This window comes from Halomicronema sp. CCY15110 (assembly GCF_016888165.1).
Taxonomy (GTDB): domain Bacteria; phylum Cyanobacteriota; class Cyanobacteriia; order Phormidesmidales; family Phormidesmidaceae; genus Halomicronema.
Map to the genome: position 1 here is coordinate 1 of NZ_JACSWC010000425.1, position 57,671 is coordinate 57,671.

The following is a 57,671-nucleotide window of genomic DNA, read 5'->3' on the forward strand; positions in this document are numbered from 1 at the left end:
GTGATGGGAAACCGTTTCGCTTCTAACCGCTGAGCAAAGGACTCGGCGATCGTGTCCGCTTCGAGCAGGCTGAGTTGCTGCGCTTCGGGCGGGTCGGCCTCGCCTGCGGTGCATCTCAGGTAGTGCTCCAGAATGGCAAGCTGACGCACATCGCCACGGCCCCACCCACTGCCATCGACTGACGCCGCACCCTCACGCTCACAAATCCAGAGCTTGCGCCCATTCACCCGACCGACATGGACAGGCGTTCCGGTGGCAACGAACTCAGAGAGATGAGCAAATTTCCACTCGTCTGTGCCGCCGAGGAAAATCACCGAGGCCGACTCCGGCACATCTTCCGGGCGATGGCCGTTCTGGACGGCAAAGGCCAGAGGGATGCCCAGGTCGATTAGCTCCGGTTCCCAGCGTTGCCATAGCTTCAGCGTGGCTTTCGGGTCGAACGGCTGATCGGGGACGACCAACCATTTGGGCGGTTTAGGGAATGAGGTCGCTGCCGTTACATGCTGGCGGAATGCCGTCTCATCCCAAAGGCGATTACCTGCGGTGGCGGCAAACTTGCCGTTATCGAGAGCATAGGCAAGATGCGGATAGACGGTGATGGTGCTCCCTGGCGACCAGAGATGGCCCAGCCGTTCGGGGTAGCGGCCCGCCCAATAATGAATCAGCCATTTTTTCCAGTTGGCGGGTAGGACTTGCATTGTGCCCTCCATAAAAAGTTCTCAGCATCAAAGCGAAAGCGAACAAGACTGGAGCTTCACCGAACAAACGCAACCGTTAAATTTCCTCGCCTCTCGATGCGCCCACTCACGATCACCAATGAGCTTGGCGTCCTCCTTCACAGACCAAAGAGGCATCTCCTCGCCAAGCGGAAAATAAACACCTGACAAATACAGATTCGGGTCGTTTAAGGACTGAACCAGGTACGTTTCAGTGGCTGGCGGCGGAATCTCGATACCGGGAAACTCTACAAATCCCTCCAGCCGCAAATCCCAGACCTTGTTTTCTTGCCGATCGCCGAGCACCTGTCCGGTTTGGCGTTGAGCGATCGCCAAGGCGCGGTTATCGGTCTCTTGGAATATTTGGTCTTTAAAGAACAGTACGTATCGCATCGGTTCACCTACTTAAAAGCCGATCTTCTTGCTTGTCATCCGTCAGGTTTGAAGGCTTGGGTTCGAGGAGACCATCGGGAGCATTCTCGATAGGCTGATATTCGCCATCACCAGGGCATAACCCATGAACCTGCGTCAGGCGAGGACTGCTGCCATCCGAACAAATCCCGTCGCTCAAGGGATCGGCCTGCTGCTGTTCATAGGCAGCTTTAACTTCAGGCGATAGCTGCCAATCAGGAATGGCGGCATTAGGGGCCGGAGTACACCCGTAAATCGTGGCGGTCGTGAGTATGGCTAGAACTAGGCGTTGCATGAAATGTTGTCTCCCTACTTGTCGCGGCTCTCTTCTCGGAGTTGGTCTAGCTTGCTCTTGGCATGGTCGATCGCGCCTTGTCGTCGCTTTTGGTCGGTAACTGTGTTTGTCCACGTTCCGCCCAGCCCAGGCGCGTCAAGCTGGCCGCTTTGCGGATCAATGAACGATGCGGCCCTCGCGTCAATAATTTCCTGGGCAGTGGGGTCCGCGCTGGGGAGGCGGTCGATGTATCCCCCCTCGCCCAATGCCGCCAGTGGAGCTTGGTTGTAAAGGTCAAGGCCATTCATCAGCGCGGCTTGGGAGAGGGGGACGCCAAACTTCTCGACGGCCTTGCCCTGTAAAATCTGCTCGGCTTCGCGAATCTGGCCCAGCTGATAAGCGTTGGCGTCTTCCGGCGTCGCACCCTGGTCGCTACTGAAATAGCCCTTATTCGTGCCGCGACCAGGGCAGGTGCCGCGAATCACGCAAGGATCGGCGTGACCTTGATAATCGGCATCGGGCTCCAACGTATGCCAGTCCACGGTGCCCTCTGCGGCCCCAATCGCCTTTTTGATTTCCTCGTCACTGAGCAGTGGCCCGGCTGCTGCCGTCATGGGCGCAACCGGACTGACGCCTGCTTCCCAAAAGGCGATCGCCTGCTCCATGATGGGCTCAGTCTTGGCCCGGTTGGTGCGATCGCCATCGGGTGGGGTGATTTCGACGTGCAGATGCGGCCCGGTACTATTCCCAGTTGACCCCTGCACCATAAAGGCTTGGCCCTTGCGAAGGGTATCGCCCTGGCTCACCCACACTTCCGCCGCATGGGCCACAAAAAACTCGTGCGAATCTTCGCAGTAAAGATCAACAAAATGGCCGTAGCCCCTGGGGTCGTAGCCGACATCGATCACCGTGCCATTACAGGGCGCGGGGACACCCACGTAGTCCGAATCGGTTGCGGGATCGACCAGCGTGAGGTCGTAGCTGCCCGCTGGAGACTCGTCATAGTAGTAGGGTGCGTAGACCGTGAGTGGTTCAAACGGTGCCGCTTCGGTGGCGATCGCCTCGAAGGCAACCTGCTCATTGCCGTAATTGGGATGGAGCACACCATCAATGGCCTGGTTCACCTGGGGCACCAAGATCGTTGAGGCGATCGCCGCTCTGAGCACCCACTTTTTAGGGGGCAGTAGGCTACTCAGATCGAGTCGATGGGTGTGGTAGTGGTATGTGGTTTGCGACATGGCTAAAATCGACCACCCAAAAGACCAAATGAAACGTCAGGAAGCCAGGGGCACAGGCATTGGAGATCGCCAACAGCGCTAATAGCTTGGTGCCCCTGGAAATCGAGTTCCACCGCCGCCGCCAGCGGTAACGCTTTACCAGTTGGCGTCTGCTGTTTTTCACCATTGCGATGCGATACTCTTTCCTTCCTGCAAGCCCTGGTCATAGCCGCCTTTTGCTAGAGCCGCCTCATATCCACGGGCTTTTTCCATCCGCCGCTTCAAGATGGCTTCCGCTTTTCGCAGTTCCGGAATACTCTTACGAGTGAGCGCGATTAAACGATCCGCCAGGATAGTGATGAGTTCATCACCCAGACAGAGAAACGTGGCACAGGCCAGCGGAAATAAGCTGCCCAATAGCGTAATGACTGGATTCAGAAAGCCTGCCAAAAACGGCAAATTTTGCTCCAGGGGAATCGTGAACGCTTGAGCAATGGCGACCCCCATTTCCATGCCGCCATACATATTGGTGCCAAGCAGGTTTGTCCCGATATTCACGATGTAGAGACAGACGGCAGCAAAGACCAGCAGAAAGATACCGATGTATTCGTACCAATCCACTTTGCCATTGCGGTTGAAGTCAAGTTGAAACACTTTTTTGGCATTCCCGGTAAACACACAGGCATTCACCGCCATCTGAACCGCGCCAATCAACACGCTAATACCAAAAGCCAGGTTTTGGTTCTCCATGTAGGTATTGAAAGACTCGTAAGTGAAACGAGCATCCCAGATGATAATGAGCACCGACGCGACATAGAGAAACCGGAAAATAATCAGGCGACGCTTGGCCGCTTTGATGTCCCTCAGTGAAGCATCATGCTCTGCTGCTAGTTGGTTGAGGTAAGCCCTGGCTTCTTCATCATTAGACTGCCTAGAGCGGTTGGGAACAGGTCTAGAATAACTGTCAGACATGGTGATAATTCCTGTTAGTAATTGAGCTGATTTGTGTGAGCGAAAATTAGAAGCACCCAGCGGGGCGGCTGAGTGCGGGGTGGCCCACCCGAGCGGCATCACCCGACGCCACCCGATGCCACCCGACGACCACCCAAGACCGTATATCAAGGCACCCGAGCCACCCGACGACCACCCGACAATCACCCAGCGGGGTGGAGCGGGGTGGGCGCAGGGTGCTCTTACGGAAGTACGAAATACTTGTCATTAGCCTTGGGGATAATCAATCCCTTCATCACAGCAGCGTCACAATATTCGACAAATTGAGAACGCGACCGACCCGTTTCTTTGAAACGATTAGCGGCATGAAAAGCCTCGTAGTTAATCACAGCACCCCGCTTCTCCTCTAGCCAATTCAAGAAAGCCGACAGGCCAGGGTACAACCCCTCCTCAACAAACGTTTCTTGGTGCGAAGCGGGCACCCCAACCGATACCCCTTCGACCACATTGGCTTGCTGAGCCTGGGGTAAATCGGCTGATAATTCTGCGCCTCCCAGGGGTCGCCACTTGTCATCAATGAAGCAAATTCGATCCGCTGCAAAATTTCCTTGCGGCGGCGGAATCGTCACCCCTAAGTTGTTGTTTACCTGGTCAAAGCAAGGATAGGAAAACGTGATGGTTTGACCTTGCCAGTCAACTGCTTTAGCCGGATTTACCGCGACCAGAACCGGGCCTAAGTTTTTGACCGATTTACCCGCATCAGTCATCGAACCCGCGACGATCCCAGGGGCGATTGTCCAGATGGTCTTAAAGCGCTTTACGCCATTCGAGTCCAGCCCGGAAATGATGCCTGCTAGCTTCGTCATGACCGGCTCTAAGAGGGCAGCATACTGATTGGCTTTATTCGTCACGAACTTCCATTCATCGACCACGATGATCGAATCCTTTTTGTCCTTGAGGTAGGCATCAATGAGTGCCAACGAATCTTCGACGGCCTGCTCAGCTTCATCCTCATCGGCAATCAGCAAGTCAGCCTTCACTGAACGCACCGCATGAGCCCAGTAGTGGGCATCTTCATCAACCTCACCGCCGAAATACGCTCCTAAGTTCAGGTGGTAGATGCTCCAACCTTGCTCCGCCAACTGGCGGGTCACGACCGCCACCAGGTTGGTCTTACCGCTGCGCTGACCGCCATAAATGGCGCGAGAAACGGAAGGCGAGCGCAGCAAGATTTCCACGGCAGTCTGGGAGTCTGCCGCTTCCAGTCGGTCGTGGGACGGTACCACCGCTGGTTCATAGCGCTCCGCACTGGGTTCGTTATCCTCAAACGGCTCCCATTCCTGGGCCAGCTCCCGCACCCGGAGCATGAACTTGCTGATGAAGGGATGTCCGGCCCAGAGACCGCCAATGACAGTAACCAGCATCAGAAGGCCGACAAAGCCCCCATCACCAGTCGGGGCGCTGCTTGCTCCTGCGTTGAGTAACTGAGAGGCCCGCTCTCGATTGGCCTGAAACGGGTTATCCCCGGTTGGTGCGGTTGAAGCTGTCGCCACTGGCGCTCCTGGCATCGCTTCCGGGACGGCATTCGCCTCCACCAGCAGGCGGTCTCGCTCAACGGGCGAGATCAGCTCGACGATCGCGCCGTTTTTCACGCATAAGCCTGCTGCTTCTAGCCAGCCATAAGCTTCGCTATCCGGCAAAAAGTCTTCCAGGCCGTACCACTGCATGAACTGACCTCGGCGATCTTTTAGCCCCCACGCCGTCCAGCCCGGTGCATCACTGGGCTGCTGATCCAGCTGGCGACAAGCTGGACGGTAGGCATAAAGATGCTCTAGGCCCGCAGGCGGTTGGCGCTGATCAGGGTGGTAGGTCGCCTCATCCGGCAATTCGACCGCCAGCGCTGGGGCCAGCGGCACGGTTAAGGCTAGGAGGGTGATGGTGTTTTTCCACATAGCCGTTACCCCCGAAACACAATCGTCAGGATGCAGCCCAACACCATGCCAATCAGCACGCTCATCGGGCTCAAGTTGATTTCGATTTGGGTGTTGTTCCACCCCATCTGAGGCTGAATCTCCAGGAATCCCACCAGTTCAGCACTTTCACTTAACGCTGCGGTGCCGTTGGTGGTCTCCGGCAGGGGCGGCAGTTGAGCTTGAGCCCAGCTCGGATCAGCGGGTTCTAACGGTTTTTGTGACATGGTTGTGGATGCTCCTGAAATTAGGGGTCTAGAGATTCCGGCGATTATTCAAGGCTTTGAGAGCCGCCAGCGCCAGCAGGGTGAGGCAGTAGGCCCAGGCGAGGGCGTGAATGATGGGCGCGAGCCAGTTCAGCACCACCAGCCCCGCAGAGATGATCACCGCAGCGGCGAGGCCCTGTCCGGCAATCAGGGCCGGGGAAGCGTCGTAGAGATAGCGCACTAACCCACTCCAGCCGTCCCAGGCATCCAGGGCGCGATACTTGAGGGCCATCCACTTGCGCCAGAGCCAGTGTTTGATGTCAATGCGTTTAATGCGCCAGGAAAGGGGGAGTCGCATGGTGATTGCAGTTCCGGTGATTCAGTTGCGAAAGGAGGATTCGTCCGCGATCGCTTTGATTAACTGCCGTCCGATGTCCAGCAAGGTTTTGCCCTGATAGTCCAATCCGCGATAGCTGGCTTCGTAGATGGAGAGGGCATCATTGCGCTCGATGGCGATGCCAGCCTCGGCAAACAGGGCATTGAGGCCATCGAGCGTGAGCGATCGGTTGTTGTTTTGCTTAGCAGTGCTCGTCATGCTCTCAGCTCTGTAAGTGGTCGTTCAGGCAGTCAATGGCGGTATAAAGGCTAGCGGCAGCAGTCTGCACGTTCGTATCTTGCAGACCCTCAGCAAGGCAATGCTCCAGATAGCCCAGTTCGATCACCAGGCGTTTGGTAATCGCCCGAAGGCGTCGTTGATGGGCCGTTAGGCGAGGGGCTCTAGTGGTCGTCGTTTGCATCGGTTCCAACCTTTGGTAGATGGGGATAAACGGGTCAGGCCAATCAACGCTTTAGCGGCCCTGATTGGGGCTGAAAACAGAGTCAGTCAGGTCGTGCAGTGATTCGTCGGCTTGCTCGCCCAAGAAGCGGGGCGCTGATTCCTCGTGCTCTCGCCGGAATTGGTATTCCGCGATCGCCGCTTCTAGCTCTGTACTGTCGAAAACTTGGGAGACTACGTTCTTGGCAACAATCCAAAAGCATTGGTATTCGCTCAATTCAGGTGTAGGCATAGATCAGTTCTCCGGTTGGGACATAGATAGTGAGATCGCACTCGCAAGACCTAAGCCACAAATCCCTGTGCTCACTATCGTTCTCTCGCTAGCACGGTCTTTCTGGGCTTCACTGCCCGCAACCAGGCCAGCCACGCCAGAGCCGATAATGCCAACAGCGCCACCCGCGATCGCGATTCCGGACAGGGTGGATAGAGTGCGGCGAAGGTTGATTTTGCGAAGATGAATCATGGGTTTTACTTCCGTGGATGGCAGATTGGACAAAGCTTCCGTCCGTTTTTCCGGCGTTTGAGTTGGCGCTCAAGCTGCCGCGCTTATGCTTCCGAGTCGGGCCAGAGCCGCACTACGGCAAACGGGATTTTTCGGGCTCTGGCAACCTCTAGCAGCTTGGGGCCGGGGTTGCTCTGGTGCGTTTTCAGGCGATCTAGCAGGTTGATTGCACTGCCGAGATAGTGCTGGCAGGTGTGTTTGGGGCTGATCAGTCGCTCGAAGTGGAGTAGGTAACAGCCTGCGAGGGATACAACATCGCGGCGATCACAGCTGTGCGTCCGTGTTGCTGGACTAGCGCGTTTCCCACGGCACCGAGGCCGTGTTGTTCAACTAGGGCTTGCAGGGTGGTCTCAAGGTCGAGCGTTTCAGTGGATTGGAGTTCGGGGGTGGTTGTCGTCATGGTTTTGAGGGGTAGACAGCAGGAAGGGGAGAGCGATCGCGAGGGCGATCGCGCCCAGCAGAAGCGGTAGATTTACGAAGCGGTTGTGCTTTGGGCGACGGCTTGGGGCTTTCCCAGGTCTTGCAACAGCTCCATCGACTCTTTCAATTCGGTGGCTTGCTCGCTCTGTTGGTAGGCAATCTCACGAGACTTGCGACGATAATGCTGAGCTTGGGCCTTCAGGTCATCAACCTTTTCCGCAACTTTTTCGTGGGCCTTCTTTGACTGTCTGAGTTTCTGTTGGCGGCGGGCAATATCGGCATTCATGCCTTCAATCAACCGATCTGCATGGTCGATGAATTGATCGACGACAGCCATAGGGTCATCAATATCAATGCAAGTCACCGAGTTGTCCCTGAAATTTTCTAGGGAGTAAGACTGCTGACTGAGGTCAGGAAGAATGAGAGGCGTACTGTGGTTACCAACCTCGACGGAAACAGGCACCGAAACTGCTGCTTCAAAAAGATCAGGAACTTTCGCTTGTGAAGCCCTGTTACGAGGTTCACCTGCATACCGAAGAAGAATGTCGCGTTCCTCGTCATTGAAGTAACGGGTCTTGCCAATGATTTCGCCAACCTCTGCACCTTCGGCTTTTTTGGCCCGTCGCAGCCATTCTTGGACAGCTCTCTTGTTAACTCCATGAGCCGCAGCAATGGAGGCCAAAGTGTGCGGCTTGAGTACGTTTTGCATATGTCTCACCTATGAAAAGCATCAATGTGTTGCATACGTTTCACTTGGAGCTCGTATGAACTAGGAGAAATATAACATATGTTTGTATAGAATCTACAATGTGTTGTATATTTAGTTCAGTTGAGCTTGCGTTTTGCACAAGGGGGTGGATACAACTGCCATGACATGCGAAAATTTGTCATTGCATTCCAGTGATGACGGGATGAGCAAAGACGTCAGAGTTGCCTATCTATATATGGATGAGGTGACTAGAGAGCGATTTAATTTGGCGAGCGATCGTATTGGATGGGCTAACAAGAACTTAGTCCAGCAGTGCGTTGCAGCTTTTTTCAAGAAGAACCGCGAGTACTACATCAACGCGGCAAAACTTGATTACGCTGCTCGCAACATGGCAGAAACGGAATACTACACAGAGCTTAGAGACGGTTCAATAGAAGGGCTGTCTCCCTATCGAGGGGAACGTCCCGATTTTGGAACAGCTCCTTTAGACAGCGTTCCAGATATCCCAACATTGAAGGAGAATAAGCAAACTTATGGTGTTGTAAGGTTTTCAGACTACAACAGCGTCTTATTCAAAGTGGCATTAATCGTAGACCGTGGGGCAATGATCCAAGTTCTGTCAAGGATTGTTAGGCAGCATTTTGACAGCTACTGGGACTTAAATTACGGAGTTCAAATAGCCTTAGACGACGCTAGAAGATTTGAAATAGACGGACAGCCCGATGATTAGGACGGGCTGGTCTCACAGGCTCGAATACAGCCAGCATGTACTCTGCTAGTTGATTAGGAGAAAAATCATGAACGAATCTGCTGTTTACAAGGCGCTATCAGCCATTCTGAACACGCTGGGGACACCTGATACAACATTGCATCAAGAAGCACTCGCGGCTTACCAATCAGATGATGCCGACAAGCTGCGATTACTCGCCGCAACCAATCTGGGGGATCACTTCTGCCGCAGTTTGGGTTACGCCGTCTCTGCGAAAACCAAACCAGGACTACCGACTGTAGCCGTCGTTTTAGCTGAAGCAGCTAGGGCCGCCGCTGACTTTGCGCGAGAAAGAGAGATGCAGAAGTTGAGCAAAGCGATCGCGGACGCTCTCGAATCTCACCCCGATATGGCAACCGCTTAATGTGGCAGATGTGGTGCAGATGTGGTGCAGATGTGGTGCAGATGTGATGCATGCTCACCGCATAGTGTTCAACATATGCACAACACTCTGTAAAACGTATGGTGTTGTTACGAATGACAGACTTGTCCATATCGAATCTACCTGCGTAGGGGCAGCAGACAGAGCAACATCTTGACCGCATGAGCGATCGCATGGAGCAGATGACCGCTGTTTTGCAAGAGGAACGGCTTCAGCAAACAAAAAACTTTAACGAGTTAAGAAACGCGATCGCAGCCATTAACCCAACTGGTAAAACGACAACTCGCTTGCCAATGCCCCCACAGACCGTAAAAAGATGCGGCATCTACAGGAAGCCAATCAGCGCGACCTGATGAGTTTCGAGCCGCAGTCCGAATTGCGTTAGACCGAACGTCTTAAGGACGAACACGATAGCTGATAGGCATTTGACCGATCAGCAAGACGACAAGATTTTGAACCAACAACAATACCTCACCTAGTCATCACCCATACAGCGGGTGAGGCTCCTGTTGTAATGCCAATTTTCGATATCGAGCCCTCAAAGAAGTGGGCTCACTGCTTGATCACCTTACCCACAAGTGAGATTTAACCATGAATATTACCCAGCTAATTTTTCTGCGTCCTAGAGAGACACCGCAGTCTTACAAAGACGAGGGCCATTCTCTCGAAATCGGCCTGATTCCCTTGCAGAATGGTGATACTCGCCGTTGGGACGACGAGGTGTGGCAGGTTGCTCACGTTGAAACTTATTCCCCGTCCATCGCGACCAACAACTGCTTCCAGGTGGCGATGTTGACGCCTGATGGCACCATTACCCAGCCAAATCCGCTACGAGTCGGCGATCAGCGCTTGATGTATCTGTGCATCAGCAGTGAAGACTTTGCTTTGGCTTGGCCCGAGCCTGCCGAATGCTTGCCCGAAATTGGCAGTGAAGCACCTCCGTTTGAAGGTTGGCAGGTGGATCGGATGCAAGAGTTTGAAAGCGATCGCACCGAGGCGCTCTACGATCGCGTCCTCGTTTGTTGGTGTATTCCGATCAGTGCTGAGTCAGATGCAACAGCAGCCTGAGTGCTGAGCTGAAATATCGCCGCGTTCCCTGGCTTCTTGATATGGGCTGATTCTCTTCACCTTCGATCTGCCCTGCTTCATGCGATTGAGTCAACATTTTCCAATGCAATAACCGGAGTCCAACCATGAAGGCGGCTAACGGCACCGCCCAATCATTCAATTTGGGACACCTCCAGTGATAGCCTGTCTTCCATCTCCAGCACTCACAGCTGATCCCCTCGGTCAGCGCCTATGGCACCTTTTCGGTGGTAATCCCTGGGATTTTTAGAAGCGCCAACGCCTGCACCAGGAGATAAACCCCAGTGGCGCACGGTCAAGAACTATCCGTTGCGAGTTCCCCCTCTTCCTCGAAAAGATCCTCTAGAGAAGGGGGTGTGGGAGGAGTTGCGACAATTTTCACAGGTTCCAGCCACACCTGCTGAACCTTTCCTTCCTTATCGAGAAGCTCATGCGGCGATTCAACATAAAGTTCAGGCTCCAAAGGTCATTGGAGCAGGTTCAGCAATTGTTAGCGAGCATTTTCAGGGGCGCGATTGCATCTGGGAACTCCAAGAACATGAGTTGACGACGTACCTGTACCACTTGCAGGTGGCGGCACTGGTTCCCAAACAAGTGTTAGGGAACAAAACAGCTAATTCTTGTCAAGAATATACCCTAACAGTTTTATTGACTGGCTCCCAGGTCTGATTCCGCTTTATCCACCACACGCTGAATCCTTTGTCACGGCCAGATCAGCAGAGGCATCTTCACCGATCGCGATCGTCTTGCCAACTCGTCAAATCATGGCATAGTTCCCGAAGTGTCGCTTGCGATTGAGGGGAGTCACCGCAACTGGTTGTAGAGTCTCCAGGATTTTTGGGGTAACCGGGGGTACGTTGCTCATCGTTCTAGATCTCACACAAGTCACTGAAGTAATTGGTTTGGTAGCTGGTAGCCTATCCTCGCTTTTGCTCGCTACGACCCCCAGCTACCTGCTCTCTGGATCAATTGTGAACCCTGAGGCGGAAGTGAATCTTAGCGGATTGCACACCTGTTCACATTGTCAGCAGAGCTTTTCGCGGGCAGCTAACCTTTGCGCACCATCTCGTTGAGGTCGCAGGCTGAGCCATCACAAAGCGTTAGGGAATAAACTTACTTTTGCTATATCCCTTTATTCCCTAACGCTAACCAGCAAAATCCAAGTCGAGGTCATTCGAGCTATCCTAAACTAAAGAGAGCTGCGTACGCCAAAGGCACAGGTATGATATTACCGTTTCTGGGTAAGAACCCCGACTTTTTATCCGCAGTGGTGTTGGCATTGAGCGATAATATCTTCTGCTCTAGGAAGGCTAACGGACGTTTTTCGTCAGGAGTATTGCCCATCACAAACCTGACTTTGGACGGAATGACTTAGCCGGTGCGGCGTACCCGTCCCAAAGTTTTCATCATTGCGCGCTACCTGAATCGCGCTAAGGAATTTCTCTACTCTGCCAGCTTTTGCTCAACTGCTTTGAATAGTTCATCAAAGTCCGATTCTCTGTGCATTTCCGGCGTAAGGGTATTCATGTCTTTGAGAATGTCGATGAGTCCGGAGATCGTTCCTCGAATCTCGGTGTATAAATCAATGTCATCGCGGAAGCCTTGTAGATTGGCAGCATTTACTGTTCTCATGGCTTCATTCAGTTCATCAATTTGATCTTCCCAATACTGGATATATTTGATGCGCTGAACGGGTTTGTAGATGTTGGCATCACCAAGGACTATCGGGAAAATGCGATCGTAAAATGTACCGTTTTTAGCAATCTGCACCAACTCATACATGCAGTTTTCAGATTTGAGATATTTCTCACTGATCACGGCCACCACACATTTTCCGCGACCAATGCGCTGCATGAACTCTTTAATGCGTCCTTTGAACCCAAGATCTCGCTTGTCGCGTACTAGCGTGATGCCTTTATTCTGGAATGCCTGATCTAGCTGATTGACGATGGCTTCACTGTCGCCACCCCAGGCATAGGAAATGAACACTTCTTTGTTAGATTGAGAAGTCTCGTTTTGGTTATCAATAGGAATATTGGAGCTTTGTGTGGGATTGTCTTCAGCAGATTGCGTCAGGTTCTCCAAGTCAAAACCAAGTCTTCTTGCGACTTCAGCTAGCTGTGGGTTATTTGAATTTTCAGCCAGTGCTCCCCTCATAAGTGATTCGAGTCGCCCTGTTCTTTCAGCCCACCGAATAAGATTAAACACTATCTCAGAGAAATCAGAACCACCTGCAATATTAGGAAGTGCTTCGTTCAACTCGAAACTTACCATTCGAGATAGAGAGCTTTGATCAAATGAGTTTAGTAAAACCTCATAAATCTCGCGTCTTTGACTCTTCGACAGTTGCATAAAATCGTATTCTCCTGGGACTATTTCATTTTCATTTCTTGAAAGTACTTCGTTCAAAGCGTCTTGAATTGTGCCTAGTCCAGGTCCGGTCGTGCTTTCTGCCCAAGTTAGCAATGCATACACTCTGTCACCCTGTGATGCTGATGGTGAGGGAATCAATCCTGCTGGCGGGTTGAGCAGTATCAGCAGGTCGTTAAAGTCTTGGATTGTGAGACTAGTAATTTTACGACTCAGAGCTAAGCGTTCGCGGGGTGTTAAATTCACTTTACTTATTTCAGATAGTGCTTTGACCTGCTCAATCGGTATGCCGTTAATCTCGGTCAACTCGTTACTTCGAAAAAGCGTCTCAATAGTTCGAAATCCACTCTCTCCTCCTTTGAAGGTCAAATAAGTACTGCCATTTTTACAACTTCTATCAACTTCTTCTAAACTGCGATCCTTGGAAAGCTGTCTGATTTGGTCAACGATACTATCAACAAAGCGCCCATGATCGAATGTATTTTCAAGAGTATAGTCAATAACAATTTGCCAATTAATACGCTTTGTACGTCTTCCAGGAAATTTAGGTTTGTTTAATTGGATACGTTCTTCAGAAGAATTTTCGTCTGGAAAGCTTGGTCGAGATCTCATTCGGTCTCTCGACCCGATAGCAGATAAGAGCTGCTTCTTAGCTTCTACTTCTGAACTATCGACTAAATCCACATATATAAGGGTTCTCAGAAAACCCGTAGGTTTACAGTCTTCTACTCTGACGGGAATCAGTTTGCGCTCGTTAGCTTGTAAACTTCCCGAAAATGCTGCCAATATTTCAGGATTAGCGGAAGAGGCCCTAGAGTAAGCTTCAGAAAGGACAACCAAACTCCTCTCGCACTGGATACGTTGCACCTCTTGTAAAAAGTTGCTACCAGGACGAAAACCCTTGATATCAATAAAAACAGAATAACCTTCCTCCTCTAAACACCAAGCTATCCATTTTGCCCAAGGCCGATCGCTTGCAACGTAACTAATGAAAAAGTCTCTAGTAGGAGAGCTTGCAGAATCTGGTTGAGATTGAGCGCTATCACGATTTGAATTACGTACAATCTCTTCTTCGTATACAGCTAAGTCTTCTTGCGTCCAACTGCCAGTCTCATAAGTATTGATTCCCTGCCGTCGGTAGAGTTCTTCGAGCAGTTTTGCATTCTCAACTACTTCAGGATGATTAGCGCCTAGCAATCTCTGACGTATATCCAAAGCTTCTCGATAAAGAGGCCCTGCCTCTTCATAGCGTCCCTGAGTAAAATAAAGAGTCGCTAAATTACTCAGACTCTTGGCGGTATAGCGATTCTCTTCACCAAATAAGCTTCGCCGCATTGCGAGTGCTTCCAGGTATAGAGATTCTGCCTCTTCGTAGCGTCTTTGAGCAAGATAGAGAGTTGCTAAATTGCTAAGGCTTTTGGCAATGTATGGATGTTCATTTCCTAGAAGCCGTTGACGCATCGCTAGCGCTTCTTGGTAAAGCGGCTCCGCTTGGCTGTAACGCTCTTGATCACGGTAAAGAGTCGCTAAACGGTTGAGACTTTCAGCTACATCAGGGCTTTCATCTCCTAAAAGCCGTCGTCGCATTTCTAGCGCTTCTTGGTAAAGCGGCTCTGCATCGCTGTAGTGTTCTTGATTGTGATAAAGGATAGCCAAATCATTAAGGCTTTCAGCTACATCAGGACTCTCACCTTCATATAGTTGCTGCCTTATTAGCAGTGCCTGTTGATAAAGAGGTTCTGCCTCACTATAGCGTTCTTGATCACAATAGAGATTGGCTAAATTGCTGAGACTTTCAGCTACATCAAGATGTTGTTCTCCCCACTGACGTTGACGTATGGCTAGTGCTTGTTGGTAAAGAGGTTCTGCCTCACCATAGCGTTCTTGATCACGATAGAGATTGGCTAAATTACTGAGACTTTCAGTTACGTAAAAATGCTGTTCTCCCCACTGACGTTGACATATGGTTAATGCTTGTTGGTAAAGAGGTTCTGCCTCGCTATAGCGTTCTTGTCTCTGATAAAGATTAGCTAGATTATTTAAAGTAATAACGATGTCGGGGTGGGCATCTTCTAGCAGTCTCTCTTGTAGTTTTAGAGCTTCTTTGTAATACACAATAGCTCCCGCAAGATTACCTTCCGAGACTTGAGATTCTGCTAGTTCATTATTGTGATCGATTTGACGAAGCACTTCCTCATCATAAGCAAGATCAAAATCAGAGAATCTTTCTTCCTCGGGCGTTTTTGTCTCCAGAATCATGCGTTGCTGTTTCTCTATCCCTTGCCGCATAATCACATACCATTCCCGCTCCACCCCTTTCCCCTTTGCAGCCTCAGCTTCAGCATGTTCCAACCATTCCGAAGCCTGATTAGGTGCGAGAAATGTCAGTGCCGTTAGCTGCTGAGCCCGTTCAAGGCCAACCCGGTTTTCCCAACCAGAATGGTGAACGGTATATTGCCAAAGCAAAGTCGCAATTTCATTGACACGGTCAGTATTTTTGTAGGTCTTAACCAGGTCCTCTAACAAACAGTTGCGTACCGCAGGCTCTATTTCATACAGCCCTTCGTCAACCTTTTCACAGAGCGACGATACTAAAAAGTCAAACTCTATCCAGTACGGGAGTGGTTGCCAGTTACCATTGTTTTCTTCAGGCGGATCAAGGAAGAAGTTGATGCGGATGAGATGCAACAGTTCAGGCGTCAGGGCTACAGGCAGTGCAGCATGTTGAGCCAACCGCATGGCATTATCGCCATAGTCACTAAACTGAAGGCGATATTCTGCCAGCTTTCTTGCGGCTCTTTCTCTTTGCTCAGTTTCAGTCATAGTGGCTTCTCCACAGTGTATGGCTGTCCTCGCAAAACGTTTACCGCTTGGTGCAACCCTCTACGATTGAGTGAAAACATAGGGATATGGCGAGACAAGGCAGTCGCCGTACTCTTAGTCTTACTGCCATCCCAGTGATTTTTAGGTAAAGGGTTTAACCAAACGTACCGTGTTGTATGAGCCCGAAGCGCCTTAAAGAAGGCAATTGTATTCAAGAGTCGCTCGGCGTTGAATTGTTTTCTAGCGGCCCCTGCATCGCTCAATATTACGACCGAAGCATCATTTGCATGGTTTTTGAGAACTGCTTCAAGTGAGATTAAGTTGTAAAGCTCAGGGTCGAGATAGAGATCTCCTTCGGTTACGGGTTTAATTTCCGGCAAAACGGGATCAAGCGGAGGGAAAAAAATATCTTCGAGTGCGTCAGATTCTAAAACAGAATCATCAGCCCCTTCGGCAGGCGAATTTTGAAAATAGAAAACAGGTAACTCCTCGAAACGTCCTGCCTCCTGCATGGCAGTGCAAACTTCGTCACAGAAACCATGAAACGGTGTCATAGAACCTTTTCTATCAATGAGGAGGAGAACCTTCGCGATATTGCGTCGCCGTGGACGCATCACAAGTGACGAGGCGACACCAACCCTGCTGCATTTTTCAATGGTGCCTTCAATGTCTAGCTCAATAGGCGGTCCAGTACGGGTGGGTCTTCTCAGACGACGCCAAGCTTGTGCGACCTCTCGATAAGTCACTGGATACTGAGGCTCTAACACGAAAGGACGCTCAGCGACCTTTACGTCTTTGAGCGAAATTGGTGGCAGACCTCCTCTAGAGTGAGCCTGGGGCAGTTCTGACTCAGTTTTGTTATGGTCAGATTCATCATCTTCTTCAAGATCAAGAAGGCTTGTCGAATCAGGCTCATCTTTTGAACTAGATAAATTATTAGCTTTCACATCCCTCTCAAGCTCCCAAGCTTCCTCAACGGGAGCCAGTTGGTCGAATAGGACAAAGAGCGTTTCTTGTTCCCGATAGGATTTCGCCCACAACTTAGCACACAGTTCCTTCAGCGCTTGTTGAGACGACCATCCAAATCCTGCATTGAGTGCTAATAAAAGCGCTTCGTAATCTTGAGGGCCAACGACAAACCCTCTACGACGTAATCGCAGAAAAAGCTCCCACAGAAAACTAGGTAGAGGGGATGACTGGCTCATGACTTGCTAAACGCCTCAACCACTCGCTTGCGATCGCTTTCATCTTTGATTAATGCCCCTAGCTTAGGCAGTTCCTCTAATTTTTCCACTGGGGCATTAACGGCTTCTAGATAGCCAACCCAGTCCAAGAGTTCGCTAAGACCTGGGCGTTTTGTAAGATCTAAATCACGAATCTTGAGAATGATCTCAGTCGCCTTTTCACTCAATGGCTGATTACGAATATTCTGCGTGGCTAGTATCTTTTGTAAGAGAGCTTGTGACTGAGGAAACTCAATATAGTGGAAAATGCATCGGCGTAGAAAGGCTGCTGGTAGTGCTTTTTCCTCATTATGAGTAACAAACACAATGGGTCTTAGCTCTGGTTTATCACCAACAGCAAAATGCATTTCGGATGCTTCGGTGACGCGAAACTCAAGACGATCCAATTCCCAAAGTAAATCATTTGGGAAATCAATATCGGCTTTGTCAATTTCATCAATTAAAACAACCGAGCGCCTGCCAAGCTGAGCCCGCTTGATTGCTCTTCCCAAAGGTCCTAAGTCTATATAATTTTTTATATCTCGCGTTCTCTGCCTCTCTTCAGGAGGAAGCTGTGCATCGTAAAGACGATTAACAGCATCATAGGTATACAGCAAGTCTTGAGCGCGACTAGTAGACTTGACGTAACTCTCTTCTAACGGGAGACCTAGCGTATACGCAACTGCATAAGCCAAACGGGTTTTACCGCATCCGGGTTCGCCTTGCAGCAGTAAAGGGCGGCCTAGAGCGATCGCCAAATCGACAGCTTCTTTTAGCCCCTCATCAGGCAAATAAAATTCTTTGAAAACTTTTTTCTGCTTAGGTTGTGATTCAGCATCTAGCTCTGCTTCAGGATCTTCAATCCATTGAAATTCCGGCAACTTGTCATATTCCTCAACAAGCGTAGAAAAGTTAACAGAGGTATCAATATCACGTCTTGTCATGCGCTTACCCTATATCTGAGTTCATCAATAAAATCATCTTTATCACTAGGACCTTGCCCCAATAATTGAATGGTTGTTTCCAAAAAACGATATACAATATCGATTTTTAGATCCTCATCGCTTGGATGCATGCATTTCTCCTTCATACAATCCATCCAAACATCTTCCCAAAAGAATTCTCCCCAATTAGAACTACTTTTTATAGGGGCAATCCAATTCCAAATATGATCTCTATTAAACTCAGGAGATGGAAATCTCAGTGAACTATCTGGAAAAATAGGTTTGTTCTCCCCATTCATGAAGATAACTAGACGGCTTTCAAAATTAAAGTCCTCAAATTCCCTATCCAAGGCCTGCCAAAACCTGTTGGCATATTCAGCATTTTCTAGGTTCGAACTAATTCGGATACAATAAATAACGTCTCTTTTCTTGGAAAGATGGCCTTTACACTCTCTTTGAATCACCTTTGCAATGTCATCCGCACTGAGTATTGGATCTAATTTCTTGGCATTAATCTTTTTGGATTTTCCTCGATCCTTATTCATGGAATCGAGTCTTTGCCTTAATCGTTCACAAAACGCAAGTCGAAATTCTTCACTATTGCAGGGTATAGCGATGCCAATGAGTCCAGTATTGAATTCACTTTTTAGTAATTTTTGTTTTACATCATCCATCAAGCCAATAAGATCAAAGTCTCCAACTTTCGGAAACTGATAAGTCCCTTCTCTGAAAGTAGAGGCTGATTCCTTCTCAAGCTCTTCGGATTGGAACTGGAGATGCAGTTCATAAAAACTTTTAATTTTAGAGTTGTTCGAGTTTTTTTCATAGACGCTGCAGATAAGAGTTTCAAGAAGGCCATTCTTCTCACAATGAACGACTAAATCGAAAACTGTATCGGAAAAATTTTTTCCACCAGCTTTTTCTTCGAGAGAGAAGCCAAGCCCAAAATAAGCTATTTGTCTTAAATCTCCTTCTGAACAACCATCCAATATTGCTTCATAAAGTTCTTTAAGTTGATCAAAGCGAAGTTTCATTCCTTAACAACCAACATCACTGGGCTCGTATACTCGTATAAGAATCTACCCCTTGATAGCAGATTTTTCCGAACGAGGCTACTTGATGAGCAACTCCTTCCAAATCATGGCCTATCAGCAGCAATTCAGAAGGAGGACTGCTTAAGGTGCTTAACCTAACTGTCGATCGCGCCTTAACAGACTAAATACCTCTCCTTGCTCGGGCGTAATCAAAATCCCTGACTCCGGTATCGTGATTACCTGACTCCACGTCGCCTGCTCCGCATACTGGAGCTTATGCAACGTATGAATCACCGATGCTCCTAAAGGGAGCGGCTTCGCCTACGCCCCCTCCGGTGAACCAATCACCAAATGTGACAACCGCTCTTGCTCCGGCTGGGATATTCCGCTTAGTGGAAGCTTTCAGATGGGTTCTAGGCCCCGTGTACGCAACGGTTAATCGCTTGATCAATTAGGCAGACAAGTGAAAAAGATGCTTAAAAACGTTTCAGAGGGGCACACTTGTTGAGATCAAGTTTTTTAACGTCCTTGATAATCTTCACGCATGCTTGGCACCACATATCACTTAAAACTCCCAGGTGTGGTCCAAGTCATCCAAAGCCGATTCAACCTTTGTCAGGTCAGCTAAATCCTTGAACGGGCTGCTTTTAGCCATCTCCACGATACTGGCCAACACTACTGCTAGCTGGTCATTATCCCCAGTGGCGATCGCTTGGTCCGCCAGGGTGAAAAATTCCCTGAAGATTTCAGCCCGTTCATTGAACGCCAGATCGAGGAACTGCATCATGACATCCCGCCGCTGCTCGATAGTCGCCAGAGCAGCCTTCTCCCAGGCGTCAATCTCTCGCCGTTTGGTTCGCTCCTCCTGCGCTACCCGCTGATATTCCGTATAGGCATCCACTAACTGATTGAAGCAAACTGATGGGTTCAGCTGAGGGACAAACTTATTCGCGCTATGGATGAGACGATAGGTCATTCCTTATCCTCGCTGGTCGTGTCATTGTGGTCTGCTTTCCCGCTCCAAGACCGATATTGCGCCTGAATATCGATGGAACCTGGATTTAACTGACCTTCCGCATCCAGAATCGGTGTCTGAGTGATATCAGCGATCGCTTTAACCAGCAGCGCTACCCGCTGAAACAACTGGGCATCCCGTTTCCGGTCAAATGGCTGTGATTCCAGCGTCTGCAATCCTTCTATGGCGTGACCATTGAGTGTGTCCAGAATTTCCCATAGCTCAGTAATGCGGCGTTCTACCTGGTTAGCAAACGCTTGCGCCGCTTCCATTTGGGCGATCGCAGCTTTAACCTTTGCCTTATACTTCCGGGCTTTAGTCAGGGCCTTTTCCCCTTCATTACCCAGAACGAAGCCGCCAATTGCGATCGCGGGTCCTATCGTAATACCTCCCAGTACCATCGACCCCAGCGCCATACCGCCGCCACTCACCGCCAAGGAACCACCTCCAAACCAGGCCAGGATGGCATTGGTGGCCGCCGCTCCGCTGAGGGACGAAATAGCCGTTCCCGTACTGGCGACTCCTACTGTAGTCGCCAGGGTCATCGCCCCGCCATAGCCCGCCGCCGATGCCGCGATCGCCGACACTCCGCCCTTGAAATACTGCTCTGCCTTAATCGCCGCAGACTTGTATTGCTTGAGCTGCCGTGCCGAGACCTCTAAACCTTCAAGGAATTCCTTATCCGACATGGCCGCCTGCCGCCCGGTGGACTCAATGAAGTTTACAAAGCGGCCCACGGTGTCCTGCAAAATGCTGAGCTGAAATTCACCGTAGTCTTTCGCCCGTAAATTAACGTCATCCCAACGCTGTTCTAAGGCTCTAACGGCAGCTTCGTGGCGTTTTTTAGCGCGTTTAGCCTTGCCCTCCGCCTTCTTCATCTTTGACACGCCATCAACCCCGGCGGCTGCTCCATAAGCAGCCGAACCGAGTGCGATCGCGCCCAGCACCAGCGGAATCATAACAGTCCCTCTCCAGCAAAGAAAAACAAAACCAGCAGAATTACCTGATGGCCTGGCAGGTGTAGCTATTGCTCTGTGATAGCTCATGGAAGCAGCAGATTAGGAGCCGTTTTTTCAAATCTCGTTAAAGCTTTACCAGGATTGCTGTCCGCTTCATCAAAAGACGAGCATCCTTAAAGGGTGATCTCTTGGCAAGTTGCTACGCCATGGCCATCAATAACAACGAACTGGAAGCCAAGGTCAATGCCATCCTGCAGAGTCTAGACTCTACGAGCCAGTTCTACGGCAAGCTGCTTAACTGGCAAGGGGCGGATAGCTTCTGGCATTACGGCATCGGTCTATCAGATACCCACATCTTCGACACGGGTCGGGGATGGCAACCCTTTGAGCGCCACTACGTAGACGCGAAATTTGTTCTCGGCATTGACGATATTACTTACCCGCCTGACAAAACCATCAAGCGTCTGATTCATGCCCTCAGATGCTTTAAGAACTGGGAATACGGTTTATTGGGATGGAACTGCGAACACCTGGGCCGTCTTGCGGCAACAAATCAGCCGATGTCCTACGAGGTCAAGCGGCAGCCCTGGCCCATTCCGCAGCTGAATCATGATGGTTGGCATCCCACAGCAGAACGTGACTTGAGGGATTATCTCCTACGACATGCACCTGAGTTGGTTTAGATGGATGGCTCGGGCAAATGAAGGAATAGGCATTATTCACCTGTCACACTGCTCTTCTGCGCCTTCCTACTCTGGGTGTTGATAGGTTTCTTGATTGCTTTCTTACAACAAAGTCAAACCAGGATATGGCTCGAACTACCAGGCAGATACTGATGCGTTCTAGGTGATCTGACAAGGATGTGGCCGTAGGAGGGCTGTAGCAGCGTAACGGAGGGTGGAAGGCAGGTTGGGTGTTGGTGTTGACGTGCGATCTCCGGTCGCGTTTTGTGGAGCGGATTGAAGGGACGTTGAAGAAGGCGAGAGAACCTAAAATTCAATTGGTTAAATTCTTAAAGACCTTCCGTATTTGTCAAAAATAGTGCGAATAAGTCAATGGGACATCAGTGAAAATGAGGGCAACTAAATAGAATGCGTACTTTAGCAATCATAGGAATAGTTGCTACCCTCCTTCTCCTGGTACTTCAGGTAGGCTGGATAGGAATCTTGTATGGATTGTTCTTAGTTGGACTGACAGGATTAGCTGTTCAACCTTCACCTCGAACAGATACACCTCCCAGCGATACATTCCTCAAAAAGGTGGTAGCCATACTCGATCAGGTTCCAGGAATTACGGCTGCAAACACCCGAGACTTTCAAAAAGCGCTGCCTGTTATGACACTGAGAGATGGGACAACTGTGAAAACCTGGAAAAATCCAGCAGGTGTGGACCACATTTTTCTGGTGAATAGCGATAATCAGATAATTTATGGTGCCTATGTCGGCTGGATTCATAGCCAAGGTTTACAAAAGGCAATTGCGAAAATCCGACGAGATTTTTCTTAAAAAGCAAAAAATCAATCAGAATTCGTCAGAATATGAGCTTATTTAAAGTCATAAAAAGCCTGAGTGGGAAGCAGATTTATTCAATTGCCGACACTTTAGACGTAGATTATACTGCCTTAAACACGCTCACAGACATTAGTAAAAAGATTAGAATCAAGCTGTCCGACTTTTATCGATCTTGTAAGGGCGAAGAAGCCGGAGGCTCATTTAGAATTGTTGCTCTTTGGAGAGATCAGACTTATCAAATCATTAAGAAAAAGAAAGTACCTGTCGAACTGAGGGAAAAAAAGCAGGCTATCTTAGATGAGCTCAGTAGGCTTATTTCAAAAGAAAGTTTAGATGATGACAATAGAATTGAAGACCTAGTTCGAGACATTTTATTTTTACTATGGAAAAGCTCTAAGCCACAAGAACAAGAGAGATTTGTTAGAGCCATTCGTGAAGAATTGGAAATACACAGTATTAATTTAACTAGCGAGGAAATCAAGAATATTCTTGCTGGGTTACTACTCGGAAGTGTAGGAAGTGCTATCCCGTTCGCCATACCAATCATTTCGAGGGTTATGCTACAACGGCTCACTCAGGGACTATTCGCTTGGGTTTTTGTTTCTTTATTGGGGCAACGTGCGATTCAGATGGCAGCTTTAAGTACTTTTGCTGGTCCCGTCGGATGGGCTATCTCTGGGGGAATATTTGGCGTTGGAGTCATATCTTCTGGCATCAAATACACACAGCAAAGAAAAGAGGCAGAATTTATCCAGGCTATCTTCTTAATCTATGCATATCGATATCAAAACAGATTTATCTAGAGAAGGAGAATTAAAATGAGTAATCAATTTATTGTCGAGCTACCTAAACATTTAGAAACTGCCTATAAAGCAGGTGAAATCATCATAACTGGAGGAGTTGCAAGATGCGCAGATGGAGGACAAATTGCAGCACATCTAGAACAAGTTGCTCCTTTTGCTATGAATTTTGCAGGGAGCAGTCATCCTGCTTTTATGATAGCCAGCACTAGCTTCCAAGCAGCTGATCTAGTCAAAGGACTGAAGGATACCGCTAAGCTTAATCAAATTATCACCCTAACTCAGCAAATCAAAAGGCTATCTACAGTCAATCTTGCGGTTTCTGGTGTCACTCTCGGTGTATCAATAATTGGCTTTGCTATCGTTGTCCACCAAATTAATCAAGCTAATCAAAAACTAGACCAGCTTAATTCTAGGATTCACTCTGTTGACTTAAAAATATCAGACCTTATTAAAAATGAAACAGGCAAATTAATCGCTGACGTCAAACTCCATACGAAGCATTGCATCACCTTGATCCATCAGCTTGAAGATATTGGCTGGAGCGATCATCTTGATATTGAAATAGCTAAACAGCTAAATCATGCTGAAACTTTAATAGAGAGAATTATCAACACAAAGATTAACAAAAACTCAATTGGGATCAGCCTAGAGCTATGTCAGCACTTATACCATAGTTATGCTGGTCTTCTGAAAGCTTATCTTACCAGCAGATATTTGCATCAAAGGAGTTTAGACTATCCGGCAATGAGACTAAAAACCCTATATAATTTTTCTTCTCAGCTAACATCGTCCGAAATACTAGACGAATTGTATGAAGAGTTCCTTTTGAATAATGAAAGAAGATTTTCCGGGACAGAACTTGACTATATACTGAGTTTCTACAAATATGGTTGCCAAAATACGGCTAAGAATGTTGAAAATCAATGCGAAATCTTAAATACTGTTCCCTTAGACCGATTTCTTGAGTGGAGACAAAACATCGGACAAAGTGAATCCCCTTTGATTTGGCTAGAGCATTCAAGAAAATAGACATCTAATTTGTAGTATTTCCCTTGCCTCTTCTGGTTTTCACATAGCTTGTGAAAGCAGATTTGACGACAGAAGACGTTAGCTTCAAAAGCTGACGTCGATCATCTTCAGCACCTACTGGCTTTGGCAATGGATCTTGTCTATTGCTCATCGAATTTGCGATCCATGCCCCAGTCAAAAGTACACCTATAGTGATTAAAACAATTCCAGCAACGTTACTCCATGTTGCTGCCAAGGTTAATTCAAACACTAATACAATTAATCCTGCCCATCCTCTGCCGGTATAGTTGTCATTTAGGGTACTGAGTGACAAGGCATTTGGAAATGTTAGCTCCAAAGCGCCAAGCCCCATAAAAAGTATTATCAGAATAGGAAAACACATAAGTTAACTTGCCATTTTAAATCGTTGTTTTTTTGAAAGTAGCTGTCTTTCCAAAGCTCAAGTCCTTATCCTTCAGCTGGAGCATGCCGAATTATGGAAACATAAACCACTGCTAGCGTGAGACGTTGCCAGTTAGGCTGATTAGCCATAAAAGCCACCCCGCCAAAGAGCGCCAGCCAGCCAACTGGGCCGATGGCCAAAGCAATCACCTGGCTCATCCCCATATAAGCTGCGAAGGGCAAGGTAATACCAAGCGTGCTGGTCAGTCCTCCCAGCACTGTGCTCGCCATGAGATATACTCCAAATCCGCTGGCCTTAGCGGCGGCCATTGCTCCACCCGTGAGTAGCAATCCTTCTAAACTAGGATCATCATTGTTGCGCTCCATTTCCAAAACAAGCCATTCTTGCTGCTCTGGAGAGAGCTGGTCGAACATGTCCTGAAACACCTTCGCGACCACAGCTGTTTCAATTTCGTCGGTGCTTAGATGCTTCCAACGTCGCCCATTGAGAAGCGCAAGCCAGTCGATACCGATATGATCAGCAACATCAGTAACAACCTGCTTCCAGGATTCATCCCAAAACAGCTGCCCAATGCTACCGGCTCTGAGATAGCGAATATGGTTGCAAAGAGTGTCAGGATCACTGCCAAAGCCTGAGTCAGTGAGTTCACCCAGGTTATGGCGCTGCTCACGGGTAGCACTTTTGACAATTTTTCTAAATTCACGCAGTGCCATAACAGAAAGGAACAGGAATACAGCTCTGTTCTGGCATGCCCAATCTTCGTGTGCTGTGACTTTGCAGGGAAATTATTTGAATCTTTATATGGGAGCTTTAACACCACTCACGACAAGAGCAGACTTCAGTTAGGCTGCCTGCCAAACCAACATCGATCTGTTACAGAAGAAGCGCGGTTGCTTGGTATGACGATGGCAAAGGCGATTGTAGTGTTGGTGTTGACATGAGATCGAGAAGCTGGCCCATAAAGCCTTGAAACGTAAAAATTCCCGACTTCGATGGCTCACAAAATACGCCAACGACCTTACCGATGAGCAGGTGCAAGATGCCTTGGGCTGTGTAAAAGGTTTCACCACGCGCCTGAATTTGCTGCCCAACGGAAGGAGCATTGCAATGGAAACTAACCGTTTCTCGCGCTGAGCGGCATCACGTTTTACGAGGTAGTAGACCTGGTGGGCGAGGATTTTTGTCGGACTTCTAGAGCGACCGCCCTCAACCCACCACATTGTTGCTATTGAAGAAATATGAGTAGGTTCAGTATGAAGGTTAGGCTTCCTGGCATTGATCCAATTAGGGCAAGGGGCAATCTTAATGAAACACGCTCAAGTCAAGCACTTTGTCTCTCCACTCAGGATGCTCTTTTGTGATGACATCTAAATTTTTTGGCGTCCAAACCGAGCGCTTTTTAAGCGTATTACATTTTTGGCAAGCAATTACAAGGTTAAAATCCCTTGCAACACCGCCAATTGCTGCGGGTATTACATGTTCTACGATGTACTCATAAGCATTTGTATCACTACAATATTGACATTCTTTGCCATCCCTCTCAAAAATCCGCTTACGCATTGCTGCTGATTGGAAAGGTGTTTCCTTTGTTTTCGGCCTTCGAATAGCAACGATATCGGCGTATATTGCACTAATACTGCAACCATATTGCTCTGCAAGCTCTTTCTTGAGTTTCGGCGTCATTGTGACATCTTGCTCGATCAATCGTCTGACATGAGCTTGGGGTTCATTAATGTTGGGATGTGCCACTTAATTATTCCCAATCATCAACCGCAGATAGTCTCTGCATCGTACCCAAACAGCTCATGATGGTCAACCGTTAAAGCTATACTACATACACTTTGAGGAGGGCTCTAAAGGATAGAAACGTCACTAAGATGTCTGTAGTTATGTCCTCTGTTATCGGGCTGTATGGAAGGGAAACCGCTTTGCTTCGAGAAAATCAACTCTGACCAATTTTCAAGGCTTCTATTGGAAATCCAATGTTCAAATTCATGTAGAGAATAAACAACTGGCGGCATGTTCAACCTCATACGAGAGCAATAATCAGTTTGCTTCACCATTTCTTCGAATACAGTAGATGCAGCAATACTGTCATAAAATGTGAGAATAAGAGGAATTACTGGCTTATCGTCAAGACTGAGAGCTTCCACTGTTATTCCAATTTGCTCAAATGCAGAATGAATGCGGCACCAGACATCTGCGAGCTTATCAGCTTGAAAATACGCACTCGTGTCAGCAGACATGAGACTACTTTTGCACTCTATTAGAATGTATGCATTCTCAGTTCTGATGAGAAAATCAGCTCGTTTATCTTTGCTGGAGCTAGGATTTTTAACTTCAGGAATTTTCTCAAAAGAGTTAAGGCAAGTAAGAGGAAACAATACCGTTTCAAGATAATCTTCAAAAGCATGGCTTAATAGCTGCCCTAGTTTTTTCCCGTTACCATATTTAATAGCAAGACTCCTTACTCCATTCCAAGATGATTCAGTCAAAGAAAAAGGATCTGGCAAACAAAACTCTCCATCTCTTAATTCCACAAAAGGAATTTCCAAAAAGTGATTATAGAAAAGAGGGCGATAGTATTCAGGGATGCTATTTAGATCATCGTTGATTCTTCCACGAAATGATGGAGTGACCTGTGATGAGAAAACCGCACTATTTTGGCTAATGAAAATTTTCAAGTTCTCTTGAGTAATCCCTGATTCCTGAAGTTGATCATCCATACTAGGCAGACTAGAAAACTCACAGAACCCTTTTCTTCTAGAAAACCATCCAAACAAGGCTAAGCATGCTAAAAATTGTTTAAAGTATTCTGGTGGGTTCAATCCCACACTATTCGAGAAGTTCTTTGAAAAATCATTTTCAGAACGTCTATCCATTAATTCGACAAGCTTAATTGTTCGACGTATACGAGAGGCAGGATGTCCAAATCCTGCATTTTGAAAAGCACCCATACGCTGCACGAACAAGCCAGCTGTATGGGCAGTAATTACTTTCGAATCCAATATAGAACTTAACTTTAAAGACCAGTTTCGAACAATATGGCTATGATCTGATTCCCAGTTCTGGATGGAGTTCAATAGAAGCTCAATTTCCCTTTTAAGGATCTGCTTGTCTGCGATAGTATGTCCGTCCCAGTTATGATAAGCGTTTATCAATTCATCAAAAATTTGAACACTAATATTCTTCTGCCTATGAGGATTACCAGCGCTTGCTAGTAGCATAAGCCGCACAGCATAGTTACGCTCAGCATTGCCAAGCACCCAGTCTCGAGAATTTGAATATTTAGTTGTCCACTTTTGCCAACATATATTGGTCCCAATTTCTAGGACGGATGTTGAGTTATAGCGGCGAATAAACTCACGAAGCTCGGAGAAACTTTTAAAGTCCATCTGTATCGTTTTAGTTTATTAGACTTTTACACAAAATTTCAGCAGAAAATTAGTAGAGAGCACTGGTTTCTTCGGTTACATTTCTTTCAATTTATAAATTTTGAATTAGAAACCAGGGTTCTGAGCAAGCACGATAGATCGCGGTCTTCCATCAATTTTCAGCCAAGACTTCATCGCATTTTATCTGAGGGAGAGATCGCTCCTGCATCAACAAATTAACAAATACAATTGTACTGAGCGATCTCTTTCCGCCCTGCGACACAGCAGTGTAAACACACCTGACGAAAAAGGCAAAATCCTGGTGGAACGCTTTTATGGCAAGGATTCCAGCTATTTTTCCCTATTCAGAAGTTTGTAAAAACTGAATGATCGATACCTAAACCGGAATCTTGGTGCAGTATTTAGAAACTAGGGCGGGGAAAAATGAAGCAAGCACAAACGCTGAGATAAGGGACAACCAGGCTGGATTGGGAGCAGGTCACTTTCTACGTAGAAAAATACCGTTCAGGAGTGAGGTCATCATTCAGGTAGGCACAGCGATGCGCCAACACTTGTGGCACCCGCTCAGGCTTCCAGGAAGCCCCGGCCAGTTTCGTGCGCTGGCTAATCTGCTTGACCAAGGACTCGACATCTCCCGAACCAATGGTCCAGCCTTCTTCCTGGTAATAACGATAGTTCGGCAGGCGCTCTCGATGCCGTTGCAAGTCATTACAGAACCGTCTGGCGCTCTCCGAGCCCTCTGCTTCTAACAACGCCATGGCCGCTTCCACCTGACCTTGCCACCAATGACTGCGGACCGTTGCTAAGATCTCACTCGTCGCTGAAACGCCATGTAAATTCTCCATCAAGTGATACCAATCTAAGATCTCGTGCCGCTGATGCTCAGTGCCAATCTGAGCATAGAGCCCCCAAACCCCCTCATGACCATCACCTAGACAATCAACGGTGGCGGCTAACGGCAATCCGTTGGCCCACGCCAAGAGGCTTTCGTTGTCTTTGAACCACGCCGTGCCTTGCGCTTCTAGGCCCAGATTCAAGGCTTTGTATTCGCGCCACTCAGAGGCTTCTCCCTCCGGTGTCCGGAGACGAATCATGCCCCCATCTAGACTCATCTGCTCGATGGGCGCTTCCGGGACGGGCACCGGGAACGACTGTCGATGCACTAATCGTTGTGGTGTCTTCGCACTCACCCGCCGACCGGTCTGCATTTCGACTTCTACTTGGGCCTTTTGGTAAGACACCACGGCGCTTTGGCGCAAACAGCACAGTTCCAGGTAAGGGCTGAGGCGGCTGTGAGCACTCACTTCTAACCGCTCAGCTTGGACACTCGTTAACCGCAACGTCCCGAGAATACTCTTCAACTGGCGAGGGTATCCCTCGTCTGTAGCCGTGACGGTTTGGCAAAAAACTCCCCAATCACAGGCGTGACATGTGCTTGCACTTGTGCTCGTACCGTCGATTCAATCGCCCCTAAAGTCGAGACCGGATGCTCCTGCTCACAAGCGTCCTGATACAGTAACTCCGCGATCCGCTGGCTGCACTGGAGAAGTTCTTGTTGTTCGGCTGGTGTCATCGTGTGCCCTCTTGAGTTCGATTCCCTTACTCTAATTTTTCTCTCCAGAAAGTGACCTGCTCCCGCTGGATTGGCTAAAGCGGTTATTTCAAGGAACGCGCAATCCGTCTTGTCTCGCAAGTCTCAGAACCCCCGCCAATCTAAAGCTAAAGCGCCACAGCCAGAGACGTTTCCAGCTCGTGAAAAGATTCTGACTAGACAAAGCCCCCTCAAGCCCTCAAAATCGCCTTCCAGTAATTCTTCGATCAGCGCCAAACGTCCTATCGATGCGTCTCAGCAGATCGATCGCATTCGCTCACCTCTCCCATCCACAACACCTACAAACCCTCTCCGATCGCCTGCGCCCGTCACCCCAAAATCTAAAACTCGGGTTCCACCCCCGCTCCCTACGCCAACCGCTGTCTGGGTTCCTCCAGGCAAAAGTGTCAAAGTTAAAGACTATGTGATTCCCGGCGAGATGGTTTATGTCGGTTCTCGCTTACCAACAGAAGGGGCACATTCACGAGTCGATCCCTGTCTGATTAATCCTCAACTTCGGATTGCCGCCTCTAGTCCGGATTATGAGGGCAGGGGCAGGGGCTACTGCCGTCTTATAGCGATATTCCCCCCGACTGCCGAGCCGCTTATCTGGAATGGTTAGCCGGTGATCGCCGCGATTCCAACGCTTGCATCGGCTACGGGTTTCTCTTCTTTTACGGCCTGGAACGGCGGGTGCTCAGGGACTTTCAGGCGCTCAAAATCGATGTCTCCGAGGAAATGGCCCAAATTACAGCTGAAGTCGAGCGGCTGTTAGCAATTTATGGGAGCAACTTCTCCTTTAGCAGCTACGGCTCAAAGTTTTTGGAGATCTGCCAGTTGCTGCAAAATTCCGGGATTGGGCAGGTGTGGAGCCACCTCTAAATCGAGCCTGTTGGGAAATGCCCCTCAGCTTGAAGGTGACGCTGGGGCGCATGATTGCCGAGGGCCAACCGATTCCCGCCGATTGGATGTGGTCCTGTTATCTCCATTCTGAACAGACCCGGCTAAGAACACCTGCTACTCGGTGTGCTGAAGATTTTTGCAAACTGCTGCGATCGCGGTATCAAAAGCACTATGGCGCAGGGATGGTGATCAAGCCCAACAAACGCAAACTGAAACTTGAGCGTCGTCCTGCCAAATCTAAATTCTTAAGCGTAACCCTCACTCATTTGCAGGGGAACATCGCTAAACTCAGAAGATGGATTGAGTTTGCAAATGGCTTGTGGAGGAGTTTGGCAGCAGCTACCACGTCTCCCGAAATTTGAGAATGCGTGAGATAGCTAAACCCGTAGGCATTTAGGAGGACGGTCTAAATGATTCAGGGACTCGAAAAACCAAAGGCTTCAGAAGACACGGTATTCCTCTACTACGATCGCACCTGGGAGCAATTCAAACACATTGAGAAGGGCTTAGAAGGCTCTCCTGGGGTGCGGCTATTCTTTTACGAGGGAGTGGTTGAAGTACTCATGCCAGGGCAACCCCATGAGATTTTCAAGAGGGTCATTAGCTCTCTGTTAGATTATTTCTTCTTGCACTTCAATATCGCCGTGACGCCAACCGGATCGGTCACTCAAGAGCAGGAAGGGGTCGCTTCTGCACAGGCAGATGATTCATTTTGCTTTGGAGACATTAAGCCGATACCAGACTTATCCATTGAGGTAGTTTTTACAAGCGGCTCCATCGCTAAATTGAAGCGGTACCAGGCATTAGGAGTACCTGAAGTGTGGTTTTGGGAAGATGGACTTTTAACCCTGCATCGCTTAGGCGAGAACGGATACACCAGAATCTACAGGAGTCAAATTCCTGAACTGGAGAGGCTGGACATTGAGCTGTTGTCTCGCTGTGTCTTAATGGGCGAAACAGACTGGCTAGGAGCCGTTCGAACGTTCAGAGAAGAGATTACGAAAGCTCAATAACCCACGGAACGGATTAATATTATTTTGCTGAGTAGTGTCGGTGCAACCATTTTGCTAGGGTCTACTTATGCTGGCGAGCGCGACTTGAACCGCAGTCAGCAGCCTGTAATGGCACAGAGAAGCGAAGTGGGTAAGGCACAACAGAGCTGGATAATAGTAAACTCCCGACACGGGACTGAATTGAAAAATAATCAAAAGCCTTAACACGCAAGTGTTTTAATTGGCTCATCCCAATTCGCTTGGGACTAAATTACCGATTCCCCTGGACGTTTTAGTTCAGGGGAACTATATTAGTCATAACTTGTCGGGGTCATTATTAAAAGACTTAACATACGTGAAGGCTCTGTGAAGCGCATGGGCTATCAAGACTTCTTCAATCAAGTCACGGGATTTGCTCCGTATCCCTGGCAAGAAAACCTTTCTAATTGGAATGGCGAGACGATCGCGGTCGTAGCCGCGCCCACTGGTGCTGGGAAAGAATCAGGAGCGGTAACTCCCTGGCTTTATGCTCACAGCCAAGGTAAGCCAGTACCAACGCGATTAGTTTATGCTCTGCCAACGCGATCGCTCGTTGATCAGGTCTATGCCAATATTCAAAAGGTCGTTGAGAAGTCCGGGCTAGAGGATATCAAGGTTTACTGCCTCAAAGGCGGGCAAGTTGAGCATGGCTTTGAGCAAGATCTGACCCAACCCGCGATTCTAGTTGGCACCCAAGATCAGCTGCTGTCACGGGCACTGAATCGAGGTTTCGGTGTTTCCTGGGGGCAACGACCAATACACTGTGCCGCCCTGACAAACGACTGCCGCTGGATTCTTGATGAGATTCAGTTAACCGGGGTGGCCTATTCCACCCTGGCGCAGCTCTACAAGCACTGGCGCACGCTGGGCACCTACGGGCCGATGCAGCTGTGCTTGATGTCAGCCACGTTTGACGATGCGCCACTGAGAAAAGAGAACTTAGCCTTCGATCGCTTTGAGCTGAGCGATGCCGACTTCGACAACAAAACGCTGAGCGCCAAGATAAAACGGCCAAAGCCTGTCTTTCAAACCAGTGTCGAGACCATCGAGGATGTAGCGGATCTGTCCAAGGCTAAGCACGTCCCAGGAACGCTGTCGCTGGTAGTAGTCAATACGGTGGCGCGAGCGCGGGAAATCGGCGAGCTGTTGAAAGACCTTGATCCCCTGGTAATTCACAGCCGGTTTCTAGGGATTGACCGCGAGGAGCGACAGAAGCGGCTCTACGGCTACCAGGGCTTGATTATCTCTACCCAGGTGGTTGAAGCAGGCGTAGATCTCGACGCCGAACTGCTGATTACCGAGCTGTGCCCCTGGTCGTCGTTTGTGCAACGCTGCGGGCGCTGTGGCCGGAAGCGGACGGACAATCCCGTAGAAATTCACTGGCTGGACTACCGGGAGGGCTGGAAGCCTGTCCCCTACAGCAAGGAGGAATGCCAGGACACCCGCGATCGCTTGCTCAAGCTAGCCGACGCCAACCTCGATGCGCTATCTCACATTCCCCTGCCGGACCTCAAGCTTGATGGTCCTCCACTTCTCCAAAGCGATGTCGAGACATTCTTTTGCACCCACTACAAGAAACGCGACGCCCGCCTATCTGCGACGGCTCCGAAATATGTGCGAGACGTGAAATCCTTCACGGTTTCGGTTCTTTGGTCAACCGAGCCGCCCAAGCGGCTGCCTCACCAAAGGTACGTCTGCCCAGTTCCCACAGAGGAACTTAAGAAGTTTTGCCAATCTCATAACGTCAATTATCGGGTCTGGGGCGAAGACGATTGGGAGCCCAAGCTGATCGAGAACGGTGATGTCGTTTGGCTGCCGTTGGCGGCTGGCGGTTACTCGCACCAAGTTGGCTGGACAGGTAATCCAGATGACAAGCCGAAGGATTCCCCCATCCAAATCGAGCCAAAGTACAACGATCCTCACTACAAAATCAATCTAGCGCTTGGAACCCACCTTAAAGATACTGAGGATGCATTCAGAGGACTGATTCCCCATTTCAAGGGATTCATTCCCCATCTTCAAAAGCTAGGACTACCCGAAAGTCTCATTGCGGAGCTATGTCGCTGTGCTCGCTGGCATGACTGGGGTAAGGCCCATCCCACCTGGCAGGCTTATGCCAATGCAGAGCACTTCCAAGAGAAGTATCTAGCCAAATCGACTGACTATCAGCACTGGAGCGCCTTAAAGGGTTTCCGGCATGAACTTGCCAGTGCCTTTGCCGCTGCCGACCAGGGCGCTCCTTTCCTGGCCCAGTATCTGATTGCTGCACACCACGGCAAGGTGCGCGACAGCCTGCTGCCCCCGCACCCTAGTGAGCGCCTGAACCCTCAGGTCTTGCGAGGTGTCGAGCTAGGTACGTCCTTACCGCTGGTAGAGATTGCCGATGAGGGCATGGTCATTGAAACGCTCCCTGAAGTGACGCTGGCATTTCCAGATAAGCCCGACCGCTGGAGCCGACGGGTCAAAGAGCTGCTGCGAGAATACGGACCCTATCGACTCATCTACCTCGAAGCCCTGATTCGCAACGCCGACATTCAAGCATCCAAGTTTCGAGACGAGAACTACTTAAACGAGGAAGGAGCTAATGATAACAACTGCAACGGCTAGGGCCGTCGCTTTCCCTCACCTGTTACCCACTACCGCGATCGGCTGGCTCAAGGCCATTGGCCTACTGCGGCTTTCGGGCGCTACAGGCTATTGGGAAAACGACTGCTTTTACCTGGAAATCGATTCTGCTGAGGAACTGGTCGAGAACATGCTCACCAGTTACCAGCCCAAGCCTTTTGTCAGTCCCTGGAACAGCTACAGCCTGTTCAATAAGGAGGATGGCCTCGAAACCGTTTTGGCGTCCCAGTCCGAGCGCTATGAACTGATGCGAGAGGGCTACCAAGCGCTACAAACGGCTCTGGAGTCCTTGGACACACAGGGGCAAAGCTCGGCTCAGAAAAAGCTGACGATGATGGATACCTTATCGCGTCAGGTCCACAATCCCTACTGGCAGGAGTGGAGAAAGGCGGTCGGGATGCTGACGGACACAAAAAAGGGACCCCGGTTTCTCTGTAATGACCTGCTAGGGACGGGGGGCAATGTTGGCACGACAGACTTTTGTACAGTCTACTTCCAGGTATGCAGTCAGCTCTGGAATTTAGAAACCGGGGAGCCTGCACCAGAGACCGAAGCCTACATCCGAGCATCGGTACTAGGCGAGCCGTTATCCAACACCCTGATGCTTCAGGGCCTGCTGGGGCATACCTACCCAGCTGCCGACTACTTCGATGATTTGGCTCCCTCTGCGACTTCTCAGGCAGACTATCTCGACAACGGCGGGCGATCGTCGCAGCTGGCGAACCCCATTGATCTGGTCCTGTATCTGGAGGGAGCCACGACCTTTGCAGGCAATCCTACTGCCCTCAGCGAAGTCCAGCAGGAGGGCGATCAGGAGCGGACGATCGCATGCTATCCGCTACTGCTGGAGGTCAACTCAGGTAGCGCCGACACTAGCGATCGCACCGGACGCGCCTATGAGGTCTGGCTGCCTCTTTGGGATGAGCCCCTGGACTGGCAAGAATTTCAGGAGTTGGCAACTGAGGACTTGTCGTTTCGCCTGAAGCATCAGGTTGTCGATACCCTCGACATGCTGGATGCAATTACCCAAGTAGACGAAGGGCGCGGACTATCTCGATATTCCCGGTTCGGCCTCTGGACCCGCAAAGGGCAGGGAAAATACCTGATTCATGTGGGTCTGGCCGCTCCTGGGGCAACGGATATTGGCGCAGAGCTGAGGCATTGGCAGCTGAAAGCACGTCCCAGTGACAACCAATCGCAGGCTCAATACAACCTGCTCACGGCAATTCATAAGGCGCTCTATCGCCTTCAACAGGGTAATGCTGAAGCCACGACTGTGATTCGCCTGCTAGGGCAACTAGAACTACTCCACAGCCGGATTCAACCTAGCGTTCCGCCCGTGCCGCAACTCAAAGCGACTTGGATTGAGGCAGTTTATGGGGAGCTTCCCATCTACGAGGTAGAGCTGGCGACTGCTCTGGCTAGTACCTCGCTAACCCATGAAGATTCTGGCCACTCTCAAGACCTACGACGATCGCTCTCCTCAGCTCGCTATTCCCCTAATAAGAAAACCTGGTTTTGGAGCAATGACCACACCCACAAACTCAAAACCTCTTCCTTAGAAGCATTTTGTATCTCCCTGCTCAAGTTGTGGCAGGAGACACCAGAGCGACATCCAGCTCATGGCTGGCAGTTTTGGGCGAGCCCAGACGCGATCGCGACATTCATTGCCGGACAAACCAACGATCAGCTGATTCTGGAGCTGGCGATCGGGTTTGCCCTGTGCCGAATCCCCAAAAAACTTGGGGACTACTCCGCCAAGCTACCACTACCAGAGCCCTACAAGTATGCAGCCTCGCTTCAATGGACCCCTGACACCAATCTGACGATGCAGACGATTAACGCGCTGATGGCGGGAGCTACTACGCCATTGCAGCGACAGCTATCGGTTGTTCAGAAACCTACAGTCTTGCCCCCCAGAATTGCCAGTGGCGATCGCAGCGCTCTGGCCCTTGTGTTCCCTTGTAAACCCTTCTATACCTTTGGAGAATCCCATGATTAATGTCATCACCGTTGAGTTTGAATCCGCTCTGCCCACTGTTAAGCCGCCCACGTTTCTAGATGTGGGCGTCTCCCAGGCTTACTTGCCCTGGGAGCAGCGCTACGACGTGCTGCTACATACCCCCCAGGCCACCGCGAACCTGATTGAAGCCAGCGTTTGGGACGCAGTAAATCATGCTCTAGTGCCGGAGCTGGAAGGCATGCCCTTCGTTGAGATTTACACAAAGTCGGGGCAGTACGTAGCCAGCACCCTCGATTTACCCCACCGTCTCGGCACAGGCTACCTGCTCAAAAACAAAGAAGCCAAGTTAGATGGAGAGCGATTTCGAGAAGGGCTACGAGAGCGCATTAGAAAACAAGGCGTGTACTCAGCCGTGTTTGCGCTGTGCCCCATGAGTATTGTCCTGGGCAGCTTCTACACCCATATTGCCGGGGTCTATCGGATTCCCCGCGTACTCTCTGGTGAGTTTGTAGCTGAAAATGCCGTGTCGATGCCTACGGGTGGCGCTGTTCATGATCCGGTTTCGGCTCGGGGGATGGGAGTGAACATCAAACAAATGTTTGCTATCAGCCGAGATAAGAAGGGCGAAAAAGATAAAGCCATCAGCAAGCCCAGTGAAGCTGGACTTGGGAACATCGTTTATGTGCGAGAAAGTTTCAAGGCAGAGCGCTATGTAGGCCGCTTCGTGATTGATACCCGTCTGGCAGAGAAGTCGAATCTAGCCCCTGAAGCCAAGCACCTGATTCGAGTCCTCAGTGAGTACCTGGTCTCGCGTCTACTGTCGGAGACGGTAACCCTGCGAACAGAGTGCTATCTGACTCCGGTGGAGATTACCTGCTCGAACAAGCAGGAACTGCCGACTTTGGACAAGGCAGCAGCCGATGTCAAGCAGGCAATCCAAGACTGTGCGGAGCTATTCGAGAAAGTACGTGTCGAGGTTCCTGATGACCAAGTGGACTTTGACGATGCCTCTGAAGATGACGCGGCAGCTTAGCCATTCAACCGACTCACTGACCATCCCTCAGCTTAGAGGTACTAGCTATTCAGGACAGACTCATGATCCATATTCAGGTTGATTTTCACACCAACCAGTACCAGGCCTGCGCCTGGGGCAATCACCATTCCGAAGGCGTTATCGACTGGCCCCCCGCTCCCTGGCGGCTCTTGCGGGCGATCGCGGCAGGCAGCTACAACGTTCACCTAGCAGAAAAGCACCTGCCAACACTCAAACAGTTGCTCCACAAGCTGGCAGCAGTTCTCCCGAGCTACACTTTGCCGCCGACGACTTATATTCAGCATCGCAGTCCTCGTCCTCAAGTGAATTCCAAAACGGCCAAGGTCGTGCCGGGGAAAACCCTTTATTCAGCAGGGCTGCTGATGTCGAGTGAGCACAGCCAGCTGTTTATCCACTGGCCAGTTGAGTTATCAGATAGCGAGGAGCTGGTACTACAGCTGTGTCTATCAGGTCTTACTTATCTAGGACGGCGAGAGGCAGCGGCAACACTGAGCTTAGTGGAAGCAGCACCAGAACCCAACGCGGAGGCGGATCCGGGTGGTACGCGCATCGTGGCGATCGCTGCTGCTGATCAAGATCAAGAGGCGCTTTGGGAGGCGCTGAACCTTTCTGCTCATGAAAATTATGGGGAAAATCGTTCAGCAGTGTTTCCGGGTATCCAGCAGGCGACCTATCGGGTCGAGGTTACTGATCCTAAACGGAATGCTACCTCTTGGCCAAAACAGCATGTGGTAACTCTGGCTGTCAATCCAGTAAGCTCTCCTCGATTGCCGATGAAGCTTGCTTTAAAGCTGACGAATCGACTGCACCAAAGCCTGGTGAGCCGCTGCCCCCACCAGGTGTTCACCGGACAAGAGATGGGGCAGCTTAGCTATGACCACAATCACACCATCATTCAGTGTGTTGCTGATTCAACGGGTCGGTACGTTGAGTCGCTGAAGCTTTACAGTCATGATGGTTATGACGCTTCACATTTGGCTGTAATTTCCACCTGCAATTATTTGCAAGGAGTTGCAAGAGGGTACGACATCTCACTATCACTGGTGGACTTGGGTAGTTTCGAAGAGACTGTTCAGGATTGGGGATCTTCTACGCCATTCTTTTTATCCCGGTTTCCAGCAGTGCGACGGGGTAAACCTCGCATGTTAACCGAGCAATATCAAAAGGATGGACCTGAGCATCAGGTGCTGCGCTATCTTCAGTTTCTTCCTTGGGTAGGATTAAAAGGAGAAGCTCATTATAGGGAGCATGATCAAGGGCTAGCGCTTTATTTAAACAATGCTCTAGCAGCAGTGGTTTCCTGTGAACCGTTTCCACAATTTTGGGAATGGGCTGCGGACAGAAATCCAGATAAAACGGAGCAACCAAAGGGTAAAAAGGTTGGACGGATCGGGTATCGCGTTTACCTGAGTTTTACTGAGCCTGTGAAGGGTCCGATCTTGTTGGGGTATGCAGCTCATTATGGATTGGGAGCGATGCAGCCTATGCGCGAGCGGGTAGGTGTTCAGGGGCCAATTGAGCAGAACGTAACTTGTACAGTGGTTTTGGCTGATTAGCGCTGTAATGATCCGCGCAATCTCTAAAACCCCTATAGGAAAAGCGATGTAGTGACGCAAGTGACTTTTATTTTTGTAGCGCTTTGAGATGATTGACTTAGTTTTTAGGGATTCGCGCACTTGTACCTTGAAAACCAAATACATTAAGGCTTCTGGATGCCAGCCGCTGAAATCCCTCTGCTACGAGGGACTGAATTGAAACTGGGGCGAGAACATTTAGCAAAGGAGAACCAAGAGCTGAAATCCCTCTGCTACGAGGGACTGAATTGAAACCTTTGGCCGTGACTCTAAGGTGGCGGGCAAGCTCAGCTGAAATCCCTCTGCTACGAGGGACTGAATTGAAACGACTGGGAAAAGTTTAAGCGATTGATCGAAATTGGGCTGAAATCCCTCTGCTACGAGGGACTGAATTGAAACCCATTCCTCAGCAGCCGGTGGGCTGTTCTCGCCAGGGTTGCGAGCTGAAATCCCTCTGCTACGAGGGACTGAATTGAAACATGCCAGAAACCGAAGTTGTCGAAGTGGTGGACGACGCTGAAATCCCTCTGCTACGAGGGACTGAATTGAAACAGCAGATCATCGGATGGTACGGCTGATATCTGATCGGCTGAAATCCCTCTGCTACGAGGGACTGAATTGAAACCAGGCTCAGCAATTCAGAACTCTGAACGCTTCCTAGCTGAAATCCCTCTGCTACGAGGGACTGAATTGAAACAATATTGGCGATCGCTATGTGGTGGTGATCTATGGCCCGCTGAAATCCCTCTGCTACGAGGGACTGAATTGAAACGTTTTCCCTGGATTTACATCAGCCTCAATGAGTGAAGCTGAAATCCCTCTGCTACGAGGGACTGAATTGAAACCTTCAGTCGTGGGCGGCATCCTACGGCGCTTTTTGGCTGAAATCCCTCTGCTACGAGGGACTGAATTGAAACAGCTACATCGTAACCGAGTGACGCGATAAAGCGAGCTGAAATCCCTCTGCTACGAGGGACTGAATTGAAACGATTGGGCAATCAATTTCTCGCGCCAACTGTTTGGCTGAAATCCCTCTGCTACGAGGGACTGAATTGAAACCTTCAGTATGGGCTCACCATCTTTGCGGCCCGCTCGCGCTGAAATCCCTCTGCTACGAGGGACTGAATTGAAACTAGTGTGGCCGGTAGTGCCGGGGCCTACGAGTTTGCTGAAATCCCTCTGCTACGAGGGACTGAATTGAAACGGATGGCTCAACTATGAGCCGCACTGGGAAGCGTTTAGCTGAAATCCCTCTGCTACGAGGGACTGAATTGAAACGTCGCATAAATCCTAATCGTATGTTTTCCCCCAGGCTGAAATCCCTCTGCTACGAGGGACTGAATTGAAACGCGTAATGGCCCACGAATTCCACGAAGGCAACGCCCGCGACGCTGAAATCCCTCTGCTACGAGGGACTGAATTGAAACAACAGTTCAAGGCTTAGGCAGTGGGCGGATCGATTTGGAGCTGAAATCCCTCTGCTACGAGGGACTGAATTGAAACCCCCAAATCGCCGCCCGTGGCGGCGAGCGGGACGGGCTGAAATCCCTCTGCTACGAGGGACTGAATTGAAACGAGCAGCGACGGCAGCTTGAGATCAGAGAACGTATGCTGAAATCCCTCTGCTACGAGGGACTGAATTGAAACCACACTTGGTCTAGGTCAATTCTCTACAAAAAAAAGCTGAAATCCCTCTGCTACGAGGGACTGAATTGAAACGTTTTGTTGGCAATGGTCGCAAGGGCACCCTTACGCGCTGAAATCCCTCTGCTACGAGGGACTGAATTGAAACCTATTCTGCTAGGACTCTTCCTTCCAATACTCCCGGGCTGAAATCCCTCTGCTACGAGGGACTGAATTGAAACGAACCCGAACAGGGCTTTGGTGGCTTCGTTGAGCAAGCTGAAATCCCTCTGCTACGAGGGACTGAATTGAAACTCGCTCGCTTGCGGAATGCAGTTGCCGTAGGGAGTCGCTGAAATCCCTCTGCTACGAGGGACTGGATTGAAACAAAGGTGAGGGAGCTTGAGATATTTTTCAAAAGCCTATACCTAGACTGCACTTCTGTATTGATGCTGCCAAGGCATAACACTAGGCTGAAATTTTGTAGTGTAAGTCTTTGTGTAATATTCAACCCCCTCCTAACCTGAGTCGGAGTGATCGGTGCCCAGCGATATTCATGTCAAGGACACTTACACTATACTTACACTAAATTTTTACCTACCTTGCTGCGCCTTCCCCAGATACTTAGACCGCAGCTTGCCTCCCTGCCAGTAGCGCAGATAAAGGTACGGCCCATGCCTCTTATTGCCACGGGGAATGTACTTCGCTTCAATGTGGCCTCTCGATCCTTGCGGCGATCGCTGTTTGGGTTCATCTCTGCTGCCGTCGCCCTCCGATTCAGGTTCAGAGGGTTCTTGGGGCGTTTCCAGGGCTTCGATCAGTCCTCCCAGTGCAGCCTGAAGTTCCCGCAGGTCGGCCAGTTTCCAGGCAGCGAGGGAGGGGAGAAGCTTGTCGGTCAGGGATTTTGAGGGCATCGTTTTGTTAGGGAATGCTTTTGCTATTCCACCCCTTATTTTATTCCCTAACACTTTTTGGTGAGATCGCCATTATGCGCCTGTCTGCCGTCAGTCCTGGTAGCATCGGCTATCTATCCCCTGCTCAATCTTCGAGGAGTGCTTCTATTTGCTGGAGTAATTTCTCGATACGCTTTTGCTTCCCAGGGCTACTAATTTGCTTACGCTTGTACTTGCGTGAAAGATCTGACAATCGAATACTGATTGATGGAGTTTCAACGTCGGTAGTGCCTTGCCTACTTGCTTTCACCTCTTTTTTGATTTCAGAAATCGGCAGTGATTCCAAAATCGCTCGCTCTAATAACTCCTGCTGCAGCTTGTCGTCTTTCAGCTTTGCGATTTCTCTAGCCTTCGTGTACTCTAGTGCGCCTTGTCTAAGCGCCTCAAGGATTCTGTCCGGCAGCGTTAGTAGAGGTAGTCGGGACGTTCTGAAGCTTTCAGGGGTAATGGCGATCGTTGACGACAACACTGCTTCAATGACTTCCATCTGTCGGGAAACGTTTTCCGACAGGACTGTATTTTTTTTGCTTGCTGTTGCTGCCTGGGTCAAAATTTCATGGATTTCAGAAACACTGCAACACAATTCTTCAGTCAGTAAAGTTAAAACACCCTCTGTTTCCTCCAGCGGGTTCAAGTTCTCTCGCTTGAGGTTTTCAATAAGAGCAATCTTAAAAGCTTGCTTTTCCGACAATCTTTTGATGACAACTGGTACAAATTCATGATTAAGTGCTTCAGCGGCTCGTAAGCGGCGATCTCCTGCTACCAATTCATAAAGGCCATCTTCGCTGTCATCATCAAGTGGACGAACCAAAATTGGTTCTAGAATGCCTCCATCATCTTTGATTGATTGAATCAACTCTTCGAGTTTGTTCGGGTCAAAGTATTTGCGAGGTTGTTTTTTGGGCCGACGGATTTTTTGGATTGGAAGTGAACATCCTGATTCCGAAGTGTGTGGTTGCTGTGCAGTGCTCAAGAAGGCCGAGACGCCTCGCATTTGTGGAACTGTGGAGCGTTTTCTAGTCATCTAAATCCTCTACCAAGCTTTTGGCGATATCGTCTAAAACTTTAGTTGCTGCATGTTTACGACTAAAAAGCGCTAACGGCAAATGCTCCATAGACGCATCCGCAAATGCCGTAGCTCTTGGAACAGGCGGATGAATCATTCCAACCTGTGATAACTGCGATTGAATAGCCGACAAAATATCTTTATCTTGAGCATTGTTTGCAGCATAAATTGTAGGGACAATGCCTGCAATCCTCAGGTCCGGACGAACGTTACTTTTCACCTGCTGAATTGTGTCTAGAAGCAATTCAGTTCCTTTATAGCTCTTATACTGAGTTTGAACAGGAATAAGAACGTGGGTGGCAGCAACTAGACTAAGTACGCTCAAAACCCCCAAGCTAGGGGGGGCATCTATCAAAATGAAATCGTATTCGGCCTTAACAGACTCTAAGGCTTTACTGAGCCTCCACTCACGAGACATCATTGATGACAACTGAATTTCAGCAGCACTAAGCATGATGTTAGATGGAGCCAAATCCATTCCATGAATGTCTCTGTGTATTGGAATTGGCTCATCTTTAAGGATAGCGTTAGCTATAGTCTGTTCCAGATCAGCCGGTTCTAGCCCCATGAAGGCAGTGAGGCTAGCCTGCGGATCGAGGTCAACCAATAGCACAGACTGTTTGCGCTGCTTTAAGTGGTATCCAATATTCATTGTCAAGGAGGTCTTCATGACGCCTCCTGACTGATTGAAGACAGCAATAATTTTGGTCACACCTGAAGCTCCGTTAGGGTGGTTTGTGGTTCGTAGTCGATCAGGCAAGTAGGCACTATTTTGCTTTAAATGATCAAGTTTTTCAATTGCTCCTAGCCAGAGACGAGTCGCATTCAGCCTGCCGTCTTATCTATCGGGAAACGTTTCCCGATAAGACAAAACTAGGATGCGCGTGAATTTATGGTTGTCTACAAAATTCGGCAAGTCCGTTAGCCTGGGCTTCCCCTGCTCTCTTATTTTGCTATCGCATCGCATCTCTAGAATTATCTGGAGATGCATTTTTATGTCCATTCACATTGCTCCGCCTGCCCTCAATCTGGAAGCTGTGCGAGAGATTGAGGTGGATGTCGCACTTGCCGCAGGCAACGATCGCCAAGAGCCATTGTATCTGTGGGACGACAATTTACAAAAGCTCAAACAAATCACAGATGTCGATCTGAGGTTGCTCTGCTTCCCTGGCTGGCAACCTGACAAAGCTTCCCTAGTCAAAAGCGGTCAACCCGTCATCCTCAGCTACGGCCTGGGCGCGGACTCAACCGCACTGCTGCTCAAATACCTGAGCGAAACGGACGAAGAAAGGGGCTTTCCGCTCGAAAACCTGATCGTCATCACGTCTTTGGTCGGTCGGGAGTGGGATGAAACTATTGATAAAGTGCAGCGGTTTATCCTGCCCCTACTACGGCAGCACAACATCCTGACCATTCAATGTGGTCGCATGTCTGACTATTCAGCCGAGGGTTGGATTATCTATGAATGCAGCCGTCAGCCTCAGCGCATCTATCAGGGTGTGGCTCAACGCCTCGGCTGGACATTGGATCGCCACCTGCTGCGAAACGGCATTGTGCCGCAACGCCGCAAGGGTGCCCGCACCTGCACGTTGCGCTTTAAGGGCGAGGTGATTGACGCGATCGTGCGCCATCTGTTTGCCGTCTCCCCAATGGCAACCTACAAGCGCGAGATTGGCTACAACGCCGATGAAGTGGGACGGGCGAACCGGAGTGAAGGCTATGGCTCTGATGGCATCGAACCCACTTATCACGTTGGCTACAACGCCGATGAGACCCACCGGGCCAAGAGCGATCGCTCAATGGGTAATCAGGGCTATGCCTACGAGATTGGCTACAACGCCGATGAGGAGAGCCGCATCAGTGCGGAGGTTTCCACCTGGCGCAAGCAGGTCTTTAGCTTCCCGCTGATTACCAAGTACGGCATGGATCGGGCGGCAGTCGATGAGTTCAACATCGTCACCATCGTGGCGCTTTATGGCGTGAGCCGGGATGAGGCGCGGATTCGCAAAAGCAGTTGTACGGATTGCCCATTCAGTTGCTCCAGTGGCGGTCGCTCACTGCTGCTGAAATCCTATTGGAGCCAGCCAGAGGAGGGGGCCAATGCTGCTTTCATCGAGCAGAATGCCTTGGCGCTCAATCCTACCCAGTTCCTCTACTCCAGCAAATTCACGGTCTTAGAGCTGCTGGAGCAGGACGGCAATACGGCGGCGTTGCAGGCGTACCAAGACCTGATGACAAGCATTGAAGACTGGGCCGTTTATGCGGTGCGCCGCATCTGGAAGCCAAAAGGATTGATCCGCCAAACCGATCGCGTCTTTGAAGGTACTCGCCAAGAATGCCAACGCCTGCTGGAACGCATTGGTGAAGCAACTGGGATTGCTCCTGTCTTGCTGTCTCTGTCCTGGCGCGTGGTCACGATTGAGCGCACGAAGGAAATCCGCCCCAGCGTGGAAGAAACGTTCATTGTGACGCCCAACTATCCCGTAGAAAAGCAGGGCCGCATCACGAAGGAAGCCTTTGCTCTGAAGTGGAAAGGTTTAACCGGAAAGCGACCCACTACCCCTATCACTAACTAAAGGAGAACCCCATGACTCAGACTACTGCCGATAAATACCCTGATCATCTATTCCCCATCATCGACCCGGACGCTGAATATCAGTTCTCCGTGGTCGAGGGGCAGCAAAGCGGTCGCCCTTATTGGATGCTCAATCTGACCGTTCAGGACATTAAGCGCATGTTTGCCGAGTTCCTCGACCGGGCCGAGCATGACCCCAGATCGCTGGCCCAACGCTCACTCAATCCGAGTCGAGCACGAAAGCTCAAGAAATACATCTTGGGTGAGGTGCTGCCGGATGAGGGCTTTTACATCCTGCCGCCGCTAGTGCTCTCGGTGGACTGCGAGGAATATGACTTTGATGAAGTCTGCCAGGGCGCAGGGCGTTTAACCCTGCCTTCTGACTCTCGGTTTTGGCTGGGAGACGGGCAGCACCGCGCCGCCGGATTCCTGCAAGCCTACCTCGAAGCTCCGGCGATGCTTAACGATGAAACCGTGGGCGTGATGCTGTTGCCCGATACAGGCAACCAGATTCGCCATAAGGTGTTCCTCGACATCAACGCCAATGCTTCTAAGCCGAGCAAATCAATCGCGACTCTATTTGACGAGCGCGATCGCTTGGCTGATGTAACGCGAAACCTGCTGGTCCTGCCGTGGGTGGAGCGGTACACCAACTTGGAACGCACCACGCTCCCCAAGCGCAGCGGTGATCTATTCACCCTGAATGGCTGGCGGGATGCGAACCGGGAGCTGCTGGCGAACGTGCCAGAGGACGATTGGGATAGCGTTGCGGCTGGCTACTGGAAGGCGATCGCTGAGACCATCCCTCAGTGGCGCGACCTGCTGGCGGCGGTGGAGCAAGAGCAATCTGTAAATGCTCCCCCCCTCCGGCAGGACTACATCTGTTTCCACTCGATTACGCTATCAGCTCTGGGCCTACTGGGTCAGCAGCTCATCGGCGAGTCCGGTCAGGCTCCCGACCTATCGGGGCTGGCAGCCGTGGACTGGAGCCGCAGCAATCCCGATTGGGAAGGGCTGTTCTTATTCGAGGGCAAGATTATCAAAAACAAGCGGTCAGCGACTCACTTTGCTGACTACTTGCAGACGTTTGTATAGCCCGCTATTGCGTAGCCGTTTTGAAGTTTATTCAGAACGGCTATGTATTTATATCAATCCCCTCCCAAACAATCATCCGAGCGCATCATGCCCGGACGAGACGAGCTGCGATCGCTGCACGAGCAACTGGAAGCGATCGCCACTGTAATAGAGTTGTCCCCGACCGCTCAGCAAATGTTGAGCGACCCGCAGACCGATTTTCAATGTCGAATGCGGCGCGACCTGATGCGCCTGAGAACGGCACGGCTCGAACTTGCTCATGCTAACGAGATCGTCAAAAGCCTGTTGCGCTAACGCTCTGAGGCAATAGACCGAAGGGCCAGGGATGACCACTGCCACTGCTCAGTTCTCCCCATCAGGTCAAAGTGCCTCGTGCCGCCTGAAGCGTTGACGGTCGCCCATCCGGGCGCAGTGCTACCACTGCCAATCACGTCGAAGCGACTACCTGCCATCAAAACCAAAGCTGCCTCTCTGCATCTTCAGGGATGCAGACTTTTTTCGGATCCGAGACGAGGCACCGATTCGGCTATCGCCATGCCGCCAGTGAAGTTTTTAGGAATCATGGCGATGACGAACGCAATTATGCAACTTCCCGATCGCGGGATACAGCAGGTCAATGGAGCCATTGACCACTACAACACACTGGTGCTCTTTATGCAGCACTCGTTAAGAGATGGCCTCGACTACGGCAAAATCCAGGGCTGCGGCGATAAACCGATTCTCTTTAAGCCGGGGGCCGAGAAGATTGCCACCCTGTTCGGCCTGCGGGAGTCGTTGGAGCGACTGGAAGCTATTAAGGACTGGACGGGCAACGATTTCGGTGAACCCTTTTTCAATTTTGAGTACAAATGCACGTTGAAAAACCGCGAAGGCCATATCGTTGCCGAATGTGTGGGTTCCTGCAACTCCTGGGAGGAAAAATATCGTTACCGCACCGCTCAGCGGGTTTGTCCTCAGTGTGGCGCGGCGGCGATCAAGCGCAGCCAGTATGAGGACCGACAAACGGGCGACAAAGGGTGGTACTGCCACAGCAAGAGCGGTGGTTGCAATGCCAAGTTCCGCAGCGATGATCCTCAAATCACCTCACAGCAACAGGGTAAAGTGCCCAATGAGCGCATCTTCGATCAGGTGAATACCATCGACAAGATGAGCCAGAAACGGGCATTCGTCGGATCGGTGATTCTAGCGGCAAATGCTTCTAATTTCTTCGCTGTCGAACACTCTGAAATCCAGACGATCGATGCTGACTGGGAACCCCAGGAAGACATCGGTAATGCAGCTCATCTGGAGCGAGTGCCTGGCGGCGGCGAAGCGGCCCGTGACCAGGGCCAGCTCAATCGCGATCGCATTCAACTAATCATCGGACGCACTGAGCATACCCTGGCGCAGGTGAAGCAGATGGCAGACGGCAAGACCGCTGACCAGCTCAACGATGAGGAGATGCAGAGCTTGATCGATCAACTGCTGATTGATTGGGGCCGTAAGCGTCACCACGTCTCCGTTCAGATTGCTCGAAACCTGCTTGACGAGATCAGGAGTGAGCAACCGCGCATCACGGACAACAACCTGATCCTTCGCTTCGCCCAGCGGTGCAGTGAAGCCCTATCAGAGCAAGTCCCGACCCAGCGCAAAGCCGCCACGACTGTTGGCGGGGTCAGTATCGACTAGCGACCTCAAACGGCAAAAGCGAAACGGCATCTCTGGACTGTCAGGGGTGTCGTTTTCCTATGCGCTTGGGCGCAGGAACCATGAAATTTATTTTGCATTTAAGACTATGAACCCTAACGCAACCACTCAGACTCCCCTCGCTGATCTCATCCAAGTTGGCGAAATCCTGTACGCCAGCGGATTATTCAGTGACCTCGAAAACAAGGAACAGGCGATCGCGCGAATCTTGCGCGGCCAGGAGCTAGGCATCCCGCCCGTAGCTGCACTCACTGATGAGAGCACAGTCCTGCCGCCAAAGCCCTCCAATGCTCAGCAAATCTCCAACCTGCTCAATGAGCTGGGAGTGACGAGCATCAAGGATCGGCGGGCCGTCGCTGTGAACCATTTGGGCGGACGCAAAGCCGCAGACCTCTCTACAGACGAGCTAGACGACGTTCTAGCCGCGATTCGTGAGACCTACGATGATCCACAAGTGGTCGATGATGTTCACGAAGAAGCCGATGAGGTTGAGGCAGTCGAAACCGTTGAAATCGCTGTCGTTGAAGACGATGACGATGACGACGATGGAGATGATGAGCCTATCGAGCCTGGAACCACTGTCGATGACGCTAACGACGATGATGAACCGACCGATGCGAGAGCGGCTATCTCAGCAGCACTTGATGGGGCAGGCATCACCGACGTTGATGAGCGTCAGCGCCTCGTTAAGAAACAACTTATGGCGATTCGACGCCGGAAAGTGGAAACACTCACGCCAGATGAATTGACGACCGTGCTCGAAGGCATCGCCGCAGCGGCATGACCTCATGCTAAATAGCTCTGAAACGACGCAGCTATCCGTGATCGGGTGGCTGTTTCTTTTTCAGGCTATCGCCGCGCAGGGCTGACCTATATGGGCAAACGACTATGCCTAGAACCAAGTCTAAAAGCAAAACAGCCTGCACCCCTCGCGACAAGCTGTTGCGGCTGGAGCAGGAATTAAACCAAATGTTTCTTGAGAGGGCAGACCTGATCCGCATCATTCTGCTCTCACTGCTAACCCGCCAACACACGCTGATCTTTGGCAAACCGGGCGCGGCTAAAAGCAGTCTGGTGCGGGCCATTGCATCCGCTATCTCTGGCGGGTGCTTCCAGGTACAGCTCGGCAAAGACACCACCACGGATCAGCTCTTTGGGCCGATTAAGGTGTCGGAGCTACCCCATGACCGCTTATGTCGGGCCTTCGAGAACTTCATGCCGGGTAAGCCGTTGGCCTTCCTGGATGAAATCGACAAGGCCAACAGCGTGATCCTCAACGCCCTCTACACGGCGATGGAGGAACGGCTATTCCTCAACGATGGCGAGATGTGCGAAATGCCGCTGATCAGTCTATTTGGTGCGGCTAACAGTATCTCGCAGCTTCAGACCGAAGCCCTGGCACCGCTGCTAGACCGCTTCCTGTTCCGCATCGAAGTGGACTGGATGCAGTCAGACTCCAATTTTCTGGAGTTTGTCCGGCGTCGGGCAACAGGCGAGAGTCCGTTTATCACCACGGTTCTGAGCATCACTGAGCTTCAGCAGATGCAGGCAGCGGTGCGAACCATCGAGTTCTCGGTCGAAGCCCAGGAGGCGATCGCTCGCCTGCGCAAGGAGCTAGCTGCTGAGGATGTTCATGCCTCGGATCGGCGGTGGGGCAACTGCATCGACCTGCTGCAAGCCACTGCCTACCTCAACGGCAACAGCGAAGTCACTGGCGCTGATTTCGCCGTCCTCAAGCATGTGCTGTGGACGGACACCCAACAAATTTCGGTGATTGACCGGAAGCTGAGAGCGTTGCAGAAGCTCAAACCATCGAAAGGGAAAGGGCGATCTCAACTCAGCAAGAACCTTGATCCGGTACTAGATAACGCCATCGCAGCGATGCGAGACTTCGACGCTGATACAGCGGTCGGCAAGGTCGCGATCGCCCTGACTAACCTACAAGGACTCAAGCAGGGTCTAGGTCAGATGCCGCAGACCCAGGAAATCAAGGATGCGCTGACGGTGATTGACCAAAAGATCACCCAGCTCGAAACGCATCGCCAACAAATCACTGATCGCAACTTCCAAGCCGTTATCTAAAGGAGAACCCATGACGTTTGCAATCCAACAAATCAATCCCAACTGGTCATCGCAAGTGACCACGCTTTGCTATACCGTGTCCCAGTGGGATCGGGATACTTGGCAGGACTACTTACGCTCCTTTCCCGATGTTGCCGCCACAATCCAGGCTGGCGAGCAACGGATGAAGGGCTGGGGGCTGTTCGCTGAGGAGGTCTTTCACCGCCTCTACACGGCCCCTCAACCGATTCCCCATGACCAGCTCCGACCCGAAGTGCTGTGGGCGCATGTGCTCCACCAGCTCATCGATGAGTCGGTGGACATTGGTGAACTGCAAATTGCCTGCCGGAACAACAAACTGGCAGCGGGGGAAGCGACTCATCGACTCTGTGAGTGGGCCATTGGGGAATTACCCCACCCCCCCCGCAGCTTCAACCCACAAAAGGCTGAAGACCTGGAGGCCGAATTCGTGCGCCTCCAAGCCGAACTCACGGCGCGGGAGGAAGCTCACAAGAAGCTGAGTCTGGAGCGACAGGCCGAGACCGACCCGCAACGGTTGGCAACTTTACAGCAGCAGGTGGACCAACTGGGCACTGACATTGCTGGGCTGAAGAAAGACCTTCAGAAGCTCAAGGTCAAAATGGGCCGAGTCGATCAAGCGGCCCAAGCCTACGCCGAGAAGATTGGCGCAGCAATGGCCGAGGACATCGCCAATGCGGTGTATCAAGCCCTCAACGGGGTATATGAGCAGCGCATGGCCCTGATTGGCTTCGGCTGGGGGGATGGCTTGGGCACCCTCAAGTGCCCCGGCACTGCTCAGCAGAAGGAGCGCGTCGCCCAACGTCTGATCAGTGATCAGCGGTTCCGGCAAATCGCTGAAGCTGCCGGTCGCTTCCAGGCGATCGCCGCTCTCCGGCAAGGGGCAAAGCGCTCTAAGCAAATACCCGACCAGATTGCCGATACCAGCATGGGCAACAATCTCGCCAAACTAGCTCCCTCGGAGTTGGTGCGAGTCGCCCTCGACGCGGTGCGGACGCAGTTCTTCAAAGACTTCGCTGAGGAGTCTTTGATTCAGCAGGAGTTCGATGGCAGCAGCGATGAGGGGCAACAAGGCCCCGTCGTGATCTGCCTCGATAAGTCGGGTTCGATGGATGGGCCAAACGAGGTGGAATCGACAGGTCTGATGCTGGCCCTAGTCGGCATTGCTCAGAGCCAGAACCGCAAGGCACGGGTGATTCTGTATGACTCGCGGGTGCGCTATGTCAAGGACATTGACCCGTTGACGGCATCCCCAGCCGAGCGCCTTGATCTGGCTGATCGGCAATACGGCGGCGGTACCAACTTTATGGAACCGCTTTCTGAAGCCCTCGATGCCTTGGAGAAGCACGCTGACCTCAAAGAAGCCGACGTGGTGTTTATCACGGACGGCGAGGCCGATGTGACCGAAGGCTTCTCGAAGAGATGGCGGGAAGCACAGCAACGACTGAACTTCAAGGTTTACACGCTACTGGTCGGCAGCTACGTGAATACGAGTGTCCTGGAACGCTTCAGCGACCTGACCATTCACGTTCGCGACCTGAGCGACCCCCAAGTTCACCAGGTGTTTGACATCTGAATCTGACCCGATTGGGAGTGTGGCCCTGCTGCACTCCCAATTTTTCGCATGAGGAAATTCACCATGACCGATTTATTGATATTAATGAGCAACATTCTTGATGCCTCATCCAGCATTGGAGACATCTTGAACGACTACAAGAAGAACGGCTTTGAAATTGCCGTGCTGGAGCATCAGGGCTATTTTGATGCCGAGGTGATGCTGTCCCGCTGCATTCGGACAATGGCGATCGCACCAGTAAGTCATTTTGCAGTCTGCGCCAATGGCGTCGGATGCTACGGCTACTTGCTGAGCGAATCGGCAGCGGGGGGATTCCCAACACTCCGCAAGCTGCAATCAACGCAGTTAACCGAGAGCGTGCCTCCCGATAGCGGCTACTGGGAGGAGGTAGATGTGCAAGGCTTTTACAAACCCAGTGCGGGTCTGACCGAGGTATTGATGCAGACCATTACACCAACGCGCATCCTGGCCGTTTGTGATAGCGAATTTGACCAGAAGACGATCAATAACATCAGCTTCAATAACCGCAGCCAGATTTATATTCAGGCCAGCAGTGATTGGCTGAAAGGCAATATGATGCAGCCCTGGCAATCTTCAGGCTTCACGCAGGCCAATCCTCCCTTGTCTGTACGCAGTCCCTCGTCTATGCGCCGTTTCGAGTACATTGATCCAGCCCAAAACTCATTTAAGTATTGGCAAATCGCCATGCATCCCGATGGTTTAGGATTCCAAACACGATATGGGCGGATGGGCACGACTGGAGCGGTAAAAGACAAGGCCTTCCTTACGACAACAGCGGCCCAGACCGCATATCAAGATCTCATTCGGCAGAAGCTTCGCAAGGGCTACATCGAAACCTAGCTTTGCTACGTCGATGTAACCTCCTAGCCAACGCTTCCCATTGTGGAAGCTTTTTTTCACGGGTATGCGGGTCTGAGTGACTCTCTCTTGCAAGATTTTAATATGAAGAGTATCTTGCCCTTAAATTGGCAGATGGTGAGTCTTTCAAAACCACTCTTCGCTTTTTTCACGAGTAGGAGTGCCGTTAATCCGTGGCTAGACCTAATTACGGCCCGCGGGCACATCAAAGAACCAGAGCATTGTTGCAAGCAATTTTGAGCTATGCCAACGATGAGATTGAAGGGTGCGATCGCCTCGGCTCCCAAATCGAAAGTCACTGGCAAAGCGAGAAGCGGCTGATCGTCAGGACCAAGGTGCGATATCTGGAAGAGTTGAACCGATTATCCCCGACGCTACCACCTCTGCAAAGTAACCATATTAAGGAAGGGCTGAAGCGCTTTGCTGATCACGTTGGCATCTTAGAAGATCTACGAACGGCTACGCAGGGATCAGAAGTTTGGCACTTTGCGCTTAATCTTTGGTCGCCCCGGTTTGATATTGACGGTAACCTGCGGCAGTTTGATGCGGTTTGGGAAGCCAACCGTCCTGCGAAGTCGAAAGATGTAGCCGGAAGTGTGGTGTCCCCGTCGCCTCAGGCAGAGCCTCCACCAAAGCCTTCTCCGAAACTGCCGGTTCCATCCAAACATGTCATCGATAGCTGGGGAGAAGCACCTGATGTCTCAGCCTTTTATGGCCGCCAAGCAGAATTGGCAACGCTACAAACCTGGATAATCTCCGATCAGTGTCGCTTGATTACGCTGCTGGGGATGGGCGGCATCGGCAAAACCGCTTTGTCGGTCAAACTGGCGCAGCAACTGGCCCCTCAGTTTGAGGGGGTGATCTGGCGATCGCTGCGCAATGCGCCTCCCATTCAGCACCTTTTAGACGATTTGCTGCTGACCCTATCGCAACAACAACGCTCAGAGGTGCCCGTCACCATTGATGGCAGCATCACAGCCCTACTGCAAGACTTACAAACGCGGCGAGTTCTCTTAGTGCTGGACAATGTGGAGTCCATCTTGGAAGCAGAGCAGACCCAGGGAGCTTACCGGTCTGGCTATGAGGACTACGGCCATTTAATCAGGAGCCTGAGCGAAAGTCCTCATCACAGCTGCGTCATTTTGACCAGCCGTGAAAAGCCGATTGGCCTCAGTGCTAAAGAGGGTCCTGCTTTACCGATTCGGTCCTACCAGCTCAAAGGAGTAGAGCCGCTAACGGCTCGTCAGATTTTACAAGATCAAGGCATCATGGCTTCTGTCGGTGAACCCCTGATCGATCGCTACCAGGGTAATCCCCTGGCCATCAAGATTGCGATCGCCACCATTCGCGATCTTTTTGCGGGGGATGTGGCTGCTTTTCTCGCGGAAGATACCGTTGTCTTTGGCGATATTGCTGATCTCCTGGCGCAGCAGGTAAATCGGCTCTCGTCGCTCGAATGGCAGTTGATGCAGTGGTTAGCCATCTGCCGTGAGCCGGTATCCTTAGCTGACTTGCAGAAAAAGTTGGTGCCAACGATTGCGACTCGCGAGCTGCTCACAGCTCTGACTGCCCTACAGCGGCGATCGCTGATTGAGCAGGAGAACTCGACCCATACCTTTACCCAGCAGCCCGTCGTGATGGAATACGTCACCGAGCAAATCATTGCTCGCTGTGTTGAAGCTTTCGGGACCGATCTTTCTGCGATGGCTGAGTTTTTGAATACCCTGGCACTGATGGAAGCCAACGCGAAAGACTACATTCGCCAAACCCAGCGGCGCGTCATTATCAATCCCATCGCTCAGCAGGTAAAGTCTCGATTAGGAACAGCAGCGGCCATTCGGGAGCAGTGCGATCGCCTGCTCGCTCACCTGCATGCGAACCCCCAGCCGGGATACGCTGCTGGCAATCTGATCAACCTCATGCACGCTTGGCAGTTAGACCTGACTGGCTACGATTTTTCCCAGCTATCCGTCTGGCAGGTTTACTTGCAAGACCTTGCCCTGCCAGCTACCAACTTTAGCGGAGCCGACCTCAGCCGCTCGGTCTTTGCCCAAACCCTGGGGGGCTTTTTGGCAGTAGCCTTTCATTCCAATGGACAGCAGCTGGTGACAGCAATTAGCAACGAGTTGGTGGTTTGGGACGTTTGGCAGGGCAAGCAACTGTTTTCTGGACAGGGGCACACCGCCTGGGTTCTGTGCTTAGCCTACAACTATGACCAGACAATCATTGCCAGCGGCAGCCGAGACGAAACGATTCGCCTGTGGGATGCCGAAACCGGACAATGTCTCAAGACACTTGCTTGTCCGGGGAGCTGGATTCAGACGCTGGCCTTCAGCCCGGACGGTGAGTATCTAGTGAGTGGCGGCAGCGATGGGGAGATTCGCGTATGGCAGGTGGCCACAGCCCATTGCCAGCGGGTTTTGAGTGGACATGGCGATCGGATTCTCTCCCTCAAATTCACGGCGGATGGACGCACTTTAGTCAGCGGTAGCCAAGACGGAACCGTTGCGGTATGGGATTTTGAGAGCGGCGATCGCCACCATAGCTGGAACATTCCCCTCAACTGGTCTTTGGCGATGGATCTCAGTCCCGATGGTCAAACCCTGGTGACGGGCAGCGATGGCAAAACTGTGAAGTTTTGGAATTTGGTGACAGGAGAGTGCGTGAGAACCCTGCCTGACTATTCGAGTCGAGTCTGGTCAGTGGCCTTCAGCCCGGACGGACAACAACTGCTCACCGCCAGCGAAGATAAGAGCATTAAGCTCTGGGATGTGGCTACGGGCGAGTGTTTGAGAACGCTGCTGGGGCATACCCACAGCGTTTGGCTAGCAGTGTTTAGTGCGGATGGGCGATCGCTGGTCAGCGCCAGCAATGACCAAACGGTGAAGGCCTGGGAGGTGGAGACGGGGCGCTGTTGCCAAACGTTTACCGCCTACAGCAACTGGATACAGTCGATTGCCTTCAGCCCCGATGGTAAGACCCTCGCCAGTTGTGGGGAGGAGCAGCAGATTCGGTTATGGCAGCTTACCTCCGGTACCTGTCAGCGGCAGTTGGCTGGACACACCAACCAGATTTCCTGCGTTGTTTTCAGCCCAGCAGGCGATCGGTTAGCTAGCGGCAGCGACGATGCCACTATTCACCTGTGGAATGCTGCAACCGGGGACTGCTTGCGGGTCTTGCGAGGACACACGGGCTGGGTACAGTCGGTCGCGTTCAGTTCCCGAGAGCCCATTCTGGTCAGCGGCAGCCATGACCATACTGTACGGCTCTGGGATGTCACCTCGGGCGAATGCTTGCAAACCCTGGAAGGACACCTGCACCGGGTCAAAACCGTTGCCTTCAGTCCCGATGGCAGGTTGGTTGCCAGCGGTAGCGATGACCATTCGATGAAGATTTGGGAAATTGAGTCAGGAGTCTGTGTGCAAACCCTGGAAGGGCATATGGACTGGGTGTTGTCGGTAGCATTTCATCCAGATCAGTCGTGGGTGGCAAGCGGCAGCGGCGATCGCACCCTCAAACTCTGGGATCTAGCAACAGGCGACTGTCTCCACACCCTGACCCAGCATACCCAGCGGATTCGCTCAGTCACCTTTAGCCCCGACGGTCAGCTACTCGCGAGTGGCGGCGATGACGGTACCGTGCGCTTGTGGCACCTAACTTCGAGGAAATGCCTACAAGTTTTGGACGAGCATACCCGCCCCGTCTGGACCGTCGCCTTTAGCCCCGATGGTGAAACCCTGGCGAGTTGCAGCGAAGATGAAACCATCCGTTTCTGGAATGTCGCCACAGGAACTTGTATCAACACGTTGAGACCCCAGCGCCCCTACGAAGGCATGAACATTACCGATGTGATTGGGCTGACTTCGGCTCAGCGTCAAACATTGTTGGCTTTGGGTGCTGTGGATCAAAATAAAACTTAGACGGCACGGAGGGCTGCATCATGAGCACGCCGAAACATTCCCCAGAGTCAGGTAAAAAGAAAGGCAACCCCAACTGGACCGAGAAAGATCCTACTCCCAAACACGATGATACGCCGCAGGAAGAGAGAACTGAGCAGGGGGAGTATGGCGATCGCAATCCTAACTGGACCGAGAAGGATGTGCCCTTTCGTCGCAGTGGCTCTTGACCTGATATCGAACATTGGTCAATCCATTGCCTCTAAGGTGGCAATCACCCAACGGCACCAGTCCATATCTTGCACCAGGGTACGTCCACAGGAGTTTTCCTCGGGCGCAGTTCCCATACGGTAGGCGAGATAGCTAAAGGCGCATACTGCGTTGTAGAGATATATGCGTCTCCGCGAAAGCCTTCGGTTCAAGGCTGGTTCATACACCGTAAGGGCTGCTCCTAGCATGGCTGAAACGTCTTTGGCAAATGGCAGATAGCGAAAGTCATGATGGCGATCGCCCCAGGCTACACCGTCGTAATCAAAGATGCCGAGAACCTCAAAGGTCTGGGGATTGAAGGCAAGGTTGTGGAATCCAATGTCAGTATGGATAAGCACCCTATCATTGCTGGGGACTAGAAGAGCATCATACTGGTTCAGTAGCCTTTCGATTTGGTGAATCAAAGCTGAATCATCGACAACTTGAGGCACTTGCTGCCGAATCTGAACCGAACTGAGTGGCCATTCGAGCGTTTCTGGCAACCAACCAGCTACGTCCTGAGCTGTAATCTTCGCATGTTGTTCGACCAGGATTTGTGCGATCGCTGCTCCTGTCTGAGCCACTAGCTTTAAATCCTGGCGCAATCGATTGAAGATTGCCTGGGGATGCACCAGGCCAGGAACTTTGGTACGCACATCAAACAGACCACTGTGGCTTTCATACACAACTCGGGGGGCTGCAAAGGAACACTTTGCCTCCAATAGCCTAAGAACTTTGCGCTCGGTGCATAAACGGCGGTGGCCTTCCTCGGTCATGGCAAACCAGCTCATCCGGTTTTCTGGCAGATGCACCGCCCAGCGGCATTCACGCGCTTCCAACTGCAGCTCATCCGGTTCTATGACAAGGTCTGCCTGCCGGAGATAATCACACACAATTTCAGGGGTGAGAGCGTCTATCCACATCTCATTTATCCTCGCGAATCGTCGAGGCGTTGAGAAGTTTACGCATTTTGACGCAGTCCATGAACAGACCAGACCGGAGTTGATGCTGGCCGTACTCCACCACTTCGAATCCGTTTCGTTGATAAAAAGCCTGGGCATTCAGCGAGGAATCTAAATGGAGTTGGGCAATGCCAGCCGCGATCGCCCACTCTTCCAATGCCGCTAACAAACGACCGCCAATTCCCTGCCGCCCAAAAATAGGATGCACATACACTCCCTGAACTTCACCACGGGTGTCAATTTGGCCAAACCCGACAATCCGATCACCCACCTTGGCAACCACAAAGTACATCTCAGGGTTTTCTATCCAGCC

Annotated in this window: 54 protein-coding genes, 2 pseudogenes and 1 CRISPR repeat array (1 of these 57 running past the window's edge); of the genes and pseudogenes, 24 read left to right on the top strand and 32 right to left on the bottom strand. The window is 50.9% G+C overall.

Going from position 1 to position 57,671, the window contains the following annotated elements:
- From JUK32_RS23325 to JUK32_RS23395, 15 genes are all read right to left on the bottom strand, one after another.
- The coding region (locus JUK32_RS23325; RefSeq protein WP_204141272.1) for a hypothetical protein at positions 1 to 698 on the bottom strand (698 nt) is incomplete at its 3' end.
- A 27-nt stretch (positions 699 to 725) separates the two neighbouring features.
- Positions 726 to 1,109: a hypothetical protein gene (locus JUK32_RS23330; protein WP_204141273.1), complete on the bottom strand. Its 384-nt coding sequence runs from the start codon at positions 1,107 to 1,109 to the stop codon at positions 726 to 728.
- 4 nt (positions 1,110 to 1,113) lie between these two features.
- Positions 1,114 to 1,422, bottom strand: coding sequence for a hypothetical protein (locus tag JUK32_RS23335; protein WP_204141274.1), 309 nt, complete (start codon positions 1,420 to 1,422; stop codon positions 1,114 to 1,116).
- A gap of 14 nt (positions 1,423 to 1,436) precedes the next feature.
- Positions 1,437 to 2,639 (bottom strand): M23 family metallopeptidase, encoded by a 1,203-nt coding sequence (locus tag JUK32_RS23340; protein ID WP_204141275.1) that lies wholly within the window; start codon positions 2,637 to 2,639, stop codon positions 1,437 to 1,439.
- Between the two features lie 159 nt (positions 2,640 to 2,798).
- Positions 2,799 to 3,590 (bottom strand): hypothetical protein, encoded by a 792-nt coding sequence (locus tag JUK32_RS23345; RefSeq protein ID WP_204141276.1) that lies wholly within the window; start codon positions 3,588 to 3,590, stop codon positions 2,799 to 2,801.
- 46 nt (positions 3,591 to 3,636) lie between these two features.
- Positions 3,637 to 3,837 (bottom strand): hypothetical protein, encoded by a 201-nt coding sequence (locus JUK32_RS23350; RefSeq protein ID WP_204141277.1) that lies wholly within the window; start codon positions 3,835 to 3,837, stop codon positions 3,637 to 3,639.
- Positions 3,812 to 5,521, bottom strand: a complete 1,710-nt coding sequence (locus JUK32_RS23355) for a hypothetical protein (RefSeq protein WP_204141278.1) — start codon at positions 5,519 to 5,521, stop codon at positions 3,812 to 3,814. The genes JUK32_RS23350 and JUK32_RS23355 overlap by 26 nt, the downstream gene beginning before the upstream one ends.
- A 5-nt stretch (positions 5,522 to 5,526) precedes the next feature.
- On the bottom strand, positions 5,527 to 5,766 hold the full coding sequence (locus JUK32_RS23360) for a hypothetical protein (protein ID WP_204141279.1): 240 nt from the start codon (positions 5,764 to 5,766) through the stop codon (positions 5,527 to 5,529).
- A gap of 28 nt (positions 5,767 to 5,794) precedes the next feature.
- On the bottom strand, positions 5,795 to 6,103 hold the full coding sequence (locus tag JUK32_RS23365; protein WP_204141280.1) for a hypothetical protein: 309 nt from the start codon (positions 6,101 to 6,103) through the stop codon (positions 5,795 to 5,797).
- A 21-nt stretch (positions 6,104 to 6,124) separates the two neighbouring features.
- Positions 6,125 to 6,340, bottom strand: coding sequence for a hypothetical protein (locus tag JUK32_RS23370; protein WP_204141281.1), 216 nt, complete (start codon positions 6,338 to 6,340; stop codon positions 6,125 to 6,127).
- A 4-nt stretch (positions 6,341 to 6,344) separates the two neighbouring features.
- Positions 6,345 to 6,542 (bottom strand): hypothetical protein, encoded by a 198-nt coding sequence (locus tag JUK32_RS23375; protein WP_204141282.1) that lies wholly within the window; start codon positions 6,540 to 6,542, stop codon positions 6,345 to 6,347.
- 51 nt (positions 6,543 to 6,593) lie between these two features.
- Positions 6,594 to 6,812, bottom strand: coding sequence for a hypothetical protein (locus tag JUK32_RS23380; protein ID WP_204141283.1), 219 nt, complete (start codon positions 6,810 to 6,812; stop codon positions 6,594 to 6,596).
- Positions 6,813 to 6,815: 3 nt separating this feature from the next.
- Positions 6,816 to 7,043 carry a hypothetical protein gene (locus JUK32_RS23385; protein WP_204141284.1) on the bottom strand — a complete coding sequence of 76 codons (228 nt, stop codon included), beginning with the start codon at positions 7,041 to 7,043 and terminating at the stop codon, positions 6,816 to 6,818.
- Positions 7,044 to 7,290: 247 nt separating this feature from the next.
- The gene (locus JUK32_RS23390) at positions 7,291 to 7,482 is read right to left on the bottom strand and encodes a hypothetical protein (RefSeq protein ID WP_204141285.1); all 192 of its coding nucleotides are present in this window, start codon (positions 7,480 to 7,482) and stop codon (positions 7,291 to 7,293) included.
- A 72-nt stretch (positions 7,483 to 7,554) separates the two neighbouring features.
- Complete coding sequence (locus JUK32_RS23395) at positions 7,555 to 8,211, bottom strand: hypothetical protein (RefSeq protein ID WP_204141286.1); 657 nt, start codon at positions 8,209 to 8,211, stop codon at positions 7,555 to 7,557.
- A gap of 202 nt (positions 8,212 to 8,413) precedes the next feature.
- Here JUK32_RS23395 and JUK32_RS23400 point away from each other — a divergent pair, with 202 nt between their 5' ends.
- From JUK32_RS23400 to JUK32_RS23410, 3 genes are all read left to right on the top strand, one after another.
- Positions 8,414 to 8,941 carry a hypothetical protein gene (locus JUK32_RS23400; RefSeq protein ID WP_204141287.1) on the top strand — a complete coding sequence of 176 codons (528 nt, stop codon included), beginning with the start codon at positions 8,414 to 8,416 and terminating at the stop codon, positions 8,939 to 8,941.
- A gap of 67 nt (positions 8,942 to 9,008) precedes the next feature.
- Entirely contained in the window at positions 9,009 to 9,344 is a 336-nt protein-coding gene (locus JUK32_RS23405) for a hypothetical protein (RefSeq protein WP_204141288.1), read from the top strand.
- Positions 9,345 to 9,953: 609 nt separating this feature from the next.
- Positions 9,954 to 10,430, top strand: a complete 477-nt coding sequence (locus JUK32_RS23410) for a hypothetical protein (RefSeq protein ID WP_204141289.1) — start codon at positions 9,954 to 9,956, stop codon at positions 10,428 to 10,430.
- Between the two features lie 1,461 nt (positions 10,431 to 11,891).
- Here the strand turns inward: JUK32_RS23410 and JUK32_RS23415 are convergent.
- The 7 genes and pseudogenes from JUK32_RS23415 to JUK32_RS23445 form a co-directional block, all read right to left on the bottom strand.
- Positions 11,892 to 15,641, bottom strand: coding sequence for a tetratricopeptide repeat protein (locus tag JUK32_RS23415; protein ID WP_204141290.1), 3,750 nt, complete (start codon positions 15,639 to 15,641; stop codon positions 11,892 to 11,894).
- Positions 15,638 to 16,846 carry a hypothetical protein gene (locus JUK32_RS23420; protein WP_204141291.1) on the bottom strand — a complete coding sequence of 403 codons (1,209 nt, stop codon included), beginning with the start codon at positions 16,844 to 16,846 and terminating at the stop codon, positions 15,638 to 15,640. The genes JUK32_RS23415 and JUK32_RS23420 overlap by 4 nt, the downstream gene beginning before the upstream one ends.
- Positions 16,843 to 17,808, bottom strand: a complete 966-nt coding sequence (locus tag JUK32_RS23425) for a MoxR family ATPase (RefSeq protein WP_204141292.1) — start codon at positions 17,806 to 17,808, stop codon at positions 16,843 to 16,845. The genes JUK32_RS23420 and JUK32_RS23425 overlap by 4 nt, the downstream gene beginning before the upstream one ends.
- Positions 17,805 to 18,842 (bottom strand): effector-associated domain EAD1-containing protein, encoded by a 1,038-nt coding sequence (locus JUK32_RS23430; RefSeq protein WP_204141293.1) that lies wholly within the window; start codon positions 18,840 to 18,842, stop codon positions 17,805 to 17,807. Before JUK32_RS23430 ends, JUK32_RS23425 begins: the two co-directional genes overlap by 4 nt.
- Positions 18,843 to 18,992: 150 nt before the next feature.
- Positions 18,993 to 19,226, bottom strand: a pseudogene (locus JUK32_RS28855) (hypothetical protein).
- Between the two features lie 181 nt (positions 19,227 to 19,407).
- Positions 19,408 to 19,818 carry a hypothetical protein gene (locus tag JUK32_RS23440; protein ID WP_204141294.1) on the bottom strand — a complete coding sequence of 137 codons (411 nt, stop codon included), beginning with the start codon at positions 19,816 to 19,818 and terminating at the stop codon, positions 19,408 to 19,410.
- A complete protein-coding gene (locus JUK32_RS23445; RefSeq protein WP_204141295.1) occupies positions 19,815 to 20,816 on the bottom strand; it encodes a hypothetical protein in 1,002 nt (333 codons plus the stop codon). Before JUK32_RS23445 ends, JUK32_RS23440 begins: the two co-directional genes overlap by 4 nt.
- A gap of 206 nt (positions 20,817 to 21,022) precedes the next feature.
- On the opposite strand from JUK32_RS23445, the gene JUK32_RS23450 reads away from it, so the two are divergent.
- The 4 genes from JUK32_RS23450 to JUK32_RS23465 all read left to right on the top strand — a co-directional run bounded on the left by JUK32_RS23450 (position 21,023) and on the right by JUK32_RS23465 (position 24,159).
- Positions 21,023 to 21,499, top strand: a complete 477-nt coding sequence (locus JUK32_RS23450) for a hypothetical protein (RefSeq protein WP_204141296.1) — start codon at positions 21,023 to 21,025, stop codon at positions 21,497 to 21,499.
- Positions 21,500 to 21,907: 408 nt separating this feature from the next.
- Positions 21,908 to 22,321, top strand: coding sequence for a hypothetical protein (locus JUK32_RS23455; protein ID WP_204141297.1), 414 nt, complete (start codon positions 21,908 to 21,910; stop codon positions 22,319 to 22,321).
- A gap of 32 nt (positions 22,322 to 22,353) precedes the next feature.
- Positions 22,354 to 23,130: a hypothetical protein gene (locus JUK32_RS23460; RefSeq protein ID WP_204141298.1), complete on the top strand. Its 777-nt coding sequence runs from the start codon at positions 22,354 to 22,356 to the stop codon at positions 23,128 to 23,130.
- 15 nt (positions 23,131 to 23,145) lie between these two features.
- Positions 23,146 to 24,159, top strand: coding sequence for a hypothetical protein (locus tag JUK32_RS23465; RefSeq protein ID WP_204141299.1), 1,014 nt, complete (start codon positions 23,146 to 23,148; stop codon positions 24,157 to 24,159).
- A 4-nt stretch (positions 24,160 to 24,163) separates the two neighbouring features.
- Here the strand turns inward: JUK32_RS23465 and JUK32_RS23470 are convergent, their stop codons facing one another.
- From JUK32_RS23470 to JUK32_RS23490, 5 genes are all read right to left on the bottom strand, one after another.
- On the bottom strand, positions 24,164 to 24,541 hold the full coding sequence (locus tag JUK32_RS23470; RefSeq protein WP_204141300.1) for a hypothetical protein: 378 nt from the start codon (positions 24,539 to 24,541) through the stop codon (positions 24,164 to 24,166).
- A gap of 65 nt (positions 24,542 to 24,606) precedes the next feature.
- The gene (locus JUK32_RS23475) at positions 24,607 to 25,275 is read right to left on the bottom strand and encodes a hypothetical protein (RefSeq protein ID WP_204141301.1); all 669 of its coding nucleotides are present in this window, start codon (positions 25,273 to 25,275) and stop codon (positions 24,607 to 24,609) included.
- A 589-nt stretch (positions 25,276 to 25,864) separates the two neighbouring features.
- The gene (locus tag JUK32_RS28520; RefSeq protein ID WP_204141302.1) at positions 25,865 to 26,311 is read right to left on the bottom strand and encodes an HNH endonuclease; all 447 of its coding nucleotides are present in this window, start codon (positions 26,309 to 26,311) and stop codon (positions 25,865 to 25,867) included.
- A 104-nt stretch (positions 26,312 to 26,415) separates the two neighbouring features.
- Entirely contained in the window at positions 26,416 to 27,957 is a 1,542-nt protein-coding gene (locus tag JUK32_RS23485) for a hypothetical protein (RefSeq protein ID WP_204141303.1), read from the bottom strand.
- A gap of 485 nt (positions 27,958 to 28,442) precedes the next feature.
- Positions 28,443 to 29,530 (bottom strand): ISKra4 family transposase gene (locus JUK32_RS23490; RefSeq protein ID WP_204141304.1). Its coding sequence is split into 2 segments (ribosomal slippage): positions 28,443 to 29,359 and positions 29,359 to 29,530, totalling 1,089 coding nucleotides; the frame shifts between segments, so codons are not numbered across the junction.
- Between the two features lie 457 nt (positions 29,531 to 29,987).
- On the opposite strand from JUK32_RS23490, the pseudogene JUK32_RS28140 reads away from it, so the two are divergent.
- The 7 genes and pseudogenes from JUK32_RS28140 (at position 29,988) to csb2 (ending at position 38,680) form a co-directional block, all read left to right on the top strand.
- Positions 29,988 to 30,430: pseudogene (locus tag JUK32_RS28140) on the top strand (TerB N-terminal domain-containing protein).
- A 17-nt stretch (positions 30,431 to 30,447) separates the two neighbouring features.
- Complete coding sequence (locus tag JUK32_RS28860) at positions 30,448 to 30,813, top strand: hypothetical protein (RefSeq protein WP_375541601.1); 366 nt, start codon at positions 30,448 to 30,450, stop codon at positions 30,811 to 30,813.
- A 48-nt stretch (positions 30,814 to 30,861) separates the two neighbouring features.
- On the top strand, positions 30,862 to 31,464 hold the full coding sequence (locus JUK32_RS23510; RefSeq protein WP_204141307.1) for a Uma2 family endonuclease: 603 nt from the start codon (positions 30,862 to 30,864) through the stop codon (positions 31,462 to 31,464).
- Between the two features lie 354 nt (positions 31,465 to 31,818).
- Positions 31,819 to 34,089, top strand: coding sequence for a CRISPR-associated helicase Cas3' (gene cas3 / locus JUK32_RS23515; RefSeq protein WP_239113003.1), 2,271 nt, complete (start codon positions 31,819 to 31,821; stop codon positions 34,087 to 34,089).
- The gene (csx17, locus tag JUK32_RS23520) at positions 34,067 to 36,109 is read left to right on the top strand and encodes a type I-U CRISPR-associated protein Csx17 (protein WP_204141309.1); all 2,043 of its coding nucleotides are present in this window, start codon (positions 34,067 to 34,069) and stop codon (positions 36,107 to 36,109) included. Before cas3 ends, csx17 begins: the two co-directional genes overlap by 23 nt.
- Positions 36,102 to 37,103 carry a type I-U CRISPR-associated RAMP protein Csb1/Cas7u gene (cas7u, locus tag JUK32_RS23525; protein ID WP_204141310.1) on the top strand — a complete coding sequence of 334 codons (1,002 nt, stop codon included), beginning with the start codon at positions 36,102 to 36,104 and terminating at the stop codon, positions 37,101 to 37,103. Before csx17 ends, cas7u begins: the two co-directional genes overlap by 8 nt.
- Positions 37,104 to 37,165: 62 nt before the next feature.
- Entirely contained in the window at positions 37,166 to 38,680 is a 1,515-nt protein-coding gene (gene csb2, locus JUK32_RS23530) for a type I-U CRISPR-associated protein Csb2 (protein WP_204141311.1), read from the top strand.
- Between the two features lie 165 nt (positions 38,681 to 38,845).
- Positions 38,846 to 40,709: direct repeats of the CRISPR family, unit length 37 nt; unit sequence GCTGAAATCCCTCTGCTACGAGGGACTGAATTGAAAC.
- 205 nt (positions 40,710 to 40,914) lie between these two features.
- On the opposite strand, the gene JUK32_RS23535 is transcribed toward csb2, so the two are convergent.
- The 3 genes from JUK32_RS23535 to JUK32_RS23545 form a co-directional block, all read right to left on the bottom strand.
- Complete coding sequence (locus JUK32_RS23535; RefSeq protein WP_204141312.1) at positions 40,915 to 41,235, bottom strand: hypothetical protein; 321 nt, start codon at positions 41,233 to 41,235, stop codon at positions 40,915 to 40,917.
- Between the two features lie 124 nt (positions 41,236 to 41,359).
- A complete protein-coding gene (locus tag JUK32_RS23540; RefSeq protein WP_204141313.1) occupies positions 41,360 to 42,298 on the bottom strand; it encodes a ParB/RepB/Spo0J family partition protein in 939 nt (312 codons plus the stop codon).
- Positions 42,291 to 43,052, bottom strand: coding sequence for a ParA family protein (locus JUK32_RS23545; RefSeq protein ID WP_204141314.1), 762 nt, complete (start codon positions 43,050 to 43,052; stop codon positions 42,291 to 42,293). Before JUK32_RS23545 ends, JUK32_RS23540 begins: the two co-directional genes overlap by 8 nt.
- Before the next feature lie 283 nt (positions 43,053 to 43,335).
- On the opposite strand from JUK32_RS23545, the gene JUK32_RS23550 reads away from it, so the two are divergent.
- From JUK32_RS23550 to JUK32_RS23595, 10 genes are all read left to right on the top strand, one after another.
- Positions 43,336 to 44,916: a hypothetical protein gene (locus JUK32_RS23550; protein ID WP_204141315.1), complete on the top strand. Its 1,581-nt coding sequence runs from the start codon at positions 43,336 to 43,338 to the stop codon at positions 44,914 to 44,916.
- An 11-nt stretch (positions 44,917 to 44,927) separates the two neighbouring features.
- Entirely contained in the window at positions 44,928 to 46,010 is a 1,083-nt protein-coding gene (locus JUK32_RS23555) for a DNA sulfur modification protein DndB (protein WP_204141316.1), read from the top strand.
- Between the two features lie 87 nt (positions 46,011 to 46,097).
- Positions 46,098 to 46,304 (top strand): hypothetical protein, encoded by a 207-nt coding sequence (locus JUK32_RS23560; protein ID WP_204141317.1) that lies wholly within the window; start codon positions 46,098 to 46,100, stop codon positions 46,302 to 46,304.
- Between the two features lie 273 nt (positions 46,305 to 46,577).
- Positions 46,578 to 47,678 (top strand): hypothetical protein, encoded by a 1,101-nt coding sequence (locus tag JUK32_RS23565; protein WP_204141318.1) that lies wholly within the window; start codon positions 46,578 to 46,580, stop codon positions 47,676 to 47,678.
- Between the two features lie 106 nt (positions 47,679 to 47,784).
- Complete coding sequence (locus JUK32_RS23570) at positions 47,785 to 48,480, top strand: hypothetical protein (RefSeq protein ID WP_204141319.1); 696 nt, start codon at positions 47,785 to 47,787, stop codon at positions 48,478 to 48,480.
- Positions 48,481 to 48,584: 104 nt separating this feature from the next.
- Positions 48,585 to 49,778 (top strand): AAA family ATPase, encoded by a 1,194-nt coding sequence (locus JUK32_RS23575; RefSeq protein WP_204141320.1) that lies wholly within the window; start codon positions 48,585 to 48,587, stop codon positions 49,776 to 49,778.
- A gap of 10 nt (positions 49,779 to 49,788) precedes the next feature.
- Entirely contained in the window at positions 49,789 to 51,372 is a 1,584-nt protein-coding gene (locus JUK32_RS23580; protein WP_204141321.1) for a VWA domain-containing protein, read from the top strand.
- Positions 51,373 to 51,435: 63 nt separating this feature from the next.
- Positions 51,436 to 52,233, top strand: coding sequence for a WGR domain-containing protein (locus tag JUK32_RS23585; RefSeq protein ID WP_204141322.1), 798 nt, complete (start codon positions 51,436 to 51,438; stop codon positions 52,231 to 52,233).
- A gap of 191 nt (positions 52,234 to 52,424) precedes the next feature.
- Positions 52,425 to 56,171 (top strand): NB-ARC domain-containing protein, encoded by a 3,747-nt coding sequence (locus tag JUK32_RS23590; protein WP_309224615.1) that lies wholly within the window; start codon positions 52,425 to 52,427, stop codon positions 56,169 to 56,171.
- Between the two features lie 20 nt (positions 56,172 to 56,191).
- On the top strand, positions 56,192 to 56,377 hold the full coding sequence (locus tag JUK32_RS23595) for a hypothetical protein (RefSeq protein ID WP_204141324.1): 186 nt from the start codon (positions 56,192 to 56,194) through the stop codon (positions 56,375 to 56,377).
- An 18-nt stretch (positions 56,378 to 56,395) separates the two neighbouring features.
- On the opposite strand, the gene JUK32_RS23600 is transcribed toward JUK32_RS23595, so the two are convergent.
- Together JUK32_RS23600 and JUK32_RS23605 are read right to left on the bottom strand one after the other, a co-directional pair.
- Positions 56,396 to 57,289, bottom strand: coding sequence for a phosphotransferase (locus JUK32_RS23600; RefSeq protein ID WP_204141325.1), 894 nt, complete (start codon positions 57,287 to 57,289; stop codon positions 56,396 to 56,398).
- Between the two features lie 31 nt (positions 57,290 to 57,320).
- Positions 57,321 to 57,671 carry the 3' end of a GNAT family N-acetyltransferase gene (locus JUK32_RS23605; protein ID WP_204141326.1) on the bottom strand. It continues 693 nt past the right edge of the window, so only the last 351 of its 1,044 coding nucleotides appear in the window; its start codon lies beyond the right edge, outside the window — the gene reads right to left on this strand; its stop codon occupies positions 57,321 to 57,323.

Bases quoted from the DNA above. Each gene is read 5' to 3' on its own strand.
- JUK32_RS23470 (WP_204141300.1), bottom strand. From the start codon at position 24,541: ATGTGTTTTCCTATTCTGATAATACTTTTTATGGGGCTTGGCGCTTTG.
- csx17 (WP_204141309.1), top strand. From the start codon at position 34,067: ATGATAACAACTGCAACGGCTAGGGCCGTCGCTTTCCCTCACCTGTTA.
- JUK32_RS23375 (WP_204141282.1), bottom strand. From the start codon at position 6,542: ATGCAAACGACGACCACTAGAGCCCCTCGCCTAACGGCCCATCAACGA.
- JUK32_RS23340 (WP_204141275.1), bottom strand. From the start codon at position 2,639: ATGTCGCAAACCACATACCACTACCACACCCATCGACTCGATCTGAGT.
- JUK32_RS23580 (WP_204141321.1), top strand. From the start codon at position 49,789: ATGACGTTTGCAATCCAACAAATCAATCCCAACTGGTCATCGCAAGTG.
- cas3 (WP_239113003.1), top strand. From the start codon at position 31,819: ATGGGCTATCAAGACTTCTTCAATCAAGTCACGGGATTTGCTCCGTAT.
- JUK32_RS23575 (WP_204141320.1), top strand. From the start codon at position 48,585: ATGCCTAGAACCAAGTCTAAAAGCAAAACAGCCTGCACCCCTCGCGAC.
- JUK32_RS23415 (WP_204141290.1), bottom strand. From the start codon at position 15,641: ATGACTGAAACTGAGCAAAGAGAAAGAGCCGCAAGAAAGCTGGCAGAA.
- JUK32_RS23475 (WP_204141301.1), bottom strand. From the start codon at position 25,275: ATGGCACTGCGTGAATTTAGAAAAATTGTCAAAAGTGCTACCCGTGAG.
- JUK32_RS23385 (WP_204141284.1), bottom strand. From the start codon at position 7,043: ATGATTCATCTTCGCAAAATCAACCTTCGCCGCACTCTATCCACCCTG.
- JUK32_RS23430 (WP_204141293.1), bottom strand. From the start codon at position 18,842: ATGAAACTTCGCTTTGATCAACTTAAAGAACTTTATGAAGCAATATTG.
- JUK32_RS23350 (WP_204141277.1), bottom strand. From the start codon at position 3,837: ATGACAAGTATTTCGTACTTCCGTAAGAGCACCCTGCGCCCACCCCGC.
- JUK32_RS23370 (WP_204141281.1), bottom strand. From the start codon at position 6,340: ATGACGAGCACTGCTAAGCAAAACAACAACCGATCGCTCACGCTCGAT.
- JUK32_RS28860 (WP_375541601.1), top strand. From the start codon at position 30,448: ATGCCCCTCAGCTTGAAGGTGACGCTGGGGCGCATGATTGCCGAGGGC.
- JUK32_RS23360 (WP_204141279.1), bottom strand. From the start codon at position 5,766: ATGTCACAAAAACCGTTAGAACCCGCTGATCCGAGCTGGGCTCAAGCT.
- JUK32_RS23445 (WP_204141295.1), bottom strand. From the start codon at position 20,816: ATGATTCCGCTGGTGCTGGGCGCGATCGCACTCGGTTCGGCTGCTTAT.
- csb2 (WP_204141311.1), top strand. From the start codon at position 37,166: ATGATCCATATTCAGGTTGATTTTCACACCAACCAGTACCAGGCCTGC.
- JUK32_RS23330 (WP_204141273.1), bottom strand. From the start codon at position 1,109: ATGCGATACGTACTGTTCTTTAAAGACCAAATATTCCAAGAGACCGAT.
- JUK32_RS23555 (WP_204141316.1), top strand. From the start codon at position 44,928: ATGACTCAGACTACTGCCGATAAATACCCTGATCATCTATTCCCCATC.
- JUK32_RS23455 (WP_204141297.1), top strand. From the start codon at position 21,908: ATGCGTACTTTAGCAATCATAGGAATAGTTGCTACCCTCCTTCTCCTG.
- JUK32_RS23485 (WP_204141303.1), bottom strand. From the start codon at position 27,957: ATGGACTTTAAAAGTTTCTCCGAGCTTCGTGAGTTTATTCGCCGCTAT.
- JUK32_RS23510 (WP_204141307.1), top strand. From the start codon at position 30,862: ATGATTCAGGGACTCGAAAAACCAAAGGCTTCAGAAGACACGGTATTC.
- JUK32_RS23540 (WP_204141313.1), bottom strand. From the start codon at position 42,298: ATGACTAGAAAACGCTCCACAGTTCCACAAATGCGAGGCGTCTCGGCC.
- JUK32_RS23570 (WP_204141319.1), top strand. From the start codon at position 47,785: ATGAACCCTAACGCAACCACTCAGACTCCCCTCGCTGATCTCATCCAA.
- JUK32_RS23465 (WP_204141299.1), top strand. From the start codon at position 23,146: ATGAGTAATCAATTTATTGTCGAGCTACCTAAACATTTAGAAACTGCC.
- JUK32_RS23450 (WP_204141296.1), top strand. From the start codon at position 21,023: ATGGCCATCAATAACAACGAACTGGAAGCCAAGGTCAATGCCATCCTG.
- JUK32_RS23345 (WP_204141276.1), bottom strand. From the start codon at position 3,590: ATGTCTGACAGTTATTCTAGACCTGTTCCCAACCGCTCTAGGCAGTCT.
- JUK32_RS23440 (WP_204141294.1), bottom strand. From the start codon at position 19,818: ATGACCTATCGTCTCATCCATAGCGCGAATAAGTTTGTCCCTCAGCTG.
- JUK32_RS23335 (WP_204141274.1), bottom strand. From the start codon at position 1,422: ATGCAACGCCTAGTTCTAGCCATACTCACGACCGCCACGATTTACGGG.
- JUK32_RS23395 (WP_204141286.1), bottom strand. From the start codon at position 8,211: ATGCAAAACGTACTCAAGCCGCACACTTTGGCCTCCATTGCTGCGGCT.
- JUK32_RS23365 (WP_204141280.1), bottom strand. From the start codon at position 6,103: ATGCGACTCCCCCTTTCCTGGCGCATTAAACGCATTGACATCAAACAC.
- JUK32_RS23425 (WP_204141292.1), bottom strand. From the start codon at position 17,808: ATGACAAGACGTGATATTGATACCTCTGTTAACTTTTCTACGCTTGTT.
- JUK32_RS23535 (WP_204141312.1), bottom strand. From the start codon at position 41,235: ATGCCCTCAAAATCCCTGACCGACAAGCTTCTCCCCTCCCTCGCTGCC.
- JUK32_RS23460 (WP_204141298.1), top strand. From the start codon at position 22,354: ATGAGCTTATTTAAAGTCATAAAAAGCCTGAGTGGGAAGCAGATTTAT.
- JUK32_RS23410 (WP_204141289.1), top strand. From the start codon at position 9,954: ATGAATATTACCCAGCTAATTTTTCTGCGTCCTAGAGAGACACCGCAG.
- JUK32_RS23560 (WP_204141317.1), top strand. From the start codon at position 46,098: ATGCCCGGACGAGACGAGCTGCGATCGCTGCACGAGCAACTGGAAGCG.
- JUK32_RS23405 (WP_204141288.1), top strand. From the start codon at position 9,009: ATGAACGAATCTGCTGTTTACAAGGCGCTATCAGCCATTCTGAACACG.
- JUK32_RS23595 (WP_204141324.1), top strand. From the start codon at position 56,192: ATGAGCACGCCGAAACATTCCCCAGAGTCAGGTAAAAAGAAAGGCAAC.
- JUK32_RS23550 (WP_204141315.1), top strand. From the start codon at position 43,336: ATGTCCATTCACATTGCTCCGCCTGCCCTCAATCTGGAAGCTGTGCGA.
- JUK32_RS23390 (WP_204141285.1), bottom strand. From the start codon at position 7,482: ATGACGACAACCACCCCCGAACTCCAATCCACTGAAACGCTCGACCTT.
- JUK32_RS23400 (WP_204141287.1), top strand. From the start codon at position 8,414: ATGAGCAAAGACGTCAGAGTTGCCTATCTATATATGGATGAGGTGACT.
- JUK32_RS23355 (WP_204141278.1), bottom strand. From the start codon at position 5,521: ATGTGGAAAAACACCATCACCCTCCTAGCCTTAACCGTGCCGCTGGCC.
- cas7u (WP_204141310.1), top strand. From the start codon at position 36,102: ATGATTAATGTCATCACCGTTGAGTTTGAATCCGCTCTGCCCACTGTT.
- JUK32_RS23420 (WP_204141291.1), bottom strand. From the start codon at position 16,846: ATGAGCCAGTCATCCCCTCTACCTAGTTTTCTGTGGGAGCTTTTTCTG.
- JUK32_RS23380 (WP_204141283.1), bottom strand. From the start codon at position 6,812: ATGCCTACACCTGAATTGAGCGAATACCAATGCTTTTGGATTGTTGCC.
- JUK32_RS23585 (WP_204141322.1), top strand. From the start codon at position 51,436: ATGACCGATTTATTGATATTAATGAGCAACATTCTTGATGCCTCATCC.
- JUK32_RS23565 (WP_204141318.1), top strand. From the start codon at position 46,578: ATGACGAACGCAATTATGCAACTTCCCGATCGCGGGATACAGCAGGTC.